The 57,671-nt window shown below is 33.4% G+C and carries 59 protein-coding genes and 1 tRNA gene (1 of these 60 running past the window's edge); 18 read left to right on the top strand and 42 right to left on the bottom strand.

The features are described from left to right. The 3 genes in view from acs to E7Z81_RS07155 are tightly spaced (at most 58 nt apart) and all read left to right on the top strand, a layout consistent with a single transcriptional unit that may run on beyond the window. A protein-coding gene (acs, locus tag E7Z81_RS07165) for an acetate--CoA ligase alpha subunit (protein ID WP_292745799.1) crosses the window boundary here: on the top strand, window positions 1–1,525 show its 3' portion. It extends 572 nt beyond the left edge of the window; the window shows 1,525 of its 2,097 coding nt (coding positions 573–2,097); its start codon lies beyond the left edge, outside the window; the stop codon is at window positions 1,523–1,525. A 58-nt stretch (window positions 1,526–1,583) separates the two neighbouring features. Continuing rightward, a complete protein-coding gene (locus E7Z81_RS07160) occupies window positions 1,584–1,943 on the top strand; it encodes a hypothetical protein (protein WP_292745797.1) in 360 nt (119 codons plus the stop codon). Further along, window positions 1,940–2,566, top strand: a complete 627-nt coding sequence (locus E7Z81_RS07155; protein WP_292745795.1) for a DUF447 domain-containing protein — start codon at window positions 1,940–1,942, stop codon at window positions 2,564–2,566. The genes E7Z81_RS07160 and E7Z81_RS07155 overlap by 4 nt, the downstream gene beginning before the upstream one ends. Before the next feature lie 20 nt (window positions 2,567–2,586). On the opposite strand, the gene E7Z81_RS07150 is transcribed toward E7Z81_RS07155, so the two are convergent. The 5 genes from E7Z81_RS07150 to E7Z81_RS07130 form a co-directional block, all read right to left on the bottom strand. After that, window positions 2,587–3,558: an ABC transporter substrate-binding protein gene (locus E7Z81_RS07150; RefSeq protein WP_292745794.1), complete on the bottom strand. Its 972-nt coding sequence runs from the start codon at window positions 3,556–3,558 to the stop codon at window positions 2,587–2,589. Between the two features lie 154 nt (window positions 3,559–3,712). Continuing rightward, on the bottom strand, window positions 3,713–5,113 hold the full coding sequence (locus tag E7Z81_RS07145; RefSeq protein ID WP_292745791.1) for a hypothetical protein: 1,401 nt from the start codon (window positions 5,111–5,113) through the stop codon (window positions 3,713–3,715). 8 nt (window positions 5,114–5,121) lie between these two features. Then, window positions 5,122–5,901 (bottom strand): class II glutamine amidotransferase, encoded by a 780-nt coding sequence (locus tag E7Z81_RS07140; protein ID WP_292745789.1) that lies wholly within the window; start codon window positions 5,899–5,901, stop codon window positions 5,122–5,124. Between the two features lie 190 nt (window positions 5,902–6,091). Continuing rightward, window positions 6,092–6,511, bottom strand: a complete 420-nt coding sequence (locus E7Z81_RS07135) for a hypothetical protein (RefSeq protein ID WP_292745787.1) — start codon at window positions 6,509–6,511, stop codon at window positions 6,092–6,094. A 108-nt stretch (window positions 6,512–6,619) separates the two neighbouring features. Beyond that, window positions 6,620–7,576 (bottom strand): ABC transporter substrate-binding protein, encoded by a 957-nt coding sequence (locus tag E7Z81_RS07130; protein WP_292745785.1) that lies wholly within the window; start codon window positions 7,574–7,576, stop codon window positions 6,620–6,622. Between the two features lie 53 nt (window positions 7,577–7,629). Here E7Z81_RS07130 and E7Z81_RS07125 point away from each other — a divergent pair, with 53 nt between their 5' ends. After that, window positions 7,630–8,244 carry a class I SAM-dependent methyltransferase gene (locus tag E7Z81_RS07125; RefSeq protein WP_292745783.1) on the top strand — a complete coding sequence of 205 codons (615 nt, stop codon included), beginning with the start codon at window positions 7,630–7,632 and terminating at the stop codon, window positions 8,242–8,244. Between the two features lie 3 nt (window positions 8,245–8,247). Here E7Z81_RS07125 and E7Z81_RS07120 read toward each other — a convergent pair whose 3' ends face one another. Together E7Z81_RS07120 and E7Z81_RS07115 are read right to left on the bottom strand one after the other, a co-directional pair. After that, window positions 8,248–8,448, bottom strand: a complete 201-nt coding sequence (locus E7Z81_RS07120; RefSeq protein WP_292745782.1) for a MoaD/ThiS family protein — start codon at window positions 8,446–8,448, stop codon at window positions 8,248–8,250. A gap of 9 nt (window positions 8,449–8,457) precedes the next feature. Then, a complete protein-coding gene (locus tag E7Z81_RS07115; protein ID WP_292745779.1) occupies window positions 8,458–9,792 on the bottom strand; it encodes a GMC family oxidoreductase N-terminal domain-containing protein in 1,335 nt (444 codons plus the stop codon). Between the two features lie 403 nt (window positions 9,793–10,195). Here E7Z81_RS07115 and larE point away from each other — a divergent pair, with 403 nt between their 5' ends. Together larE and E7Z81_RS07105 are read left to right on the top strand one after the other, a co-directional pair. After that, window positions 10,196–11,206, top strand: a complete 1,011-nt coding sequence (larE, locus tag E7Z81_RS07110; protein WP_292745777.1) for an ATP-dependent sacrificial sulfur transferase LarE — start codon at window positions 10,196–10,198, stop codon at window positions 11,204–11,206. 8 nt (window positions 11,207–11,214) lie between these two features. Then, window positions 11,215–11,970, top strand: coding sequence for a HesA/MoeB/ThiF family protein (locus tag E7Z81_RS07105; protein WP_292745775.1), 756 nt, complete (start codon window positions 11,215–11,217; stop codon window positions 11,968–11,970). A gap of 5 nt (window positions 11,971–11,975) precedes the next feature. Here the strand turns inward: E7Z81_RS07105 and fdhD are convergent, their stop codons facing one another. From fdhD to E7Z81_RS07075, 6 genes are all read right to left on the bottom strand, one after another. Next, the gene (gene fdhD, locus E7Z81_RS07100) at window positions 11,976–12,806 is read right to left on the bottom strand and encodes a formate dehydrogenase accessory sulfurtransferase FdhD (RefSeq protein WP_292745773.1); all 831 of its coding nucleotides are present in this window, start codon (window positions 12,804–12,806) and stop codon (window positions 11,976–11,978) included. A gap of 57 nt (window positions 12,807–12,863) precedes the next feature. Further along, on the bottom strand, window positions 12,864–13,673 hold the full coding sequence (locus E7Z81_RS07095) for a hypothetical protein (RefSeq protein ID WP_292745771.1): 810 nt from the start codon (window positions 13,671–13,673) through the stop codon (window positions 12,864–12,866). An 82-nt stretch (window positions 13,674–13,755) separates the two neighbouring features. Beyond that, window positions 13,756–14,865, bottom strand: coding sequence for an aldo/keto reductase (locus E7Z81_RS07090; protein ID WP_292745769.1), 1,110 nt, complete (start codon window positions 14,863–14,865; stop codon window positions 13,756–13,758). A 15-nt stretch (window positions 14,866–14,880) separates the two neighbouring features. Then, window positions 14,881–17,343 carry an ATP-binding cassette domain-containing protein gene (locus E7Z81_RS07085; RefSeq protein WP_292745767.1) on the bottom strand — a complete coding sequence of 821 codons (2,463 nt, stop codon included), beginning with the start codon at window positions 17,341–17,343 and terminating at the stop codon, window positions 14,881–14,883. Between the two features lie 161 nt (window positions 17,344–17,504). Then, entirely contained in the window at window positions 17,505–17,936 is a 432-nt protein-coding gene (locus E7Z81_RS07080; protein ID WP_292745765.1) for a cyclophilin-like fold protein, read from the bottom strand. 315 nt (window positions 17,937–18,251) lie between these two features. Continuing rightward, entirely contained in the window at window positions 18,252–19,271 is a 1,020-nt protein-coding gene (locus E7Z81_RS07075; protein ID WP_292745763.1) for an adenylosuccinate synthetase, read from the bottom strand. A 190-nt stretch (window positions 19,272–19,461) separates the two neighbouring features. Between E7Z81_RS07075 and E7Z81_RS07070 the strand changes: the two genes are divergently transcribed. From E7Z81_RS07070 to E7Z81_RS07050, 5 genes are all read left to right on the top strand, one after another. Next, window positions 19,462–21,378 carry a histidine kinase dimerization/phosphoacceptor domain -containing protein gene (locus E7Z81_RS07070; RefSeq protein ID WP_292745761.1) on the top strand — a complete coding sequence of 639 codons (1,917 nt, stop codon included), beginning with the start codon at window positions 19,462–19,464 and terminating at the stop codon, window positions 21,376–21,378. Then, window positions 21,368–23,236, top strand: a complete 1,869-nt coding sequence (locus E7Z81_RS07065; protein ID WP_292745759.1) for a histidine kinase dimerization/phosphoacceptor domain -containing protein — start codon at window positions 21,368–21,370, stop codon at window positions 23,234–23,236. The genes E7Z81_RS07070 and E7Z81_RS07065 overlap by 11 nt, the downstream gene beginning before the upstream one ends. Before the next feature lie 86 nt (window positions 23,237–23,322). Next, window positions 23,323–23,733 (top strand): response regulator, encoded by a 411-nt coding sequence (locus E7Z81_RS07060; RefSeq protein ID WP_292745757.1) that lies wholly within the window; start codon window positions 23,323–23,325, stop codon window positions 23,731–23,733. Between the two features lie 10 nt (window positions 23,734–23,743). Next, on the top strand, window positions 23,744–25,486 hold the full coding sequence (locus tag E7Z81_RS07055) for a glycosyltransferase (protein WP_292745755.1): 1,743 nt from the start codon (window positions 23,744–23,746) through the stop codon (window positions 25,484–25,486). Continuing rightward, entirely contained in the window at window positions 25,483–26,106 is a 624-nt protein-coding gene (locus E7Z81_RS07050; RefSeq protein WP_292745754.1) for a hypothetical protein, read from the top strand. The genes E7Z81_RS07055 and E7Z81_RS07050 overlap by 4 nt, the downstream gene beginning before the upstream one ends. A 113-nt stretch (window positions 26,107–26,219) precedes the next feature. Here E7Z81_RS07050 and E7Z81_RS07045 read toward each other — a convergent pair whose 3' ends face one another. From E7Z81_RS07045 to E7Z81_RS07030, 4 genes are read right to left on the bottom strand one after another with little or no spacing between them, the layout of a single operon-like run. Further along, window positions 26,220–26,813, bottom strand: coding sequence for a hypothetical protein (locus E7Z81_RS07045; RefSeq protein ID WP_292745753.1), 594 nt, complete (start codon window positions 26,811–26,813; stop codon window positions 26,220–26,222). Then, window positions 26,810–27,406 (bottom strand): hypothetical protein, encoded by a 597-nt coding sequence (locus E7Z81_RS07040; RefSeq protein WP_292745751.1) that lies wholly within the window; start codon window positions 27,404–27,406, stop codon window positions 26,810–26,812. The genes E7Z81_RS07045 and E7Z81_RS07040 overlap by 4 nt, the downstream gene beginning before the upstream one ends. Before the next feature lie 7 nt (window positions 27,407–27,413). Next, entirely contained in the window at window positions 27,414–28,106 is a 693-nt protein-coding gene (locus tag E7Z81_RS07035) for a DUF6882 domain-containing protein (RefSeq protein ID WP_292745748.1), read from the bottom strand. 9 nt (window positions 28,107–28,115) lie between these two features. Then, window positions 28,116–29,351, bottom strand: a complete 1,236-nt coding sequence (locus tag E7Z81_RS07030) for an LL-diaminopimelate aminotransferase (RefSeq protein ID WP_292745746.1) — start codon at window positions 29,349–29,351, stop codon at window positions 28,116–28,118. 322 nt (window positions 29,352–29,673) lie between these two features. Here E7Z81_RS07030 and E7Z81_RS07025 point away from each other — a divergent pair, with 322 nt between their 5' ends. Next, window positions 29,674–31,317, top strand: a complete 1,644-nt coding sequence (locus tag E7Z81_RS07025) for an ATPase (RefSeq protein WP_292745744.1) — start codon at window positions 29,674–29,676, stop codon at window positions 31,315–31,317. 59 nt (window positions 31,318–31,376) lie between these two features. On the opposite strand, the gene E7Z81_RS07020 is transcribed toward E7Z81_RS07025, so the two are convergent. Both E7Z81_RS07020 and E7Z81_RS07015 read right to left on the bottom strand, forming a co-directional pair. Next, window positions 31,377–31,850 (bottom strand): hypothetical protein, encoded by a 474-nt coding sequence (locus E7Z81_RS07020; RefSeq protein WP_292745742.1) that lies wholly within the window; start codon window positions 31,848–31,850, stop codon window positions 31,377–31,379. An 8-nt stretch (window positions 31,851–31,858) separates the two neighbouring features. Further along, entirely contained in the window at window positions 31,859–33,529 is a 1,671-nt protein-coding gene (locus tag E7Z81_RS07015) for a glutamate--tRNA ligase (RefSeq protein ID WP_292745740.1), read from the bottom strand. 88 nt (window positions 33,530–33,617) lie between these two features. Here E7Z81_RS07015 and E7Z81_RS07010 point away from each other — a divergent pair, with 88 nt between their 5' ends. The 3 genes from E7Z81_RS07010 to E7Z81_RS07000 are packed head-to-tail and all read left to right on the top strand — an operon-like array spanning window position 33,618 to window position 35,912. Further along, window positions 33,618–34,637 (top strand): aldo/keto reductase, encoded by a 1,020-nt coding sequence (locus tag E7Z81_RS07010; protein WP_367263091.1) that lies wholly within the window; start codon window positions 33,618–33,620, stop codon window positions 34,635–34,637. Window positions 34,638–34,643: 6 nt separating this feature from the next. Next, the gene (locus tag E7Z81_RS07005) at window positions 34,644–35,090 is read left to right on the top strand and encodes a GNAT family N-acetyltransferase (RefSeq protein ID WP_292745736.1); all 447 of its coding nucleotides are present in this window, start codon (window positions 34,644–34,646) and stop codon (window positions 35,088–35,090) included. Window positions 35,091–35,099: 9 nt separating this feature from the next. Next, the gene (locus E7Z81_RS07000; protein WP_292745734.1) at window positions 35,100–35,912 is read left to right on the top strand and encodes a class I SAM-dependent methyltransferase; all 813 of its coding nucleotides are present in this window, start codon (window positions 35,100–35,102) and stop codon (window positions 35,910–35,912) included. A 111-nt stretch (window positions 35,913–36,023) separates the two neighbouring features. Here the strand turns inward: E7Z81_RS07000 and E7Z81_RS06995 are convergent, their stop codons facing one another. Beyond that, window positions 36,024–36,353: a cupin domain-containing protein gene (locus E7Z81_RS06995; protein WP_292745864.1), complete on the bottom strand. Its 330-nt coding sequence runs from the start codon at window positions 36,351–36,353 to the stop codon at window positions 36,024–36,026. Next, entirely contained in the window at window positions 36,353–37,663 is a 1,311-nt protein-coding gene (gene hcp, locus E7Z81_RS06990) for a hydroxylamine reductase (protein WP_292745732.1), read from the bottom strand. The genes E7Z81_RS06995 and hcp overlap by 1 nt, the downstream gene beginning before the upstream one ends. A 119-nt stretch (window positions 37,664–37,782) precedes the next feature. Between hcp and E7Z81_RS06985 the strand changes: the two genes are divergently transcribed. Beyond that, complete coding sequence (locus tag E7Z81_RS06985) at window positions 37,783–38,568, top strand: TrmB family transcriptional regulator (protein ID WP_292745730.1); 786 nt, start codon at window positions 37,783–37,785, stop codon at window positions 38,566–38,568. On the opposite strand, the gene E7Z81_RS06980 is transcribed toward E7Z81_RS06985, so the two are convergent. The 20 genes from E7Z81_RS06980 to E7Z81_RS06885 all read right to left on the bottom strand — a co-directional run bounded on the left by E7Z81_RS06980 (window position 38,563) and on the right by E7Z81_RS06885 (window position 52,306). Then, entirely contained in the window at window positions 38,563–39,348 is a 786-nt protein-coding gene (locus tag E7Z81_RS06980; RefSeq protein WP_292745728.1) for an ADP-ribosylglycohydrolase family protein, read from the bottom strand. The two genes, E7Z81_RS06985 and E7Z81_RS06980, sit on opposite strands and share 6 nt — an antisense overlap. A 340-nt stretch (window positions 39,349–39,688) precedes the next feature. Further along, complete coding sequence (gene idsA / locus E7Z81_RS06975) at window positions 39,689–40,669, bottom strand: short chain isoprenyl diphosphate synthase IdsA (RefSeq protein ID WP_292745726.1); 981 nt, start codon at window positions 40,667–40,669, stop codon at window positions 39,689–39,691. 12 nt (window positions 40,670–40,681) lie between these two features. After that, window positions 40,682–42,025, bottom strand: a complete 1,344-nt coding sequence (locus E7Z81_RS06970; RefSeq protein ID WP_292745724.1) for an RNase J family beta-CASP ribonuclease — start codon at window positions 42,023–42,025, stop codon at window positions 40,682–40,684. Between the two features lie 3 nt (window positions 42,026–42,028). After that, the gene (fni, locus tag E7Z81_RS06965; RefSeq protein ID WP_292745722.1) at window positions 42,029–43,075 is read right to left on the bottom strand and encodes a type 2 isopentenyl-diphosphate Delta-isomerase; all 1,047 of its coding nucleotides are present in this window, start codon (window positions 43,073–43,075) and stop codon (window positions 42,029–42,031) included. 4 nt (window positions 43,076–43,079) lie between these two features. Beyond that, window positions 43,080–43,880 carry an isopentenyl phosphate kinase gene (locus E7Z81_RS06960; RefSeq protein ID WP_292745720.1) on the bottom strand — a complete coding sequence of 267 codons (801 nt, stop codon included), beginning with the start codon at window positions 43,878–43,880 and terminating at the stop codon, window positions 43,080–43,082. 5 nt (window positions 43,881–43,885) lie between these two features. Further along, window positions 43,886–44,848 carry a mevalonate kinase gene (mvk, locus tag E7Z81_RS06955; protein WP_292745718.1) on the bottom strand — a complete coding sequence of 321 codons (963 nt, stop codon included), beginning with the start codon at window positions 44,846–44,848 and terminating at the stop codon, window positions 43,886–43,888. 2 nt (window positions 44,849–44,850) lie between these two features. Continuing rightward, window positions 44,851–45,705, bottom strand: coding sequence for an AmmeMemoRadiSam system protein B (gene amrB / locus E7Z81_RS06950; protein ID WP_292745716.1), 855 nt, complete (start codon window positions 45,703–45,705; stop codon window positions 44,851–44,853). A gap of 10 nt (window positions 45,706–45,715) precedes the next feature. After that, window positions 45,716–46,315, bottom strand: a complete 600-nt coding sequence (gene rpsB / locus E7Z81_RS06945) for a 30S ribosomal protein S2 (RefSeq protein WP_292745714.1) — start codon at window positions 46,313–46,315, stop codon at window positions 45,716–45,718. Between the two features lie 24 nt (window positions 46,316–46,339). Next, window positions 46,340–46,534 (bottom strand): 4Fe-4S binding protein, encoded by a 195-nt coding sequence (locus E7Z81_RS06940; protein ID WP_292740276.1) that lies wholly within the window; start codon window positions 46,532–46,534, stop codon window positions 46,340–46,342. A gap of 26 nt (window positions 46,535–46,560) precedes the next feature. Continuing rightward, a complete protein-coding gene (gene eno, locus E7Z81_RS06935) occupies window positions 46,561–47,805 on the bottom strand; it encodes a phosphopyruvate hydratase (protein ID WP_292745711.1) in 1,245 nt (414 codons plus the stop codon). A 135-nt stretch (window positions 47,806–47,940) separates the two neighbouring features. Next, window positions 47,941–48,138, bottom strand: a complete 198-nt coding sequence (locus tag E7Z81_RS06930) for a DNA-directed RNA polymerase subunit K (RefSeq protein WP_292745862.1) — start codon at window positions 48,136–48,138, stop codon at window positions 47,941–47,943. Window positions 48,139–48,194: 56 nt separating this feature from the next. After that, on the bottom strand, window positions 48,195–48,491 hold the full coding sequence (locus E7Z81_RS06925; protein WP_292745709.1) for a hypothetical protein: 297 nt from the start codon (window positions 48,489–48,491) through the stop codon (window positions 48,195–48,197). A 47-nt stretch (window positions 48,492–48,538) separates the two neighbouring features. Then, on the bottom strand, window positions 48,539–48,940 hold the full coding sequence (locus tag E7Z81_RS06920) for a 30S ribosomal protein S9 (RefSeq protein WP_292745707.1): 402 nt from the start codon (window positions 48,938–48,940) through the stop codon (window positions 48,539–48,541). A gap of 18 nt (window positions 48,941–48,958) precedes the next feature. Beyond that, window positions 48,959–49,381 carry a 50S ribosomal protein L13 gene (locus tag E7Z81_RS06915; RefSeq protein ID WP_292745705.1) on the bottom strand — a complete coding sequence of 141 codons (423 nt, stop codon included), beginning with the start codon at window positions 49,379–49,381 and terminating at the stop codon, window positions 48,959–48,961. Between the two features lie 10 nt (window positions 49,382–49,391). Next, entirely contained in the window at window positions 49,392–49,757 is a 366-nt protein-coding gene (locus E7Z81_RS06910; protein ID WP_292745702.1) for a 50S ribosomal protein L18e, read from the bottom strand. Continuing rightward, window positions 49,757–50,557, bottom strand: a complete 801-nt coding sequence (locus E7Z81_RS06905) for a DNA-directed RNA polymerase subunit D (protein ID WP_292745700.1) — start codon at window positions 50,555–50,557, stop codon at window positions 49,757–49,759. Before E7Z81_RS06905 ends, E7Z81_RS06910 begins: the two co-directional genes overlap by 1 nt. A gap of 15 nt (window positions 50,558–50,572) precedes the next feature. Next, complete coding sequence (locus E7Z81_RS06900) at window positions 50,573–50,965, bottom strand: 30S ribosomal protein S11 (protein ID WP_069574667.1); 393 nt, start codon at window positions 50,963–50,965, stop codon at window positions 50,573–50,575. 11 nt (window positions 50,966–50,976) lie between these two features. Further along, entirely contained in the window at window positions 50,977–51,516 is a 540-nt protein-coding gene (locus E7Z81_RS06895) for a 30S ribosomal protein S4 (RefSeq protein WP_292745698.1), read from the bottom strand. Window positions 51,517–51,577: 61 nt separating this feature from the next. Then, window positions 51,578–52,027, bottom strand: a complete 450-nt coding sequence (locus E7Z81_RS06890; RefSeq protein ID WP_292740292.1) for a 30S ribosomal protein S13 — start codon at window positions 52,025–52,027, stop codon at window positions 51,578–51,580. Window positions 52,028–52,221: 194 nt separating this feature from the next. Then, window positions 52,222–52,306: transfer RNA gene (locus tag E7Z81_RS06885), tRNA-Ser, on the bottom strand. A gap of 232 nt (window positions 52,307–52,538) precedes the next feature. On the opposite strand from E7Z81_RS06885, the gene E7Z81_RS06880 reads away from it, so the two are divergent. Together E7Z81_RS06880 and E7Z81_RS06875 are read left to right on the top strand one after the other, a co-directional pair. Beyond that, entirely contained in the window at window positions 52,539–53,105 is a 567-nt protein-coding gene (locus tag E7Z81_RS06880) for a LemA family protein (protein ID WP_292745696.1), read from the top strand. A 23-nt stretch (window positions 53,106–53,128) separates the two neighbouring features. Next, window positions 53,129–54,922 (top strand): DUF2207 domain-containing protein, encoded by a 1,794-nt coding sequence (locus E7Z81_RS06875; RefSeq protein WP_292745694.1) that lies wholly within the window; start codon window positions 53,129–53,131, stop codon window positions 54,920–54,922. Between the two features lie 222 nt (window positions 54,923–55,144). Here E7Z81_RS06875 and E7Z81_RS06870 read toward each other — a convergent pair whose 3' ends face one another. After that, window positions 55,145–57,526 carry a hypothetical protein gene (locus E7Z81_RS06870; RefSeq protein WP_292745692.1) on the bottom strand — a complete coding sequence of 794 codons (2,382 nt, stop codon included), beginning with the start codon at window positions 57,524–57,526 and terminating at the stop codon, window positions 55,145–55,147. Window positions 57,527–57,671: the final 145 nt, after the last annotated feature.

Genomic DNA, 57,671 nt, shown 5'->3' with positions numbered 1-57,671 from the left:
AGTAACTGAAATCGAACTTCTACAATACCTGGCAGAAGACGATGAAACCAAGGTAATCATCTGTTACTTAGAATCTATTTCAGATGATGATGACTTCGTTAGAACCATGAGAGAAACCGCACACAAAAAACCTATCATTGTACTTAAATCAGGTTCAAGTTCAGCTGGAGCTGCAGCAGCATCCTCACACACAGGAGCTCTTGCAGGAAGTGATTTGGCATTTGATACCGCATTTAGACAATCAGGAATTATGCGTGTAGAAACCATGGCAGAACTATTCGATTTAGGTCTCGCATTCTCCAAAGCACCACTTCCAAAAGGAGATAATGTAGCTATTATTACCAATGCAGGTGGTGGAGGAGTACTCACCGTTGATGCAATGGAAAAAGCAGGACTGCAATTAGTACAGTTCGATGAAGAAACCACTGCAAGATTAAAAGAATGTGTTACCGAAGAAGGTAGTGCTAAAAACCCAATTGATGTATTAGGTGACGCACCGGTAAGCAGATACAAAGAATCATTAGAAATAGTATTAAGTCAAGATGAAGTTGACAGTTTAATCGTTATGGTTTGTCCAACCGCATCCGCAGATCCTGATGGAATTGCAAATGCGATTTTAGAAGAAAGAAAAGAATTCAACAAACCAATTATCGTTGTTAACATGGGAGGACCATCCTTTGAAGCTGCAAACGATGCTTTAAGAGAAAATGGAGTACCTACCTATGTATTCCCAGAAACAGCAGTAACTGCACTTGAAGCAATGACAAGATATGCAAGATTAGAAGACAGGGAATATGACGATGTCGTTGAAAAAATCGATGATGTTGACAAAGATGCAGTTAAAGCAATATTCGACAAAGTTAAAGCTGACGGCAGAGACACATTACTTGGTAGTGAAGCTTATGCAGTAGCTGAAGCTTATGGAATTTCCGCTGCACCAATTAAATTATCAACCAGTGCAGACGAAGCAGCTGCTTTAGCAGAAGAAATGGAATTCCCAGTTGTACTTAAGATTGCATCAGATAAAATTTTACACAAATCAGACATCGGCGGTGTAAAAGTAGGAATCAGCAGTGCTGAAGAAGCAAAAGCAACATACGATGAAATTATCGCAAACGCTAAAGCTGCACACCCTGACATTGTACCTGATGGTGTAGAAGTGCAAAAAATGATGGATTCCGGTGAAGAAGTTATTGTAGGTATGATCCGTGACAAACAGTTCGGTCCTATGATTGCATTCGGCATGGGTGGAATCTATGTAAACCTTATTGAAGATGTTTCATTCAACCTTGCAAAAGGAATGAGTTCACAGGAAATCGATGAACAAATCGCTTCAACCAAAGTATCCAAACTGCTTGAAGGATACAGAGGAGAAGCTCCTTGTGATGTTGAAGAAGTTAAAGAAGCTATCAAAAGAGTAGCTAGATTGACTTTAGACTTCCCAGAAATATCCGAGTTAGACATAAACCCAATCTTCGTATACGAAGAAGGTTCATCAGCACTCGACATTAAAATCAAATTATAATTTCTCTTTTGAGAAATTACTCTTTTTTTCTTTTTAAAACCATCAGAAGGTGATTTCTATGGATGGTGAAATTGATTTAGAAACATATACTATTTCAATTATTAGATTAAATACTGCTTTTAAAAAATTGGAAGATAATGAACCCATCAATGAAATTAAAGAGATGTTTAATGAAAGTTACAATGACTTAAACGGATTATATAAGGAAATTGTTGAAGATTTGAATCAGGATGAGGTTAACATTAACGAATATTATCTGTTTTTTTCAAATGGAAAACAAATATTTCCACAATATATTGAGCATCTCGGAAAAATTGATGAAACTGAACTTGAATCAGAAATAACTTCCCTAATAAGAGTATTTAGTAACTTAAACAAAATAGCTGAACCGTTTTCAACCAGTGAGATGCTAAAATGAGTCATGATTTAACACAGTTAGGAATTGAAAAAGATTTGCAATATGAATGTATTACAACCACATTAAGTAAAGACGGAATTAAAAATGCAGGTGCCTTTGCATTCAAGTATCTTGGTGACAATAAGGTTTTCTGCCACATCTTTGAAGGATCAAAAACATTGAAAAACATACTTGAGACTAATGAATATGTAGTTAACATTACACAAAATCCATTAGTTTTCACATATGCTACACTAGATTGCTTAGACGATGAATATTATACTGATAATACCAACATAGCTATCATTAAAAACACCCCCGCTTACATTATTGTGGATGTTGAAAATGTCGAGATTAAAACTCCTGAAGATTTCCCAATCAAAGGTGACAATAACATTTACTTTATTACCGGAAATATCCGAGAAGTTGTCGTTAATGATAAAAATGTACATGCATTTAACAGAGGACTGTCTGCACTCATAGAATCCCTTGTTAACTTTTCAAGATACAAAATTGTTGGTGAAAATCAAAGAAAAGTATACATGGACAAATTAATTGAAAATCAAAGGGTCATCGACAAAGTTTCAGACGAAAAAACCAAAAAAGCTATCGCCGATTTAAAAGAAGAATACGAAAAAAATTAAAAAAAAGCATAGTTTTTTAACTATGCTTCCCAGTAGAGTTTATCTTGAGGTATTGTACTGTTTAAAAGTCCAATATCTACTTCAAGTTGTTGGAATGCATCAACATCTGATTTGAAAGATTTATCAATACCTGAGATGAATGGGAAACTTTCTAAAGAGAGAGCTTCAACATCATTATCAGATACGATATCATGAGGTAAAAGTTTTACAACAACATCAGATGTACCATTTTCAACATTGCTGTTAATGAAGTCAGTAGCTTCTTTGTGAATAGCTACTATTTCTTTAGCTTTGTCTTCATGGTTTTTGATAAAGTCATCGGATGCAACAACTACACAACATGGGTGATTTGGTAAAATTTCGTCAGAACCAGCTAAAAGATGGTTGCTGGAATCATTAGTAGCAATACTTACATAAGGTTGGAAAGTAACAATACCATCAATCTGATTGGTTTTTAAAGCATCGTTCATTGAAGGAACTTTCATTGCTGAAACGTTTAAATCATCCATGGTCATGTTATTTTCTTTTAAGTAGTAGGTAAGTAATGCATATTGAATAGTAGCTTCACCAGGAGTTGCAATGGATTTACCTTTTAAATCTGCAGCTGAGTTGATTCCAGAGTCTTCAGTTACAACAATTCCACTACCTTCAGTTTGAGCGGATGAAACAACTTTAACTGGAACTCCTTTTGCAATAGAAGATAAAACCGGAGTAATTCCAACATATCCAACATCGACATCACCACTAGCCATAGCAGTCATCAAGTCTCCACCGTTGTTGAACTGAACAAGTTCAACAGTAATGTTTTTATCTTTATACATACCTTTTGCATCTGCAACAAATAAAGCTGCATCGTGGTCAGAAGGTAAGTAACCTATTTTTACAGTGTCGTCGCCTCCGCCTAAAAAGTCGAAGAGCCCTGCACTAGCTGAACCCATTACAAGGAATGCAGCAAGTGCTAACACTAAAACAAATGTAATTTTTTTATTCATTCATAAACCACCGTTAATTAATTAACTTAATTTACAATATTTAATATGTAATTTATATATATAATACATTACTTTTAAATTAAGTTAACAATTGTTATATGAATCCCCTGAATGTATATTATAATTTTAAAGATATATAAACATTTTGTAAAAACTACACGACCATATTCAAATTACCATAATCCTTGATAATTTTTTCCAAACTAATGCCATTGTCAATCAATTTTCTAATTTCATTGGCGGGATTAGCATGTTTTTTAATACGTGCATATAACGGATCTAAAAATATTTCTTCACCAATTCCTCTTTCCTGAAGACCTGCTGAAGCCAGATCCACAATCTTTTTAGATAATTTGCATAAATCATTCTTATTTAAGAATGTTGGAATCTCATCATGAATTAGAAGTTTGCGAAGTTCTGTTGCAGTATAACCCTTATGGTACAATACATCATCTGAATTTATTATTTCTTCCAGTTCATCGAGGCTGTCTTTAAGTCCTAAATGAAATGCAGCTACACACATTGAATCTTTTATAGGCTGTGTACAGACACTTCTAAATTCAACAGTACCTCTGAAAGTCAAATTGATAAATTTAAATGGCCTCAAATATTTTATGTCACTTAACATTGGCTTGACATCTATTTCACGGTATTGGCCTTTACAATAAATTTCTCCACGAACATAATCCTTCTGGAAATATTCAAGCAGATTCATTGACGGGAAATTAATGTATGCACCATCCCTCATTACACAGTACATGTTTAAAGATTCAAGATATGACTGAAGTTCTGAAATATCCTTAAAATCAACATCATACATTCCAATATTATGCGGATTAACACCATGGGCGGAATACTCCCACAATACATCCCTAAAACAAGTTAAATCATTATCTTCACCAATTAATACAGAGTTGGAAAATAACAATGCTTTAATTGGTTCCAATTTGGAAAAAACATTGATTGTTTGGATTAAATCATCCTTGCGAACATCTAACTGCACCTGAGATGCAGATGAAAACATTCCATATTCTGGATAGTTATGAAAACGCATTGGGAGATTTTGATAATTCTTAAATGATTTTAAATGATGATAAAGCATCAGATACCTTTCTGAAGGAATAGGTTGGTTAACATTATATTGTCTGTATGGATTAATTCCCATTCCTGTTAAAGTATGATTATACTCCTCAAAAGATTCTTTAACAAAAGAGTAATAATCACAAAAACGGTCATTGATTGTGAAGAGATCCTTTTCTTTACCCATTGCAAATTCTATATTATTGTATGAGCAATCATAGCAGAGTATATCATCTGTCTTATGATTTTTTAGAGAAAAGATATTTCCATCATAATCAACACCATCGCTTTTAAAATCAGAATACTGATTTTTGAACTTTTCTGTAATTTTGTGAACAATATTGAAATCCACGGCATGTTTGTCCAAATTAACAATTGGAATTTCAATTTCTATACCTATAAAATTCTTTTCTTGATTTGTTGGCTGTATGAATTCTGAGTATAATCTATTTCGAATAATTTCTTTATCAATCATTAAATCACCTAATTGATAGCTTTTAAAAATTCTTCCATAGCTTTTTCATGTTCTTCAGTGAATATAAATTCATTGTCATGTTCTTCGCTTTCAAAAACGATGTTTCCGTCAATCAGTCCAAATAATTTATTCAGCTCGACCTGTTTCCAGTTTTCATCATCATCCAATGGAGTTGTAGCAACAAGAAATTCATCTTCGTTTTTTAAGTAATATAATGACTCTTTCATGTTTGAATGAATATATGTTAGCTCTCCATCGTAAATCATTAGATTAAGCTTATTGTTTTTAGATAGATTGGATACAATTTTTAAAAGTATGTCAAAACGTTCTTTAATTGTTGAAGGAGCGTTTTTATCTTTTTCAAATTGATTAACATTATCGATTATATATAATAGTATTCGCTCAGAATCAGTGTCGCCATTTTCTTTTTCTTTGTATTTATCTAATTCGGGAAAGTCAAAAATGGTTCCGTTATGAATTAACATCCAAGATCGATTGTTATCATCTGCTTCAACGAAAGGGTGGCAATTGGGAGATATTATTTCACCAACCGTTGCTAACCTGATATGGGCGAATACATTTTTGCCAACAACAGGATTGGATAATATATCTTTTAAGTGCTGACTGCATGCTGCTTTTATAGGCTCTTTATCTATAACAAATTCATCGGATTGCATTGTAGCCAATCCCCATCCATGCGGATGATTATCTGAGTGATTATAAAAACATTCAAGGCACTGATTTAATTGTTTTGGCTTATTTGAATTAAAACAAAAAATTTCACACATATATTATCCTCCCATCATTGTTTATCACAATTGTTATATTGCAATAACGATTGTTATATATTTTATCATATTTAAATATTATTGAAAATCAAATAAAAAAATGCTTGTCTGATAATTATTTCATTCATTTATAAAATCAGGGCACAATCACAAAGCAGAATTTTAAAAAAATAGAAAAAGAAAATAAAGACTATTTGTCAATATTTTCAGGAGTTAAGTTGTTTTTCTTGTTGAATTCTTCCAGATATTTTACACACTCACTTATTTTGGAAGCATCAGTGTCTTTATATTTGCATTTGACAATCTGATGAGTTTTTCCAATTTTAACAAGCTCCATTGCTCCGACTTCATCATGAAATGAGTCTGTGTACTGACCAATGTTGTCTTTAACAGTGACATTATTGAAGTGGTCACCTTCAAAAGGAGAACTACTTATGTCTTTGTCATACTCTTCGAGGGTAATTGAAAAGTCATCCTTATCCATTGACTCGGCAATACCATCATCAAAGCCGCTTGGAGGCTTAAAGTCATCGATGTCAACTGCTGAGGCAATGCCTATTGAGAAAATCACAAGCACTGCGCAAATGCAAATAATTTTTGAAAGTTTCATATTGGATATTTTGGAAATCCGAACATAAATAGGTAATCATAAACTAAAAATAAGGGAGATTCGAAAATCAAATAATTATCGGACACTCCCAAAAAAAAGTAAAGGTAGTTATTTACTACCTTCCCAGTATAATTTGTCGTCAGAAATAGGTTTCTTTAAAATACCCAATTCAACTTCCAGATTCATGAAATCCTTAACATCTTTTTTAAAGCTTTCATTTAATCCTGAAATGAATGGGAAACTTTCCAAGGAATCCTCTTCAATATCCTTATTGGAAATAATATCTGCAGGCAACAGACCGACAACATCATCAGTATCATCATCAGCAATCTTGTCATTGATGAATTTGGTTGCATTTGCATGAATCTCTAAAAGTTTTACAGTTTCATCCGGATGACGGCCTAAATAGTCATCAGATGCCACCACAACACAGCATGGATGATTTGGCAGAATTTCACCTGATTTCACCAACACTTCATTTCCATTATCTACAGCAGTAGTAACATAAGGTTCAAATGTAATTATACCATCGATTTTATTTGTTTTCAAAGCGTCATTCATGGAAGGAACTTTCATAGGAGCTACTTTCAAATCACTTAATGACATTCCGTTCTGTTTCAAATAATATTGAAGCAGCATGTGCTGGATTGAAGCCTCCCCAGGAGTAGCTATCTTTTTACCGGACAAGTCGGAAGCAGAATGAATTCCTGAACTTGGAGAAACAACAATACCTGATCCTTCAGTTTGAGCTGCGGAAATAATTTTAACCGGAACTCCCTTTTCGATAGAAGATAAAACAGGAGTAATACCTACATATCCAACTTCAACATCCCCACTTGCCATTGCAGTCATCAGGTCTCCACCGTTATTGAACTGAACTAGCTTAGTGTGAATACCGTGGTTGGCATATTCACCCTGTGCATGAGCCACAAACAATGCGGAATCATGATCTGAAGGCAAATATCCAATAGTAACTATGTTATCATCACTATGGGAGGTAACATATGCCCCTCCAATAATAATAGCAATGATTACCAAAATAATTGCGATAATTTTATTATCCATTTAATCACCTAAATAATAATTAGATTATGAAAATTATTAAAGGTTATGAAAAAATGGTAGCTGAAAAAATTACCCAATGCATGAAACCTCACGGCGAAGAAGGATATCAGACAATTGAAAACATGAATGAAAATCACAAAGAAATATCTGATTTTGCATTTGAATGCGTTAATGTGGGAGAAAATGACAAGATACTTGATATCGGCTGCGGAGGTGGAGTAAACATAGAAAAATTCCTCAAATTAACATCCGGAAATGTTGACGGACTTGATTATTCTGGAGTATCTGTTAATGCTTCAATCAGACAGAATCAGAATGCTGTTGAAAGCGGAAGGTGCAATGTCATCCAGGCAGATGTCAGTGATATGCCAATTGATGATGAAAGCTATGATTTGGTTAGTGCGTTTGAAACCATATATTTCTGGCCGGATATCGCAAATACATTTAAGGAAGTTTCAAGAATCATCAAACCGCAGGGACAATTCATGATTGCTCAGGGAACTGACGGAAACCATCCTGACGATGAACTATGGCTGTCCACAGTTGAAGGAATGAGCGTTTACACCGCAGATGAACTGGAAAAATATTTACTTAATGCAGGATTTAAAAGTGTAAAAAGCTTTAAAAAAGAAAATGATTATATATTAATAGTTATTGCAAAAAAATAACTATTAACCACCATAAATTATCTGAATTAACTGAATATCATCACCATCTTCAATTGGGCTTTCTTCTATGGCAAGTTCACCATTTTGTTTTGCAACAACAGTTTGAGCAGACAAACCTAATTCTGCCAACACATCTTTAATTGTTAATGTTTCTTTAAATTCTCTTGTTTCATCAATATCTTTAAATTTTAAGTTATATTTCATATTTTCACCTCAAATAGCATTATCTACAATTTTTGCCACTTTTTTAGCAATTGCAACAATTGTTAAAATTGGCGGCCTTCCTGGAGCTTCTGGAATTACGCTTGCATCACAAACGTATAATCCTTTGATTTCGGTTTCAAAATTGTTGTCGACAACTTCCCCTACAGCAGCAGTTCCTCCGGGATGTGCTCCTTTAAGAGATGTTGCAACAATGGAATCTGTTGAAACACCCAGTTTAAGCAATATATTAATAGCTTTTTGATATCCTTCCTTGATTAAATCAACATCAACTTTAGTTAATGTTTTTTCTATATTGCCTTTGGAATCAATTGTTCCAATACAGGTATCTGCAAATTTAAGCATTATTCCAATGACATCCTTTTCATCAGCATCAAATCCTCGTTCTTTAATTTGGGGAAGTAACTGCATTGAATAATGTGGAGACAGGAAATATGGACCAAATTCTGCCTTGATTCCCATCATCAGTTCATTTTTTAAATTTGCATCTTTGAGATATCCTCCGAGGGTTGTAAAAATATCAAAAAATATCTGACCGCCTACATTTGAAATTCCTGAATTCTTAAGTATAACAGGAGTATTTAATGCACCTGCACTGACTATTACTTTTTTTGCACGATATTCAATTTTTTGATTATTTTTATCTATTCCAACAACACCGGCTACCTCATTATTTTCATGCAGTATTTCAAATACATTGAAATCAGTGACTATATCACAACCGTAATCTATGGCCTGGCGAATAAAATAAGTCCCATCCCATTTTGCATCGAATACACATCCGTTGACGCATTTACCGCATAATTTGCATTTTTCAAAGTTAATGAATTTGGGCATTGGTTCGACAATGTAACCTAATTCCTCACCGGCTTTGGCAATGAGTCTTGTGGAATTTCCCCACAGATTTCTTGGAAAATAACGTACATTTAATTCACCGCTTGCTTCCAAAAGCTCTTCAAAGATATCTAATTTTTTATCTTCGAACTGTTGCATTATTGAGTTGGAATAACATCCGCTGCATGAAAAGCAGGCATTTCCTATGGATGCAGTTGTTGTGCCTCCAATCTCTTCTATATTTGTCAAATCCAGAGGTCTGGTTAAAAATGGATAATTTTTCTTATCTTCACTGGAAAGGTTATTTTTTAGATTAATCTGTTTTGTTTTCATATGGCCAACATAACTTCCGTCATTTTGAAAGTTTCCCTTTTCCAAAACAAGAACTTTCCGTCCGTTGTGAGCTAAATCCTTGGCTACAGTTGATCCTCCTGCACCAGACCCGATAACAATCACATCATAAATTTTAATTCCTCCAAAAAATATTAACAATTGTTATATTATCGTTTGCTAATTTAAAGTTTTCCATAACAAATTCAGAAATGCAAAAAAATATTACAATAATGTTTAAATCAGATTTTCCAAATGATTAAAAAAAATAATTTTGATTATAAAAGATATAACAAAAAATTTATATAGTAATTTGCACAATTTGTATTTGTGGAAAAAAATAACTATTGTTATATTTGAATTTCGAAGGGATTATCATTTTTCCATACCTCGGGCAGACATTAAAAAAATGTAAAACAAAACATTTCAACTAAATGTTTTATCTATCTCCAAATCTATAAAAATATAGAAATACATAGAGTTAAATGTAAATTGAACAACTCCTTAAAACATGAAACATAATTAAGAGCATTTTCATAATGCTCTTAAAAAACATTGGGATAAAATGAACTTAGAAGATAAAATCAATATCGTTAAAGATATTTTAAAAGACAAAAAAGTAGCCATTGGATTTTCAGGCGGTGCGGATTCAACTTTAATAGCTTATTTATCTTCAAAAGTTTCAAAAGATACTTTAGCAATTACAATTAATAATCATCTGCTTCCAACAGATTTTATTGAACATACAAAACATGTTGCAGAGTTATTTGGAATCAAACACAAAATCGTTGACATTAACTTTTATGAACATGAAGAATTTTTGTCAAACGATTCAAGCAGATGTTATAATTGCAGAACTTTAATGTATTCAAACATTGAAAAAATAGCTAAAGAGAATGGTTTTGATTTCATTTGTGATGGTAATAACATTAGCGATTTAGTCATTGACAGACCAGGAATACTTGTAACATACAGTAAAGGATTTGAAACACCGTTTATTGAAGCAAAATTAACTTCAAAAGACATTCATGAATTTCTAAACAAAAACAATATTCCTTATTCTAGATCCACTACATGCCTAGCAACTAGAATTCCGACAAATACAAAAACAACCAGCGAAAAAATTGAAAGGATACGATACTGTGAGGATTATATCCTGAAAAATACTTCCTGCAGTATCGTGAAAGTAAGGGATCTGAAAAAATACGCCATAATTGAAGTTGACAAATTGGATGAATTACTGAACAATGCAAAATATTCTAAAATCAATGCTGAATTAACTAAACAGGGTTTTAAAAAAGTTGCCTTAAATTTATCACCTATTGATGATGATGAATTTATTAAAATTGATTATTGTAACAATTCATTTTCATATCAACTCCCGTATACAATAAATATTGAAAATACAAAAAAGCAACTTAAAAACCAAATTATTACCAGCACAAATGAAAAAATTAACCTGAAAAACATGACAATTTTTGAAAACGGACTGATTGAAGGACATGACTTTGAAACATATGAAATCGCATTAGATTCCTTTATGGAAGTGCTGCCCAAATTAAGAAGAAATATATAGGTGAAAGAATGCCAACAAGATACATCGGTGATGGATACTGGGAAATAGCTTCCCGTCAAATGAGTATAGTAACCAGAAGTGAACAAGAAAGATTTAAAGATGCCAAAATCACAGTAATAGGATGCGGCGGAATTGGTGGAGAAACTATTGAAATGCTTGCAAGAATGGGAATCGGCGAACTTGTTCTAGTTGATAAGGACGCTTTTGACCTATCAAACCTAAACCGTCAAACATTAGCATCAATTGCAGATTTAGGTCTTGACAAAAGTGCCGTTGCCGCTGAAAAAGTAAGGCTGATAAACCCATATGTTAAAGTTACAACATTCAATGAACATGTCGACCAGACAAACATAGACAAAGTAATTGGAGATTCCAATATTGTTATTGATGCGCTGGACAATGTACTTACAAGAGTTATTGTATCCAGAACCGCAAAAGAAAAAGGAATCCCATATATCCATGGTGCAATTCATGGAACAATGGGTCAAATTACTGTATTTTTACCAAACAGCGAAAAAACATATGAAGAAATGTTTAATTTACCTTCAATAGGTAAAGATCTGAATGAAGAAACAATCAATGCTTTGAAAAATGTAACATCAGGTGTTCCACCTGTTATTGGACCTACACCTAATTTAATAGGTTGTCTTGAAGCATTTGAAGCATATAAAATAATTACTGGAGTAGGTAAAGTAACCGTAGCTCCAAATATATTAACTTTCGATTTATTGGATTTAGGTTCATTTTCACTAGATGAACTTTAAATCATCTACTTTTCCAGATTTACACGTTCGGGTGCAGTATAGATAGTGAACCTGTTATCGCGAACAAAACCAACCATAGTAATGTTACCTGCACGTGCCACATCAATTCCTGAAGATGCAGGTGCAGCATTTGAAATTATTATTGGAATTCCAACTCTAATCACTTTAATTAACATGTCCGCAGGCATTCTGCCACTGTATGAAATATAACATTTTGAAAAGTCATATCCCTCTTTTGAAGCGGCTCCGATTACCTTATCGACTGCAACATGACGGCTTACATCTTCACGAATGATAATGTTATCTTCATATTTCAGCTGTGCAACGTGTACTCCTGCAGTTTTTTGCCAAATTTTTGCCTCATCAGTCAGATGTTTAATATCCTTAATTATTTGAGTTGCATTAATTTTTAAATCAGCGGTATTTGGTTCTATTGTTTTAAGCTCAGACCTTATTCCTCCGGCATTGTCTGAATTTACTCCCTGATATTCAAGAAGCCTGCAAACACATGCATGTTCGCAGTTGCCTTTTCTTTCCTGAACAATACCTTCCTGTTCCAGGTCCTCTTCGGGACTGTGAGTTAATGTTGTTGATACCAGAATGTTTGTACCGTCTAAATTAATTGATTTAATATCATTATAATCTTTAATTAAACCTTCACCAAGACAATATCCGATTGCAAAATCTTCCAGATCCTTAGGATAGGTTGAAAACTTACGCGGAGGCAAATAATCTATAAACAGATAAGTATATTCATCATCAACACTGTTTTCCTTGATGGTTTTATATTGGCCATCGCTCCATTGAATAACATCAGTTTGTCTTAAGAATTCCATTTTTTCATCTCCAAATATAAATATTAACAATTGTTATATTTATACTTTAAAAAAAAATTAAAACTGCCTATTCAAAACATCCCTGAAATCCTTGAGAAATTTTTCCCGTGTTTCACTGTCGGTTTCAAGAATAGAAAGGTAAGGATTTAAATCTTCAAGTTCAACCAGTAATAGCTCCCCGTCTTGAGTTCTGCAAGCATCAACACGCTGAATTCCATTTTCAATATCATTCCACCTGATGAATTTCTGTGCAAATTCTTCATCATTATGAGTGAAATCATATCTTTTAAGCTCCCATCTTTTATCTTTATCAGGAGCATACATGGCATATTCCAGTGTATCATTCATAAAATAAAAGGACACTTCATATTTAAAGTCGACAGCAGGCTGAATTAGCATATCCTCCAATTCACGGTTAAATAACTCCTCTTTGGTGAGAAATTCAAGACCTATTGAATCAGCACCATCATTGGGTTTGATTACAAACTTGTCACATTGAGGCAGCAAATCAAAGTTTTCAAGGGAATCTATAGTTGGAATAACCGGAAACCCTTCTAAAGTCAAATCAATAAGATACTGTTTGCCGCACATGTCCGCTTTTCCCTTGAATTCATTGAATGTCTTAAGATTATTTGATTTAACTCTCTCAACAAATGAGTTATAAACATCACTAAATTCACTGACGGGACCCGTATTTCTAAAAATAATCAAATCAACATCACTTTCAAAACTTTTAGAGTTTCTTGGATTGCACAATACCAAATCAAAGTAATCCTTCAGGCATTCTGTAATGAACAAATCCTCTTTATAATAATCCCTGCCTTTGGCATCATAATACAAATCTGTCAAATACAATATCTTTTTCATCGAATCGTCCCTGAATTGTGTTATTTAATATTATCATAAAAAATTCACCAGGTTCTACAAGCCGGCGAAGTTCAAACTCAATTCACTCAAAAATATTTACAACCTTTTTAAGTTCTCGAGGAATATTTAAATGCTGCGGGCAAAACTCTTCACACTCCCCACAGTCAATGCAATCGGAAGCCTTTGAATATTGCATAGAAATGGAATCGTATTCATCATAATAATCCTGATTAAATGAAACAGATTTTTTATTCAAATTATATAAATCAAAAAATTTTGAAATAGGAATATCTGTAGGGCAGTGATTTTTACAGTAATCACAGGTTGTACATTGAATTTCATCACGATTTTGCATCAGGTCACAAGCTTTACTGAGTATCCTAACTTCAGAATCACTTAACTTATTGAATTTTTCTATGAAATCCATATTCTGTTTTATCTCATCAATTGTGCTCATACCACTTAAAATCATTTCAGCATCATCCAAATTTAAAACAAATGAAAGTGCCCACAATGCAGGCGTCCAGTCATTATAAGAATCGAATAACTTTTTAACATTAACATTAACTTTTGCCAGTTGCCCACCTTTAACTGGACCCATAACAAAAACAGGTTTGTTGTGTTTTACTGCCATTTCATAACAATTCCTGGATTGAACATAGGAATTATCCCAATCTTTGTAATTAATCTGCAGAAGCACAAATTCGATTTCAGGATGTTCAGTTAAAATTTTGTCCAGAACCTCGGGAGTATCATGTAGACTTAATCCAAGTTTTTTAATTCTTCCCTGACGTTTAAATTCATTTAAAATGTTGAAAATATCCAAATCCTTACATAATCCTTCATAATATCTGTCTTCTGCATCATGCACTAGATAATAGTCAAAATAATCAACTCCACAACGTTTAAGCTGATTTTCAAAAATTTCATAAGGATCATCGCTTCTTTTCATGGAGTAAACCGGCATTTTATCTGAAATGAAAAATTGATTTCGAGGATATCTTTCAACAACGGCTTTTCTAATAGCTACTTCACTTTCACCACTCAGGTAATCAACGCCTGTATCAAAAAACTTACCCCCTCTGGCAATGAATTCATCCACCATTTCATTAGTTTTTTCATAGTCGATTCTTCCTTTTTTTAATGGCAATCTCATAAATCCGAAACCGAATCTGTCAATATCATTTTTCATTTAAACACCTAAAATCTAGAATAATTCTTTTTCAGCCAAATATTTGCCGGTTAAACTACTTTTCGAATTAATTATATCCTCCAGACTACCTCTGGCCAATATTTCGCCTGCACAGTAGTTTTCACCGATTCCCATATCAACGATATAATCAGCATTAGCGATTAAATCAAGGTCATGTTCAATAACAATGACAGTTGCTCCCCTGTCAATGAGATTGTCAAAAACATCAATTAAAACCTTAACATCCAGCGGATGAAGACCTATTGTCGGTTCATCAAAGATAAATATTGAATTCTTTTGTGATTTTCCAATTTCAGAAGCCAGTTTTAACCTTTGAGCTTCACCACCGGATAAACTTGGAGTTGCCTCACCAAGGGTGAGATAACCCAATCCCAAATCGGACAGTTTCTGCAATTTAGATGTGACTTTTTTAAGCTCAAAGAGCTCTTCCAATGCTTCATCAATTGTTAAACTCATGATATCTGCAATGGAAAGTCCATTATATGTTATATCTTCAACTTTTTTATCATATCTGAGACCTTCACAATCAGGACAGGTCATTTCAACATCAGGCAGGAACTGCACATCCATGGAAACATGTCCCGTACCATTACAGGTTTCACATCTCAGTTTTCCAGTATTATATGAGAAATCTGCCATCTTATACTCATCAGTCAATTTAGCGAATTCCCTTCTTAAATCATCAAGGACCTTTGAGTATGTGGCAACGGTACTTCTTACATTTTTACCTATCGGAACACTGTCAATCAAGTCTATTTTCTTAATATTGTCACAATCAATATCCTGAACACCAACAGGCAAATCTTCATCGTTAATGTAAGATTTGACAGCAGGATATAATGCTTCTAAAAGCAGAGTTGTTTTCCCACTTCCGGAAACTCCGCTTACTACTGTTAATTTGCCTTTTGGAATTGAAACATCCATCTCTTTCACATTATGGATTTGAGAAGTTTTAATGTTAATCTCACCATTTTCAAAGACATTCGGTGATTTGTCCCTAATGATAATCTTTTCGGAATTTGTTAAAAACGGAGCAATTTGTGAAGAGCCATTATTTTTGATTTCATCTAAAGTTCCTTTTGCTATGATATTTCCGCCTTCAGCACCTGCTTCAGGCCCCATTTCAATCATATAATCTGCAATTCCCAATATTTTTGTGTCATGGTCAACTAAAATTATTGAATTTCCATCCTCGACCAATCGTCTGATAACATTAATTAGCCCATCAACATTATTCGGATGCAAACCTATTGAAGGTTCATCCAAAACATACAGCACTCCGGTTGTACGGTTTCTTAATGTTTTTGCAATTTGAACTCTCTGAAGTTCGCCAGTGGAAAGAGTATTTGAAGGCCTGTCAAGAGAAATATAGCTTAAACCCAAATCAAGCAAAATTTTTGCATTGTCCATAAATTCTTCGGATATGTCAACTGCCATTTGCCTAACACCATCCGGAAGTTCATCTATAACCTGCGAAATCCACAAAACCAGTTCCTTCAGATTCATTTGGCACGCTTCAGGCAGAGTTATTCCACCTAAAAGAGTTTTGCGAGCTTGTGAATTAAGTCTTGTTCCGTTACAGTCACTGCATACCTTAGTTGTTAGGAATTTATTGATTTTTGTTAAACCTTTTTCTGTCTTTGCATTTTTCAATGCCTCTTCAATAGCCTTATGTGCATTCCTATACTCTGCATTTAACTCAAACAGCTTACCGTTCTTGGACGGAATGTTAATGTACTTTTTCACTGCAGGGCCATTATAAACAATGTCCTTTTCTTCATCGCTTAAATCTTTAAACGGAACATCCAATCTAACTCCCAGCTCTCCTGCGACATGGTACATCCAAGAGATTCCAAACTGGTTCCATGCATCAACTGCCCCTTCTTTTAAAGTTTTTGTTTCATCTAAAATCAATTTTGAATCGTCCACATCCCTGATGTAACCTGTTCCGCTGCATGTTGGACAAGCCCCATCGGAGTTGAATGCATATTCCTCAGCACCCAATCCCCAAAATTCTACACCGCATTCAGGGCATTTAATTGGTATTTCACGAGCAACGCTTAATGTAGGTTCCTGAAGATGTCCGTTCGGACAGGTATAGTTACCACATCTTGAGTACAATAATCTTAATGAATTTAAAAGTTCTGTGGAAGTTCCAAATGTTGAGCGAATATTTGGAACATTTGGCCTTTGATGGAGTGCCAGAGCCGCCGGAACATACTGGATTAAATCAACTTGAGCCTTTTGAGATTGTGTGATTCTTCTTCGGGTATATGTGGAAAGCGCATCGAGATATCTGCGGGATCCTTCTGAATACAAAACTCCTAAAGCCAGTGATGATTTTCCGCTTCCGGAAACTCCTGAAACGGCTACAATTTTTCCAAGAGGAATATCCACATCAACATTTTTTAAATTGTGAACTTTAGCTCCACGAATAATTATCATGTCTTGATACATAGTTTATTATCTAAAAATTAAAATTAATATAATTTTGTCAAATCAATTTTACATCAATGAAAATATTTCCGCTTTTAAAAGCATTACAATAACAAAAAAAATAGAATTAACTATTCAAACAGCCTTAAACCGTTTGAATAGATATATTTAAACATTATGAGTTAATTTAAACTGAATGTCAGTTTAACATCACCTGAGCCTAAAATGCCTTTAAGCTCATCTGAACTTACGTTTTGTATTTTACCGATTTTTGTATAACTCCAGGAATGAGACTCATAGAACAGAGATATCTGATTTCCCTGATACAGTACAATATCGCCGGATGCAGTTTCAATATTTTCATCATTAGTAGGTAGTGAAAAACCCAAACTTCCCACTTTTTCAAAATTACCGTAGTCAGCTGCTTCAACAGTGACATTTCCATCATTTAAATGATTTATTAATTCTTCTGTTGCTGAATTATTTTCCAATTTAACATCAAAAGTCGTATTATTAATTTTAAGTTTAACAGTATCTGTTGAAATATCCTCGGCATTTACTGCTGAGCCTAAAAAAACGCTTAAAAAAATTGCTGCAAAAATTAGTTTATTCATGAATATTAATTTAAATAAATTAAAATAAAAAGTTTATGAGAAAAACTACCCAATCAACAAACATAATACTAAATAATTATTAATTGATTAAGAATATTGTTGCAATATATTCAGTATACTCCTCTGCTTCAATTCCAGGATCATCTATAACGAAATCACATCACAAACGCTTGAAAAATGGCAGATTGCAATCACGAATCTATTGAACATACCATTCAAACCCACAGAATATCCATTGGCATGATTAATAGAAATAATCCTTATTTCAGTCTTTAAATTATAAAAACATTAAAAAAAAAAAGTAGTAAAAAAGAATTATAATAATTCTTTTCTTAAATCAATTGTGTCTTTTAAGTCAGGGCCTGTAGAAATAATTGTTACAGGAACTCCTGTTTCAGTTTGAATATCTTCAATGAAAGCTTTAGTTTCAGCAGATAAATCATCATAGTTTTGTACACGGGCACAGTCAAAGAGTTTATCGACACAAGTTAAAGCTATTTGAGTTGCTCCGTTGATTCTACAAGATTCTTTAGCAAGTTCCATATCAAAGTAACCGATTCTTCTACGTCTTCCGGTTACAACACCATATTCTTCAAGACCTTTGCTTTCTGCTTCTTCCTGGGTCATTTCTGTTGGGAACGGACCTTCACCAACACGGGAAATATATGCTTTAAATACATCAATGACTTCATCTACTTTAGTTGGTCCAACACCTACATCCGCAGCAAATGTGGATGCTGTAGTGTCTTTACTAGTTACAAACGGATAAGATCCATAATAAAGTGAAAGAGCAAAACCTTGTGAACCTTCAATAAATACATCTTCACCATTGTCAATTGCTTCATTACAAGCTAAAGACACATCAGTAATGTATTCTTCGAGTTCAGGAACATCTTTTGCCAGTTCAATAGTTCTTAATACACGGTCTGAATTTGCAGGTCCGCAACCTGAACCGGTACTTCCGATTTTTTTAGCCAAATGCTCTGAGCTTTTATCCCTTGACATGTGATCTTCATTAATTATTGCACATCTAGGGTCAACGCACATTCTTTCTTTAACATTATACTTCTTTAAATTTTCAAATTCATTAAATAATACATCCGGATTAACTAAAACTCCTGCTCCTATCATGAGTTTAGCATCGGTATGTACAAAACCAGATGGGGTTAACCTTAAACCATATTTTTCTCCATTGAATTCAACGGAATGCCCTGCATTTGGTCCGACTCCTGCACGAGCAATAATCTCTGGCTTATCATTGTCACAAAGGTAGGTAATACATTTTCCTTTACCTTCATCACCCCATGCTCCACCAACTAAAATACTACAAGTCATCTAATAACTCCTTTTTAAAATATCAATAATTGAAAATCTTATAAAATTTTCATAACAATAATACTATATATTTACTAATTAAAAAGGTTTTCCAAATTTTATATACTTCCATTTTAAACTATTTTCATTATAATATAAATATAATATTAAATAAAAATTAATACATATTTAACAAAAATCAGGTAATTACATGCATATAAAAAGGAAGTATCGAGAACTGGAAAAAGTCGAAGAGGTTCGTGTGTACAATTTTAATAAAGTCGAACTTCTCAAAAATGCTCCTCAAGTTAAAGACCCTGGAAAAGTTCGTTTCAGCAATATAATGAAACATGTACCTTCCGACATAAATGTATTTACACCAATTGACGGTGGAGAAGATTTTATTGTTGAACGTGTAGGGTGGAGCATTCTAGAAAGAGCTAATGCGCAATTAATAAATGTTGAAGGGCGAAAATTAAGTCAAGTCTCACCATTTTATTATGAAATATTCAAAGATGGACTTAAAGAAGTTTATGAAACCAATAAAACCAAAACCATGAGAATATTTTATTATAACAGTGACCGCATAAGCAATATTGCAAACGTCCATATTGCACAGGACGAAGATGAAATTTATATTATTTCAGATATTTTAAACAAAATTGATGAAGAAGAAAAAACGCTCGAAGAGCAAAAAAGAGAAGAAGACGAGAATAAAGCAAACATGATTGAATACTTCTCACAGACCGGAAGCTATTATAAAACAAGAGACGAATTTACATGGACCCCCGGCATTTATAATATCATAAACCGTTCAAGGGAGCCAAATGACTCATTTTATAACATTATTTTTGATTTAGTAATTCCTGAAGACAAACCTCTGGTTGAAGAGTTGCTTGAAACAATGAGCCCTGAAACTGACACTTACGAAAATATTATTCGTATTAAAACCCCTGGAGGACATATAAAATATTTGGACACATATCTTTATTCCAAATTTGATGAAAACGGTGAGGAAATAAGTCATTACGGTTTATTCAAGGACGTCAGTGTGGATTCACATAAACATATGACAAGACCTGTCGATTTCATGCTGAACGGTTTTAATCACAATACCAAGTTATCTCTACTCATTGAACCATTAAGCAAAAGATATGAATTCAGTGAAGGATTCTATAGAATGATTGAAGTTCCTAAAACCGAATATATTCACAACAAAGCAATTTTAAACAATGTCGTTGAAGATGATGTTAGAGAAGAACTTGAGGAATTAATCAACAATCAGAGAAATGAAGTGAATAGGATTTTCACATATAATGTGAAAGGAGACCCGAATAACCAAAAAATCTGTGAATTATTTATTGAAAAATTCAAATACGGTAATAAAAGCCACAGTATCGGATTTTTAACAGATATTACATACGCCCGTAAAAAACAGAAAGAGTTAATGGATTCCAATGCCACTAAAAATATTTTAATTAAAGAGGTGCACCACAGGGTTAAAAACAATTTGCAGGTATTAAACAGTTTCCTGAATCTTGAAAGAAGAGCATATGGAGATAATCCTAACAGAATTTTAGATAACATGCAGGCACGTTTAGCTTCACTTGCACTTCTGCACGAAAAAACTTATAATACCGATGATTTCATTAACATTAACCTCGCAGATTATATGCATGACCAGGACGATACTTTGCAGTCCTTATTTAGAACAAAAAATATTCATTTTGAATCCGAAATAGATCCAAAAATCCATTTACCTATGGATGTGATTACACCCCTACTTTTAATAGTTGATGAACTGACAATGAATGCGATTAAACATGCATTCCCCGATCCGGAAATGCCCGATAAAACTATATCTAAAAAGATTGATTATATTGACAAATATTTCTGTGAATTAATTCTTAAGGATAACGGTGTGGGACTTGAAAGTCCTGATTCATTAATTAATCACAATTTGGGATGGGAAATAATAAATAATTTAACCCGACAAATCAATGGGGAACTCGAAATTTTAGACACTGATGTCGGAACAGGATTTAGAATAATTTTCCCTGTGAACTTTGAACATGCAATTGAAGAATATCATGAAAAAAATAATGCAGGTGACTTAAATGAGGCTTGAAAAAACATATCGCCAACTCGAAGATATTGAAGAAGTCCATATCTACGACATTACAGAAAGTGAACTATTTCAACATGTCCCTCGACAATTTGAAACACCAGAAATACCATTTGAAAAAACATTAGATTCCATATCAAACGATTTAGACGTATTTATACCTTATAATGACGGTGAGGACTTTATTGTGCAAAGATTAGGGCTTGGTGCATTAGTTCGCGGTAACATACATCAAGATGATGTAACTGGACGATTGCTCAGTAAAACATCACCAGGATTTTATAAAGTTTTAATTGAACCATTAAGACATGTTTATGAAACAAAAGAATCAAAAAGAATGATATTTTATTATCATTTCCATGAAAAACTAGCTAGATTTTCTAACGTCCGAATCCTTAACGATTTGGGTAAAATTATCCTAATTTCAGACCACCGTGACAATCAGGAAACTAGATTACATGTTCCTGATGAAGGTGCTGATGAAAAAGCTAATTTAATTGAATACTTCTCACAAACAGGAAGCTATTACAAAATCAACGACAGATACACATGGACACAGGGTATTTACAATATTCTCAACCGTACACGTGAAGAAAATGACGAATATTACAATATAGTTTTTGATTTAGTTATTCCGGAAGACAAGCCATTAGTGAAAAAAATGCTTAATGAGCTGGATGATGGAAAAACCACATACGATTCAATTATCAGAATAAAAACAGATGATGGTACATTAAAGTATATTGAAGTAAACTTATATTCCAAATTTGATGATGAAGGCAAATTATTAAATAGATACGGTTTAATGAAGGATGTGAGTACCGATTCAAACAGGAAAATGACCAGACCTGTTGACTTTTTACTTAAAGGTTTCAAAAGCAGCACAAAACTGGCATTGTTAATTGACCCATTGAACGTCAAGCACTATGAATTCTCCGAAGGTTTTTACCATGTGATTGAAACCGATCCAGAAAAATATTACCATAGCCGAAAAGTGATTGACAATATTGTTGAAGAAGACGTAAAAGCTGAAATCAAAAGATTGGCTGATGGAGAAATAGACGAAGTTGAAAAAACATTCACTTATAACGTGCATGGTGATGAAAACAATCAAAAAACCATCGAAGTATATCTTGAAAGATTCGAGTTTGGAGAAAATTCACACAGTATCGGATTTTTGACTGATGTGACTGAAGACAGAGAAAAACAAAAGGAATTGGTTGAAGCAAACGAACACCAAAAAGTTTTAATCAAAGAGGTCCACCACAGAGTTAAAAATAATCTGCAAGTATTAAACAGTTTCCTAAATCTTGAAAAAAGAGCATATAAAGATAAACCTCACATAATCATAGACCACATGCAATCAAGATTATCTTCATTGGCTATTCTTCATGAAAAGACTTATAACACTACAGATTTCAAAAATATTAATTTAAAAGATTATATTGTTGATCAAGATAGTCAAATGACAAGTTTGATCGGTTTAAGAGATGGAATTAAATTCGAGTCAGAAGTGGATGACGACATTAACTTAACCATCGAAGTCATTACACCACTGTTATTGGTCATTGATGAACTAACAATGAATGCGATAAAACATGCATTCCCAGATAAAAGCGTTCCAAATAAAGTAATTTACAAAAAAATTAGCAAATTAGACCCTGAAACCGGACAGTTAATCCTTAAGGACAATGGTATTGGTATAGAAAATCCTAAAAAAATATCTAAAAACTTGGGTTGTGAAATTATTAAAAATCTCACAAAACAGCTAGACGGACATATCGAGTTATACCAACACGAAAATGGAACAGGTTACAGACTAACATTCCCATTAAATATGGAACACACTATCGAAGGATAATAGTTAAGAAAAATACGAACAAAATACACTTAAAATATTTATAAAATAAACAATAATAAATTAATATTAATAATGGATGGTTTAAAATGAATGAAAGAATATTAATTGTAGAAGATGAGGCAATTACTGCATTAGATTTGAAATATAGTTTAGAAGAATTAGGATATGAAATAGTAGATACAGTAGATACCGGTCAAGATGCAATCGATACCGCTGCAGAAACCGTACCTGACGTTGTTTTAATGGATATTAAATTAAAAGGGGATATGGAAGGTATTGAAGCTGCAGAAATTATTTCAGAATTGAGAATTCCAATCATTTACCTGACAGCAAACACAGACACAGACACCTTTGAAAAATCTAATGTTAAAGGATCATATGGATTTGTTTCAAAACCTTATGATATTCAAAAACTAGATAAAACTCTCAAAATTACTATCAACAGAGCAAAGTTAGAAGAAAAAAGAATTGACGATGCTAGTGGCTTTACAGAATAAATGATTTAACATGACTGAATATGAATTAATCGAAGGTAAGCCAAAGATTTTTGCAATCAGCCAAGATAAGGAATTGCTGTCTGAAATTCAAGAATATGTAGTTAATTATGACTATGATTTTGTAGGTTCTGCCTACGAAAAAAGTGACATATTCAAAAAAGTTGAAGAATCCGTAAATCTAATATTTTTAGATTCCGAGATTGAATCAATCGACTTGCTTGAATTAACTGATGATTTAGAACTGTATAACATTCCAATCATAGTCATCATCGGAGATTTATTCAATGAAACCATCGATAAATTATTAATGAGCAATCCTTATGGATATTTAATTAAACCTCTTGACGAAGATGAACTTCAAAGGTCCATGGCTGTAGCTTTAAGAAAGCATGAAAGAAACATCCAGACTATCCAAGAGGCTCAATCAAAATTACAGGAAAAAAGTACAGAGCTTCTGATTGAAAAATCAGATTCCAGTTTACTTCTGATTCTTTGTGTTTCTTTAATAATCATGGCAATATTGTCCAGAAATGCAACTTGGCTGCAATGGGTAATTTTAATTCCTACCGGAGCAATGCTTATTAATTCACTAGTCAGTCTTAAAAAACAGAAAAAGCCAGAACCTATTTCTGAATATCCTTTTGTCAGTATTTTCATTCCTGCACACAATGAAGAGTATACAATTGAAGATACTGTAAGAAGCGTATGCCAACTTGATTATCATAATGATGATGGAGAACCAAACTATGAACTTATTGTTGTAAATGACGGTTCTACAGACTCCACCGGAGAAATATTATCCAGTTTAAAAGGAGAATATCCTCAAGTTAAAATCGTTACAAGACACCCTCCTAGATCTGGAAAGGGAAAAGGTTTTGTTTTAAATGATGCATTGACATTGTCCAGAGGAGAGATTATTGGCGTATTTGATGCAGATACAAGAATTAAACCAGATTACCTGAAAACTGTCATGCCTTACATAAATGATGAAATAGACGGCGTGCAAACAAGAGTTAAAATGTTTAATAAGAATGAAAACTTTTTAGCCCGTATGCAACATGTAGAATTTACAACATTCGGAAATACACTAATTGCAAAAGACAATTTAGGCCACACAGGATTTTTAGGTGGAAACGGACAGTTTGTGAAAAAACAAGCCATAATTGAATGCGGAAAATGGGATGGATTTGCAGTTACTGAAGATTTGAATTTAGCCATTAAAATCATTCTTCAAGGAGGAAAAATCAGTTACTGCGGTGAATGTGCAGTTTACCAGGAAGCCGTTACCGATTGGAAATCATTTTATAGACAAAGAATTAGATGGGCAATCGGAAACTTTGAAACATTATTTGTCTACTTGCCCCAAATTTTAAGATCAAAAATTTCCTTATTGAAAAAATTCAATGTTATTGAGCACATTTCATTTTACAGTTTTAACCTATTAATCTTCTTCGGATTCGTTATTACAATACTTAATGCAATTTCATGGTTCTTTTTCCAGAACGTTACTTTAATCAGAATGGAAGCTCCTGTGATAGTAGGTATTCTATCAGCTATTGCATTTTTCCCAGGAATGATATTCGCTCTTGTAAGAGATAGACTAGGAGCTCTAGAATTAATAAAAGACCTCGTTAAATATTATATTTATTGTTTCCACTTGATTCCATTGTTCTTCTTAACTATGTACACTATGATGACTAGAAAAGAAAGAAAATGGTCTAAAACTGTACACAAAGGAGGTAAAGAACAATGAGGCGAGAAGACATAATCCGTGCAGTGATAATTATAGTCATTATCATTTTCCTAGCAATTAACATTAACGGAATAAACAGTTTCTTAAGTTTTAAAACTGATGACACCGTGGAATTTGGACACAGTATTGCTGTCGTTCCACAAGCATGGAATTCAACAGACGAATTGAATTTAACAAACCAATCCAAAACCCCGCATGCAATAACAAATGGATATGTTTTCATTGACCATTGGGATGACTGGCCGGAAGACCATATTACTTCATTATCAGTATCAAAATTCAAATCAATGGAAAATGGCGGATATAAAGTTTTAAAAAATGAAAATAGTACTATATCAGGAGTTAATGTTTCCAAGCAATATTTCTCAAATCCATCAAGAGATACTGATGAAATCTGGAACCATATTGGAGTAAACTACGTATTCCAAAAAGAGGATACAAACTATTCAATTCAGGTCCACTACTTCACAACAGCCGACTACAACAATACAACATTCGTTAAGGAAATAGATGACCGTATTGAAGATGACATGAGCAATATCCACAATACCGAATACAACGGATTTGTATCAGGAGTTCGTGGAGTATTCAATTATATCACTAATCACGTTCCACATTAAGTATGTGTTAAATCAAAATAAGAGTTAATAATTTTAATAGATATTAATTTGAAATTAAATAAAATATCTATTAAACTAATTTTTTTAATATTAAAAATAAAATCAATATAAAATTATTTCTTAGTATACATCAGAGGATGATTTTCGAAGACAGGATTTTTAACAATGTTTCTTTTTAAATGATATTTTAAAAAAGAAAGCATCCACTGATTGGACAGTTCCCTTAAAGAAGCATCATCCAACTTTTCATATTTGGTGAAGAAATCCATTTGATTTCCGCCAACAGCAATAGCCATGTCTTTTGTTTCTATCAACATGAAAAAATCATTACGGATATTGTGGATATCAAAATCATCGACAACTGAAATTGTTTTTTCCTTCTTGAAATTATAGAAAAAGGTATTGAGATATTCAAAATCAATGAATTTAACTTCGACAATATCATATAAGACCTCTTCGCTCAGTATTTGATTTTTGAAATTGTACTTTGCCAAAAAATCAATATCCCAAATATTATTATAAAAAGCAGTTATGAATGAATCAACTGCAAAACGAACAGTCAAAGGAAAATCTTCACTTTCCTTAGGAACGCCCAGTTCAACATCTTTAAATTCCAGATATATGGAATCTTGAGCTATTTCAACAGAAGTTAATTTAGAAGAATTAATCATTACTTCACGAATTAATTTTAGTGATCTCACATTCATTTTAACACATCTTTATTAATAAAACACTCATAGGCGCCTTCAATTTCATATTCCTTTTCACTATCAAAAGATTTATCCCATTTGAAAGGATTTATTTCAATCTGACTGTTTACAGTCCCATCCCATATAATTGAAAAGCCTTCGGATTTCAAACTTTCTGCAGCAATTTCGCCAATTTCCAATGCTTTTTTCTCATTATTTTCAAAATCGCTAAATGTGATTTTTAATTTATTGTCCCAAATTGCTTCCTCAACATCTTCAAAAGTGTAAAAACAAAAACCTACGGGATTGAATTTATTATTCAATAAGTGTACCTGCAATTCAAAAGCATCCGCAACGCCTTCCTCAATATCAAAACCGCAATTATGTACAGCCAAAATATCCTTTTCAACGAGTGAATTGAATGCACATTCAAGTTTGTTGAAATTGACATTATCAAAATCATTTAAAGAAATATTGAATTGAGAAAAATCAATATCCTCCTCAATGAATTGATCTTCCAATATTTCCTGGATTTCATCAATATTAAAAAATCCGGATTTAGTTAAAACCTCTATCAGATATTCTATTTCTTCAACTAAATCCCGATCCATAATACCACTAATCCTCTTCATCATACATTAATATACGAGTTACGTTGCCTCTTTCAGTAAAACCAACAATAATCCTGCTTTCACCAATTTTAGCTACAGCAAAATCATCATGAGGTTTAAATCCATAGCCTTTAAGTTTTGTATAAGATTCAAATGCTATTTGAGGATAAATCCTGAAATTCTTTTGGAATGTATAAAATGTATCCCTAAATTTGATAAGGGAATTATTTTCTTTAATCAAATCTGAATTGAATACAACATAAATATCCAGTCCCTCTTCTGAAACTGCATAATATGCATCCATATTACAAAGACCTATAGCAACCATTGCCAGGGTATGGCAATCGTTAATATCTGCATTTAGAACAGGAGTATTTAATTCAGGAATATTAAAGTTATCACCAAACTCTTTTACCTTAAAAGCAGTTTGAATCAAATCTTTTCCAAAAATATCCTCATTATCCCATGCCCATGACCATTGTCTTAAATCAGGATTATAGAAGCTTAAAATCTGAACAGGAATTTCAATATCTCCAAATGAGATTTTACCTTCTTCAATATCTAGTTCTCCTACAGTTTCACCAATTAATTCAGATAAATTTTCTTGTTTATCCAAAGCCAATGCACCATATTTGGATAAAATAGTTTTAAATGTGTCTTCTTCTTCTATTTCAACAGGTTTTTCAAATTTAGCTTTCAAATTTAACACCTAAAATTCTAATTTTGAAATTCTATCCATAGCTTCTTTAGTATTTTCTAAAGTATTGAATGCAGTAAGTCTTAAATAACCTTCACCACTAGGGCCGAATCCGGAACCTGGAGTTCCAACGACATTAGCTTCGTTCAATAATAAATCAAAGAATGCCCAGGAGTCCATATTATTTGGAGTTTTTACCCAGATATAAGGTGAACTTACTCCACCATAAACTTCAAGACCTAAATCAGCTAAACTTTCTCTAATTATTTTAGCATTAGCCATATAATAATCAATTACTTCTTTAATTTCTTTTTTACCTTCTGGAGAGTAAACCGCTTCAGCTGCTTTTTGCACCGGATAAGATGCGCCGTTGAATTTTGTGGTTTGTCTTCTATTCCATAAAGGATTTACTTCAACTGCATTACCTTCGCTGTCATATGCTTTTAATTCTTTAGGAACAACAGTGAATGCACAACGTGTTCCGGTGAATCCTGCAGTTTTTGAAAAACTTCTAAATTCTATTGCAACTTCTTTTGCACCTTCAATTTCATAAATACTATGAGGAACATTGTCTTCATTTATGAATACTTCATAAGCTGCATCGAATAATATAATAGCTTTATTTTCTATTGCATAATCAACAAAAACTTTCAATTGATCTTTTGTAAGTGTAGTACCGGTTGGATTGTTAGGGTAGCATAAATAGATTATGTCAACCGGTTCGGAAGGAAGTTCAGGGACAAAACCGTTTTCGGCATTGCATTTAAGGTATGTTAATCCTTCATACATTCCATCGTCACCCATTTCACCGGTTCTGCCTGCCATTACATTGGTATCAACATATACAGTATAAACAGGGTCAGTTACAGCAATCTTATTGTCAATGCCAAAAATTTCCTGGATATTACCAGTGTCACATTTTGCACCGTCACTTATGAAAACCTCATCAGTATCCAGTGATATTCCAAGAGGATTGTAATCATTTTTAATAATTGCTTCAGCTAAAAAACCGTAACCTTGTTCAGGACCATAGCCCATAAAAGTATCTGCATTTCCCATTTCATCAACAGCATCGCTGAATGCTTTTACAACAGCCGGGACTAATGGTTTAGTAACATCTCCAATACCCATTTTAATAATGTCTGCATCGGGATTGGCTTTTCTAAATTCCGCTTCTCTTCTAGCTACTTCTACAAAAAGGTAACTGCTTTTTAATTTAAGATAGTTTTCGTTAATTTTAACAACCATGATAATTCCTCATAAATCATTAATCTAATTTATATTTTATTTTAAAAATATATAAATTGATTGTATGGTAAAATATACAGATTTTTAATTAAAAAATAAAAAAATATTTTAAAAACTATCTAATTATTAAACATATAATGTGAAAACAGTATGACTACAAAAACTGATAAGAAATACTCAGATAATCGAAAAAAATAAAATAAACAATTATTTTTAAATTTAAAAAATTTTTATCAACATTTAAATAGTCCATGAAAATATTTAAATTAAGTATTTTACATATATTATATTTACTATAAATTAAGAAAAAGGGTTAGGAAAAATGAACGGAACAACAATCATACTTTGGGCAACCATTTTTATTATAGGTGCTATTGCCATTATTTTGGTTAAACTGCATTATAGAGGAGCTGAATTAGAAAAAGAAGAAGAATCTATATTGCCTACAGAGGCTATTGGTAATTTTTTATCCAACCAACGGAAAACCGAACCTGAAAAACCTTCTCTGAATCCACAAACCCAACAAAATAATAATTTTCTTAATAAGTCCAGTCCTATTGTAGAAGAGGATGCAGGGATTTATCTCGCCCCTGAAGTTGAAGAGGACAACTATAAAAACCTCGAATACGAATCTCAAAATCAAGTACTTATCAATTATGAAAATAAAATTAAAAAAAATCAAGATCCAATGAACGAATACCAGGTTGAAATTATGAGTCAAGATAACGAAAAACATGAATTAAAAGATTTATTCACTATCGATGAATTGATTAAAGAATCCAAAAGAAAAGACAGTGAAAGGGAAAAAGAAGCACAGCAAATTCACAAAGATGATGATGAAGAGTTAAATGAACTTAAAGAAAGCATCAGAAGAAGAAAAGAAAATGAGGAAATTGAAGATAAACTCATTGAAGAAATTTTAGCCGACGAGGAAATAGAAAAAATATTATCCGGCGAAGATAAAGTTCCTGAAGAAACCACTACCAGCACAGAAAAACCAAAAGAAGAAACCATAGAAGACATCATTACAAAAGAAGAAAAAGAAAACGTTACCACCACAGAAAAACCAAAAGAAGAAACCATAGAAGACATCATTACAAAAGAAGAAAAAGAAACACCTGAAGATACAGTTCAGGAGGTTTTAGAAGTTGAAACTATTGAAGATGTGCTCACTGAGAAAGAACCTGATGAAACTGTCAGTGAAACTCCTTCTGTAGCATCACAAAAAGATATAGAAGAAGCAATTTCCAGCGCTTCACAGGAAGTCGAAGAAAAAGAAATTGAAGAAATATCTGAAAGTGACAATATCACCGATGTTTTATTGAATTCAGAAGATAATGTCCAAGAGGAAATTAAAGAACCTGCTTTAAAATCCCCAACTAAAATTTCAGAAAAATCTGATGACTTTGGAGCACCTATTGATGATTCTAACTTATTTGAACCAGAAGAAACAAATGAATTGGATTATAGAAATGACCTAAACAAAATTAAAAATACAATCAAAGGTTCAAAAATCTTCCAAGACGTTAAGGAAAGATTAAGACCTGAACCTGAGTACAGTCCAATCAATGATTTAGAAGAAAACTACATCAGAAATGTTAATGAATATGAGGATGAATATGCACCAATCATCAACGAAACCCATGATGAATTCGGTGAATACTATGAACCTAACTATGATGAAGCGATAAGAGAACAAAACACACGCAAATTATTTGAAAAATCCGAAGTGAAAAAGGTTGAACCGGTTTTAAATACCATTAAACCTAAACCATCAAGGGAAAATATTAAAATCCATCTAAACAATTCTGAAGTTGTACTTAAAAAAGGAGATGAAATCATCTTCAAACATGATGGGGAAACTTATTCCAGTCAGGTTTATGCAATCAACGGTGATGACATCTCTGTAAGATACAGAAGAAAAGATATAAAAATCAAACCTGCAGATGTGAAAAAGATATACTAATATCTTTTTTACTAACACCACAAAACTTATTTTTTAAAAAAAAAAGAAATAGAGAAAAATCATTGAGATTCTTCTTTATTTAACCTATAACTGCCGTTTTCAACAATATATTTTGGTACGATAATCTTTAAAGATCTGATTACGTTCAAATAGAAATCATCCAATTCCCTGTCAGCATACGGATAAGTATATTCAAAGATATACAGATTATTATCCTCAACATACAGAAATTCATTACGGCGAATCTCTTTTTCACCATCAGAGAATGATGAGACTATCATATAATATATATCATCATTTATAGCCAGAAAATCTGAAGTCACCAAATCAATACGGTCATTGTTTTTTAAGTTTTTTTCAATATCCTCCATGATTTCCGGAAGGCCGACCAAAGTAGGAGTTGTTGAAAATTTAATTGACATAGGTATTTTTGTATTTACCAGATACATGTCATTGAATTCATCTTTTGTAGCAACAGCTTCAAAGTCTTCAGGCATCTGAAGTGTTACAAAACCATTTGAGAATAATGTCATCAAATCACCTATTTGTGGGCAAAGTAGAATATTAATTCATCATCAGCAATTTCATCCAAACGAGCAAAACCCACTCTTTCGAATTGGACAACATCACCAACTTCCAAATCTTTAAGTGCACTTTCTCCAATACCAGTTTTAATTGAAGCATCATCCATTACTATTTTAACATTAACATTTTCATCTACAGGCACCCATTGAATAATTCTGGCTTTAGCATCTCTTGCCTGTTCAAATGAAGTGGAATGATAAGTTATTTCCTCACCGTTAATGTTAACATTTACTGCATCCATTAAACGGAAAAGTCCATCGTTAATGTCGGAAGATGCGAGATATGCAGTTCCGTCAAATGGCAGGTGCCTGTTACCTCTGTCCAAATGGTCTGCGTGAAGCGGTCTTTCAATGTCCACCTTACCGTCATCGTAACCGTCAACAGTGATTTTTACAGGGTCTTCGCAGAAGAAGTATCTGTTGGCTACAGGTTCTAAGAAATTACGATTCAATCCGTAAATCTTTTTCCAGCTTATTGCAGAATCCGCCATCTTAACACCCATTTCGGTGATTAATTCATAGATGGTTCTTGGGTCAATTCCACGTCTTGCAATAGCTCTCAAAGTTCCGAGTCTTGGGTCATCCCATCCACTATATGTGCCATTTTCAATTCCTTCTTTGGCTTTTGAGGTACTGAGTGCAATATCTTCCATTTTCAATCGGCCGTAGTGGATATATTCAGGCACTTCCCATCCCATATGGTCATAGAGATATTTTTGCTTTTCAGTATTTGCAAGGTGGTCTTTACCTCTCAATACATGAGTTAAACCCATTAAATGATCGTCAACAGCTACTGAAAAATTCATCATTGGATATATTCTATATTTTGTTCCTAGACGAGGATGTTCTTCATCGACCAATCTCATTGCAACCCAATCACGAATTGCAGGATTTTTATGAGCAATGTCGGTTTTAACCCTAAGAACTGCTTCTCCTGCCTGCATAGTGTCAAATTTTTCCCATAATGCCAAGTTTTCTTCCACACTATTATCACGGCAAGGGCAAGCTTTACAATTGTCTTTAAGCTCTTTGAAATCTGCACCGTCACAGGTACACATGTAGGCAGCACCTTTTTCTATTAATTGGCGAGCATAATCATAATAGATTTCAAATCTGTCTGACTGATAAATTATTTCATCAGGACTGATTCCCAGCCATTCCAGATCTTCAGGAATCATTTCATAAGCAGGTTCAAATACCCTTTTAGGGTCAGTGTCTTCAATTCTTAAAATTAATTTACCGTTATGTCTTTTTACGTATTCGGCATTTGGAACTGCAGCTCTTGAGTGGCCAATATGAAGCGGTCCGCTTGGGTTTGGAGCAAAACGCAATACAATATTTTCATGAGTGCCTGGAAGTTCCTGAAGGCCTGTCTCTTTAGCTTTAGGTTTTTTCTCCTGAACTTCAACACCATATTTTTCCATTTCTGCTTTTTGTTCATCTAAAGATAAAGCATTGACTTTTGCAACAATTTTACCAGACATTGGACCAATTTCTTTTGCTTTACTTCTCAGTTCTGGTTCATTTGACATGATTGAACCCATTACTGCACCAGGATTTGCTGATCCTTTATGTTTTGCAGCATTGAGCAAAGCATGTTTATAGATAATCTCTTCTAAATCATTCATTTAATCATCACAATTAATAATTCTATTAAAAAAATAAGTAATATTATTTATTTAATTGAAGATATATAAACATTAAGAATTATAGGGAATTAAGATAATGAGGCTTGGAAAAACTAATCTTGAAGTAAATAAAAATGGATTTGGAGCACTTCCAATTCAAAGATGCAATATGGATGAAGCAATAGAAATTCTTAAAAAAGCATATGATAACGGCATCAACTTTTATGACACCGCCCATTTTTACACAGACAGTGAAGAAAAGATGGGCAATGCATTTAAAGACTTACCTCGTGAAAAGTTATTGCTGGCAAGTAAAACCGCAGCGGAAACACCGGAAGTATTTTGGAGCGATTTAGAAACATCACTGAAAAGCTTAAAAACAGATTATCTGGATTTATACCAATTCCACAACATTTCATTCGTTCCTAAAAAAGATGATGAAGTGTATCAGGCAATGCTTGAAGCAAAAGAAAAAGGAATGATTAAACATATCGGAATTACAACCCATAAAATAACATTTGCACATGAAGCCATTGAAAGCGGACTTTATGAAACTCTGCAATACCCATTTTCATATTTAAGCGGTGAAGAAGAAATAGAACTGGTTGAAAAATGTAAACAGCTTGATGTCGGTTTTATAGCTATGAAAGCAATGGGCGGAGGATTAATTACCAATTCAAAAGCAAGCTTTGCATTCCTGAATCAATTTGATAATGTTCTGCCAATTTGGGGAATTCAAAAAATCTCCGAACTGGATGAATTTTTATCTTACGGGGAAAATACCGTTTTGGATGATGATTTGAAACTGGCCATTGAAAAAGATAAAAATGAACTGGGAGAAGACTTCTGCAGAGGATGCGGATATTGCATGCCTTGTCCTGAAGGAATTAAGATAAACACCTGTGCAAGGATGTCACTCTGGGTTAGAAGATTCCCAACAGAACCTCATTTAACCGAAGAATGGCAAAAAACAATGGCTGAAACAGAAAACTGCATAGAATGCTATGCATGTGTAGACAACTGCCCATATGAATTAGACATTCCAAGACTTCTAAAAGAAAACTATGAAGACTATAAAAACATTTTATCCGGAAAAACAAAAACATGAACTAAAATGAAAACCATTCTGACAAATGAAAAAGATGAAAGATTCCTTGAACTTGTTGAAGAGTTGGATAATGGATATTATCAACGTATTGGAGATGACTTAAAAAAATATGAAAAATACAATGAGTTCGATAAGCCTCATGTTGTCATAATACTTCTTGATGGCGACAAAGCCGTAGCCTGTGCCAGTTATAGGCAGTTAAATGAAAATACTGTTGAGTTTAAAAGGGTATATGTAAAAAAAGAATACAGAAAAAAGGGAATTGCATTCAAACTTATAACCCAGCTGGAAAAACAGGTGATTGAAAAAAATTTCAAATTTTCCCATATTGTTACTGGCAAAAATAATATTGCAGCTATTAAATTATATGAAAAATTGAAATATAAACCAATTAGAAATTTTGGTCAATTTAAAGACGATGAAAACGTCATATGTATGAAAAAAGAATTTTAAAGTGATACTATGAAACAATGTATTAAGAATCCGAATGATGTTGATTGGACAGGATTTTGGGCAGAAAAACTAGCAAACAAAATTGATAAAGACTGGGATAAAGCAGCACCAGGCTTTTTTAAAAGAACACATAAAGAGGACTACAACGATGCATTATTGTCCAAATTAATTCTGGATGAAAATGATACAGTGCTTGATGTTGGCTGCGGTGAAGGATCAGTAACAATCCCAATTGCTAAAAGAGTGAAAAAAGTAATCGGACTAGATTCCTCACCAAAAATGCTTGAATATCTCGAAAAAAGAGCCAAAGACAATAATGTGGATAACATTGAAACCATTTTAAAACCAATTGAAGAGATAAAATATGAGGAAATTGGTGATATGGATGTAGTTGTATGTTCAAGATCTTTGAATGGCATTATTCCCATTGAGGAAGTTTTATCCGAATTAAATAAAATAGCCAACAAATATGTATTTATAACAATTTTTGGACCTGAAAATAAAAAGATAGAAAAAGACTTTGACAGGGAACTCGGAATAAAAACAGAAAACTTTCCTGATTACAATTATTTCTTCAATATACTTTTCAATATGGGAATTTATGCAAATATTGACCGTTTTGACTTAAACAATTACAGAGAATACGACAGCATTGAAGAAGCTATGGACAACGGCAAATTCAGACTGGACATTTATAACGATGAAGAAAAAGAACTGCTGAGAGAATATCTTGAAAGAATTCTTACATATGACAGTGAAACTAAAAAATACTATAATGTTAAAGATAAAGCGGATTGGATAATGGTATGGTGGAAAAAATAAGTTGAATAATTCCTAAAAAAAGTTATTTAATTGTATTGAAGATTATTGAAAGATTTGCACTTCCAATAATCCATACCAATTTTTGAAAAAAATGAAAGTAATAAAATGAAATTAATCACTTTTAATCATGGTTAATATCATTTTATAAGGTGCATTTACAGCCTGAAGAGCATGTGGTTCATTTGCAGGCATGATAATCATTTCACCTTTTTTAACAGTGTTTTTTACACCAGAAATTGTTATTTCTGCTTCACCGTCAATAATTTGAACCATTGCATCAAAAGGAGCGGAATGTTCTGATAATCCCTGACCTTGATCAAAGGCGAAGAATGTTACTGTTCCAAGCTCCTTTTTAATAACTTCACGGCTGACTACACTATCTTTTTCGTATTTGACTAAGTTTTCAATATCTAATGCTTTTGCTTTTAAATCTTCCATAATTATTCTCCCATAATGGTTTTGATGTCTGCTATAGCATCACCAGTAGTAGGAGTTAAATTGTAGTTTTCGACTAAAACATTTATGATATCGTCATTACACCATGCAGGAAGCACAGGTCCAAGCCACATGTCTGTTTTTCCAAGGTATAATAATGCCCAGAGAACAGCAGCTGCTTTTTGTTCCATCCATGAAAGAACAATTGTTAATGGTAATTCATTTAATTCCATGTCAAATAAGTCGCATAATGCTAATGCTACATCAACTGCAACAATAGTGTCATTACATTGACCGACATCTAATAATCTTGGAATTCCTTCAATGTCACCTAAGTCGAGGTCATTGAATTTGTATTTACCGCATGCTAATGTTAAGATAACAGTGTCTTGAGGTAAGTTCTGTACGAATTCCCTGTAGTAGTCGTTGTGTTTTGCTGCTTTGTCACATCCTCCGACTACAAAGAATCTTCTGATTTTACCGTCTAAAACTAATTCCTTAATTTTGTCAGCATGTTCAACAATAGCTCCTGCACTCCAACCTGTAGTAATTGTGGTTAATTCTTCAGCTTCTAATCCTCCTAAGGATTTTGCACATTCAATTACTTCTGAGAAATCATAATCTTCTACGGTTTTTACTCCTTCAAGTTTAGCTACATCCATAGTGAACATTCTTTCTTTGTATGCGTCAAGTGCTGGTAAAACACAGTTACTGGTTCCTACAATTGCTGCATTGTATTTTTTAAAGACGGTTCTTTGATCGTGCCATGCCCCACCTAATTGACCTGCTAAGTTTTCGTATTTGTTTAATCCAGGGTATCCATGAGCAGGTAACATTTCTGAGTGAGTGTAAACTTTAATGTCAGTTCCTTCCACTTGTTTTAATAATTCTTCTAATGCTTTTAAGTCGTGACCGGTTACAATGATTGCTGGTCCTTCCTGTGCTCCAACTTTAACTTCCACAGGTTGTGGTTCTCCGTAAGCTTCAATATGTGCATCTTTGAGTAATCTCATTACGTCGACACTTACTTTACCTGCTTCAAGTGCTAGAGCAACTAAGTCATTTACATCGAAGTTGACATTGGTTAATGTTGTGTAAAGACCTTTAGTTAAAAATGCATCGATTTCAGGATCATTTTTTCCTAAAACATTTGCGTTATAGTTGTATGCACTAATTCCTTTCATAGTAAAGATTAAATTATCTTGTAATCTTGCTACAGTTGGTTTTTTTCCACAAACTCCACTTACGGTACAACCAGTACCTTTAGCGGTTTGGGAACATTGATAACAAAACATATCTAAGCCTTCTTCTGCCATAATAATTACCTCATATAATTCGTTAATAATATTTAATACCATATTTACATATAAAGATTTTGTCACTGTTTAAGGGTGAAAAGTAACATTTATATATAAATCAAATTTAAAATTAAAATATGGATGAAAATATATCAGTACTCAAAGGAATCGGACTAACAATGTATGAAGCTGAAGCATATGTGACACTCACTTCATTAATCTCGTCAAATGCAACAGAAATAGCTGAAAAATCAGGCATCCCCAGAAGTAAAATATATGATGTTTTGAAAAGCCTTGTGAAAAAGAATTTTATTGAAGTGGAAGACGGAAGACCTCTTACATACAATGTCAAATCACCTGTTGAAGTATTAAGCAGAGAAAAGGAAAGACTGGACAATGAAATAGATGATACAATAACAAGACTGACCTACATCTATGAAAACGGTATGAGTCAAGTGCAGGCTCCAATCTGGAGAATATACGGTGTTGACAAAATCATATCACAGGAACTGGAAATCATAAAAAGAGCCAGAAATACCGTAAATATGAGAATAGGATTTCTGTTTGAAGGCGAAGGAGAACAGCTCATCAAGGCATTTAAGTCAAGACCAAAATTAACCGTGAATATTCTGGCATCACCCACATGTTATGTCAACGACGAAGAAATAAATATCATCAAAATGTTTAAAGATGCCGAAATCAACATCCAGAAAGCAGACATTCCATTTGTAAAGGTGTTAATCTCAGATTCAAAGGAAATGATGCATACATATACCAAATTTTCAGAAGACAAACGTAATGTAATTCCCGAAACCGCAATAGGCATATGGAACAAATATGAAGATATTGCAAGAAACTATGATGAGAGATTCCTAAATCAGCTTAAAAAAATGAAAAACAAGCAAAAGAAGAAAAAATCATAAGAATTTATCTTCAAAATCAATGAATGTATTTAATAAGAAATCATCTAAATGAGCGATAGCTTCATCTGCAATATTTTCGGGAACTTCCCAATATGCACTGGCAATGCTTCCTGCAATTGCTGCCTGAGTATCCGCATCACCGCCTAAGGATACGGCATTTCTGATAGTATCTTCAAAATCATCACCATCTAAAAAACATATTATGGACTCTGGAACACTTCCGGCACAGGACACATCAAATGAGTAAACTGGTCTGATTTCATCAACAGTTCTGCTTAAATCATAATCATAGCGAAGTTCAATGTGGTCTCTGATTTCATCCTTTGAAGCACCAATACGAGCCAAATAAATTGCATCACATGTTGCTAGCGCACCTTTAACTCCTTCAGGATGATTGTGAGTTACTATTGCAGACAGTTCAGCTAATTTTTGTGCCTCTTCTAACGATTCAGCCACCCATGCACATGGAGATACTCGCATAGCAGATCCGTTGGCCCAACTTCCGTAAGGTTCAGGAGATTCCTGACCCAACCAATGGTAAAAACTTCTTCCGTAACCGGCGTTAATGTATCTGTTTCCAAAATGTTTCAGATTATTAATTAAAACCTCTTTTGATGACATGTTATCACATAACCATTGAGCGATAGCCAATGTCATCACAGTATCATCCGTAAAGGTTGACATTAATGGAAAGAGTTCAAAATCTTTTGTTTTAATTGTGTTATGTTCCCTTGTTGAACCGATAATGTCACCTGCAATTGCACCAATAATTCCTTTCATAAAATAATATTATGTTTAAGTTGTTAATAACATTATTGCTTTAACTCTAAAAAATTGCTTTAACATCGTAAAATTGCTTTAAAATCAAAGAAAAAAGATATATACTAATTAAAATAAAATTACTTGTGATAATAGTTTCTATTATCATCAGAATGAAATTTCTATAATGCGATTCAAAAAAATTCAACAGAATCACTTTCTTGAATAAATTCATATACTATTGTTACTTAAAAATATAGAAATTTCAATTCAAAACCAAATAAAAAATATTATTTAAAAAATATGAGATTCCGGATTTTTCTGGAATCTTAAAAAAAAATTAAAAAAATTGAGAGAAAAATTATGCGCTTCTCTCAAGTACAAAATCTGCAATGTCAGCAAGTACCTGTTTAGATGAAGAATCATCCAATATTTCAAGTACTTCTTTAGCTTGGTTGACAGATTCTAATGCCAAATTGCGAGCATATTCAATAGCGCCACAATTTGTTAAAATTTCAATTGCTTCATCTATCTCATCTTGAGAATTATTTTCAGCTTTTAAGATTTCCAGTAATCTGTCATCTTCAACACTGGCCAAACCTTTAATTGCAATAATGGTCATTTTTCCTTTTCCAATATCAGAACCAATTGGTTTACCTAATGTTTCCTCATCGGATGCGATATCAAGATAATCATCCTGAATTTGGAAAGCAAGACCTATTAAACGACCATATTCATACATAGCATCAATGACTTCATCAGATGCTCCACCCATGATAGCACCAGCTTTTGTAGCAGCTGCAATCAAAGCACCAGTTTTTTTGAAAATCATTTCCATATATTCTTCTTCAGTAACATCGAATCTTTCTTCAAAGCCCATATCCAAAGCTTGACCTTCACAGATTTTTACACAAGCGTCAGCAACAGTAGCTAAAGCCTTGTTGTTTTGTTCAGAACTGGTTCCCTTAGAACCTATAATAATTTCAAAAGCTTTAGAGAATAATGTGTCCCCTGCTAGAATAGCTACATCATCACCCCAAACCTTATGAACGGAAGGCATTCCTCTTCTCATATCATCCTGGTCCATGATATCATCATGGATAAGTGAAAAAGTGTGAATCAATTCAATAGCTGCACCGGATTTTAATGCAGATTCACGAGATCCACCAACAGCTTCAGCAGTTATTAATGTTAAAGCAGGTCTAAGCATTTTTCCTCCAGCTCTTGTAAGATAAACAGATGCTTCTGCAAGATTATCCGGAGTAATTGTTGCTAATTCTTCTTCAATTGTTTTTGTAATATCGCCTGAATAATTTCCAAGTACTTCTTTTACATCACTCATTTTACATCCCTCTTAACTTTTAAAAACTTGTGCTTGAGCATTTCTTAAAATATGGATATCATAACCTATCCTATATCCTTCTTCTTCAGCAAGTTCAGCATAAGCTGCAAGCATTGATAAATCTCCGTGTGCAGGAATAATATGTTGTGGTTTTAACATACGTAAGAATTCCCTGTGGTCTTCTCTTCCAGCGTGTCCGGAAACGTGAGCATTAGGATAAATTCTTGCACCTTTTAATTTTAATCTCCTTTCCATAATATGTCTGTTAGCAGCATTGGTGGGATTTGGAATAATAGGTGCTGAAATGATTACATTATCACCTTTTTTGATGTTGAACGGGGTTCTGCCGTTTGCAATTCTTGGAAGCAGTGCGTCAGGTTCACCTTGGTGACCTGTAGTTACAAGCAAATAATTAGCTCTGTCTTCATCGGCTTTCATTAAAGCTTTGTTTACTGCCTTTGGAGAACCGTAGATAATTGCATTTTTAGGTAAATTTAAAATTCCTAATTTTTGTGCAATTCCACAGAATCTTTCCATGGACCTTCCCAAGAAAAATATTTCCCTGTGGCTTTTCTTAGCAATGTCTGCAATTGCCTGTACCCTTTCAACGTGAGATGAAAATGTTGTAACAATCATACCTGTTTTTTCTTGAAGCGGTCCTTTCATTACATCTTCAAGAATATTTCTTGCAATTCTTTCAGAATGAGTTTTAACCTCATTATAATTTTTAGCGTTAGTTGTCTCCACGATTAAAGCCAGAACACCTTTTCTACCTATTTCTCTTAATCTTTTATAATCAGGTGGTGGGGAGACTTTTTGATGATTATCAAATTTGAAATCTAATGCATATACAATTACTCCTTCAGAAGTGTGTAAAACCGGAAAAACAGCTTGAGGAATACTGTGTGTTGACTGTACAAATTCTAAAGTAATATCCTTGGATAATTTTAATTTGCTTCCAGGATTTAAAGGCCTAATAGGATTAGTTACTTTAAATTTACGTTCCCCTTTAATTTGTTTTTCGATTAAAGCAGCTGTATATGGTGTTCCTATCAATGGTGCATCATATCTATGAGCCAATTTAGCTACAGCACCAATGTGGTCCAAGTGACCGTGAGAGAAGACAATTCCTTTTACTTTACCGTCGACGTCTTTCATTAATGTATCGTCCGGAATAACTCCTCTTTCAATTAAATCTAGGCTATGCATTCTGTCGATATCTGTATCTTCATGCATACTAATTCTATCAAGATGAATTCCCATATCGAAGATTACCACATCTTCGCCAATGCGAACTGCAGTCATGTTTTTCCCGACCTCTTGATATCCGCCTATAGCAATTACTTCTATGCTCATGTTTTATCTCCTTGAATAATTCTTAGTGTTAATCCCTCTTTCATTGAGCCATTCTCTTGTTTTTCCACGAATAACAAGATCTGTTTGTTTTAATTCTTCAATATTTTTAGCTCCGACTAAAAACATTGCAATTCTGAGAGAATCATTAAATTTATCAATTAATTCGTTTAACTGTTTTTGTGATGAACAATTCTTTAAAAATGGTAAAGCCATACCCACTGCGTCAGCTCCGAGAGCTATTGCTTTAGCTGCTTCAAGACCGTTTCTTATACCTCCTGAAGAGATAACAGGAACATTAACTGCATTGGTTACTTCTACGGTACTGATTGCAGTTGGTATTCCCCAGTCCCAAAATAGCTCACCGAAGTATTTATCTTCGGCCCTATATGTTTCAACAGCAGCCCAGCTTGTTCCGCCAGCTCCTTCAATATCAATAAAGTCAACCCCTGCATCAACCAATGTTTTTGCTGACTGACCAGATATTCCGCATCCAGTCTCCTTAGCAAGTATTGGAATATCAACAGATTCGGAAATTTGTTCGATTAAATTAACGTAACCTCTTGCGTCCAAATCTCCTTCCGGTTGAATTGATTCCTGAAGTGGGTTTAAATGAATTGCCAGGATATCGGCATCTAAAATTTCAACAGCTTTTTCAGCTAAATTTAATTGAGGCGCACCAATATTACCTACTAATAAACAATCAGGAGCATTCTCCCTGACAACAGCGTATGTGTCTTCAAGTTCAGGATGTTCACATGCTGCTCTTTGAGAACCAACTCCCAATGCAATTTTATTTGTTTCAGCAGCAATAGCTAATTGTTTATTAATAGATTTTGCGGCAGGATGCCCTCCAGTAATAGCAGTAATAAATAATGGAGATTCTAATTTTTTACCAAAAACGGAAGTTGATAAATCAATTTCATTTTTATCAATTTCAGGCAGGACATTATGAATCAACTCAATGTCTTCAAATCCAGTAGTTTTATTTTTAAACTCCACATCATAATTTTCACAAATTAATAAATGCTCTAATTTTCTATCTGAAATCATAATTCTAATTTCCCCTTGAAATTACTGTTCCTTTAACGTCTTTATTTTCCAATACTTTGAAAATATTATCTTTAACTTCAGCATTTATTATTTTAGATTCAATACCCAAATCCGCTAAATATAATAATTCTTTAATTTTTCCAACCATTCCTCCGGTGACATCAATATTGGTTGTTCCTTCTAAAGTTTCAAGGTCATCAAGTGATGAAAATTTATCAAAAAATATTGCGTCATCATGTGTTTTAGGATTTTTATTGTAAACACCATCGACATCGGTACCTAAAATTACCTGTGTTGGATTAAGATTCATTGCCAAATACTGGATCAGCTGATCGCCTGAGATGACACAGATTTCTAATTGTGAATCCAAGACAACATCCCCATAAATGACCGGAATAAAACCCTTTTTCAGATATCTGTTAAAGTAATCCAGATTTCCTTCAGTAATCCTTTTATTGGTTGCACTCATAAAACTTGAGGCCGGAATTGAAACAACAGGCAAACCCTCTTCTATGAAAGCTTCACAAATTAGCATGTTTAATTTTTTAACAGCATTTTGAGTTTTGCAAAATCCTATTCTTTTTTGAGGATAATCCTCAGCGTCAAACGGTTCACCAATTTTGTATTCCTTAGCAAGCGGATGTCCGAAAGAACCTGCACCATGAACTATAATAAGTTCCTTATCTGAATTGTCAAGTGAAGCTTTAATTTCAGATGCAATTCTTTTTAAAGATGCTTTGTCCACTTCACTTTTAGAGGAATCTTTTTTTGTTAAAATGCTTCCCCCAACTTTTAAAATAATCATGAAAATCACTTATAAACCCTTGAAGAAATTCCTTTACGTGTAAAACGAATTGGAAGAACATTATCATCACGTTCGATAGCTTTTGCAACTTCATCAACTTTACCCGGACAAAGTGCAATGATACTACCGCCTCCTCCGGCACCAGTAGTTTTGGAACCAATGGCTCCAGCTTCCCTGGCATTATACACCATTCTGGACAATTCTAAAGTGTTGACTCCTAAAACATCTAAAAATCCATGATTGATGTTCATTAATTCGCCAACTTTATTAAAATCTCTTTTTAAAATAGCTTGCTTTGCATAATTGGTCAGATTACCCATGGATGATATTACAGGGTTAATGATTTTAGGATTCCTATTTTTAAGATTTTTAACATCCTTAACCATTTTTCCAGTATTTCCATGTTTAGTTGTGTATCCGACTACAAAAGGCACATTAAAATTAACGTTGAAATGTTCCACTTTCTTGTTTCTGGATAGATACACAAGACCTCCGTAAGTTGATACCAAAGTATCTAACGGACTTGCAACACCCTGAACAGCCTGTTCAACCATGTGTGCATCATGTGCTAAAGATTTCTTATTAAAACGAATGTTGTGATATCGGTATAATGCCGCCAAGGTTGCAACGGTAACCGCAGCGGATGATCCCAATCCTGAACCAATAGGTACATTTGAAGATAATGTAATGTCTATTGGAGTATGGTCATGAACTCTGTAAAGAGATTCCAAAATATATCTAATAATACCAGGTTTTCCTTTCCTTAAAATATATTTTTTTTCTTTAGTGAGTAATTCAGCTTCAAAATTAATGTTAGGTGCTTTAAAAATAGTTTTATCACAATCAGACTCTTTTATAGTTACATAAGCTCTTTTATTAACAGCACCAGCAATAGCTGGTTCGCTATAAACTACGGAATGCTCACCAAATAAAATTGCCTTTGCCGGAGCTGAAGCTTTTGCTATCATATTCACACCTTATTAAAAATACCTGAAGCATAACCTACAACTGAAGTGAAGTCCCCTGTGACATCTCCACTGGTCCCATATGACAATATGTCGCAATTTGTCTTGCCTGACATTTTAGAAAGAGAAATTGTTGTCATTACAGGACCGTAACCACACATGGTAATGTTATACTGAACAACTTCCTCAAATAATTTAAATTCATTCATCTCACCAACATCCTCTAAAACAAAATTGTCGACTTTATTAGCCTTTTCTTGATTGTTGAAATGAGACAGGTCAGTGCTTGCTATAACTGCATAAGATTTATTCAAATCATTTCCGACATCAAAAATAGCTTTTGCCAAATCACTTGAAGCAGAAAAAGATTGAGACCTCATAGTAATAGGAACAATTTTAAAATCATTTGAAAAATATTGTAAGAAAGGTAGCTGAACTTCTATACTATGTTCATGAACATGAGCCATGAAATCGGCTGATGCAATATTTGAATGGGAAATAATGGAATTTGCAAATTCATCGTCAATTTCAACATTTCCCAAAGGAGTAATCCATTCTCCTTCATTGAAAACAGAAATTTCACTACCAAACCCTGTATGATTAGGACTTAAAATAATAAAAACTTCAGGAAAACCCTTTTGAACTAATTTACAATAGCCATGACTGGCTATTGCACCAGAATATTGATAACCTGCATGAGGAACCATAATATTCATAGGATACTCTGTATCATCAAAAGAACCAAGTATCGGTATTTCACCAACACCTCTCTTGTCTAAAAAACAATCTTCAATTGTTCTTTTAAGAATATCTGGATTATCTGGATAGAATGCTCCAGCAACAGCAGGTTTTCTAATCATTCAAATCAATTTAGAATTTAAGTTCAAAGTCGGTTGGTTCAATATCCAAGTCACCGTCTTCAGGAATGTCTCCTCTTTCTCTTAAAATTTGTCTTGCAAGTAACCAGTAAACTAATGCAATAGCTTTTCTACCTTTGTTGTTTACAGGTACAGCAATATCGACAAAACTGAGTAAGTTTTCAGTATCACATAATGCAATTACAGGAATACCATTTTGTTTTGATTCTAAAATTGCTTGTGAATCTGATCTTGGGTCAGTTACTACAATAATTTTTGGTTCAATGAATTTAGCATAATTAGGATTGGTTAAAGTACCAGGGATGAATCTACCAGGGATAGTTTTTGCGCCTGTGATTTCACCGAATTTTTTAACAGGAGCTTGACCGTATTGTCTGGTAGCTACTACTAAAATATCTTCTGGGTCATATTTTGCTAAAAGTTTTGCGATTTGTCTGATTCTTTCATCAGTTTTTTGGATATCTAAAACATATAAACCGTCAGATCTTACTCTGAAAATATATTTTTCCATATCACTTGTTTTTTGTTGGGTTCCGATATGTAAACCTGCTGCTAAATAGTTATCTAAATCAATTAAAAGTTCATTAGTCATATATAATCACCTTGTTTTTATTATTTAATCTTCATCTTCAATTTTAACACATTCGTTAGGACAAACGTCCATACATACTTCACAATAACTACAATCTTCAGGATTGTTGATAGTTATTTTATCTCCTTCGAGAACTAAAACTTCCATAGGGCAAACATCAGAACATTCTGCACAGTCCGCACCATCACATTTGTCATAATCTATAGTTACTTTTGCCATATTCTCTCTCCCTTTAAAATATTTGATTAGAATTTGCCCATTTGCGGATTTAAAATTTCTTCTTCAATACGGATAAGTTCATTTAATTTTGCTATTCTTTCACCGCCAATAGCACCTGTTTTAATCATAGGACATGATAAACCAACAGCCAAGTGTGCAATTGTCTCGTCAGTTGTCTCACCTGATCTGTGAGATACAACAGGAACAATATCATTTTCCTTTGCCAATTTTACTGTAGCAAAAGTTTCTGATAATGAGCCTATTTGATTAGGTTTTATAATAATAGCATTTGCAGCTTTAGTCTCTATTCCTTTGGCCAATAATTCCTTATTGGTAACGAATAAATCATCACCACAAATTAAACATTTATCTCCGACTTCGGAAGTTAATTGAGAAAATCCATTGAAATCTGATTCATCGAATGGGTCTTCCACATAAAACATTTTATAAGTATCAATGATGTCTTTAACAAAATCGATTTGATCTCCAGTGTCTTTTTTAACACCATCTTGAGCATAAACATATTTTTGCTCGTCTGCATTCCATAGTTCAGAAGCTGCCATATCTAATGAAGGCCTAATCTCAATTCCTAATTCATCTCCCACTTCTTCACAAGCTTTTGCTTGAATTTCCAAAGCGGCATCATTAGCAATATTAGGAATCCATCCTCCTTCATCACCTTTTCCACCAGTAAAATTGGAGTCTTTAGTTTGAATTAACTCTTTTAATCGTTTATGAACCTGAGCATTTGCAAAAATTCCTTCAACAACACTTGTAGCTCCGGTAGGAACTACTAAAAATTCCTGAATATCCGGCGCATTAACGCCTGCATGTGCTCCACCATTCATCATGTTTCCTAAAGGAAATGGCAATTCATTAACTAAATTTCCACCAATGTATTTATACAATGGCATGTTATAAGATTCTGCGGCTGCTTTAGCTACAGCCATGGAAATAGCAACAGTAGTATTACCTCCAATACCTGCCAAATTTTCAGTACCGTCTATCTCTTTCAATACTTCATCAATTGTAGCTATATCTTCAGTATCCATACCTATAAGTTCAGAAGCTATAAAATCTTCCATTTCACGGACGACTACATCGACTCCGCCTTCCGGAAAAGATACCACTTCACGAGAACCTGTACTGGCCCCACTTGGTGCAGCAGCTCTACCAAAACCATTCCAAGTAATTACATCTACTTCTATAGTTGGGTTTCCTCTGCTGTCCAAAATCTTACGAACATGGACATCTTCTATTACACTATCCAAAAAAAACACCTCAGTGTCATTTAATTTATTACCATATAATCTATACTCTTTAAAAAATCAGTAAGTTTCTTTATAGAGTTATGTTGGTATTTTTTATTTTTTTTAAATAAATTTGGGAATAAATAGAAAAACTATTTATTCATCTCTAATAACATCTAATGGTAAAACTCCAGCTTTAAACTCCTCATAAGCTATATCAATTGGATCAAGAGAATCTTTAATCTCAACTAAAGGTTTAGCACCCATAGATATTTGAATAGCTCTAGCCCCAAGAAGTCTTGCTCTTTCAAACCTTGTAAATTTTTTATCAGCATCCATGAATATTACTTCCATATTAGGCATATATTTTACCAAGATTATATTTTAAATATAAAATCCCTAAAATTGTTTTAATCCCATGTTTCAACATGAGAAATTAACATTCTTCTACAACAGTATCTGGTTAAACCTAATTCGTCTAAAACATCTTTAGATTTGTCACCAGAGTAATTGCCACGTAATCCTAAGTTAGATAGAATCTCATTAGCTTCTTTTTTCTCAATAGTTAATTGTTCCATAAACTTACTAACTAAATCACGATCTTCTAATTCATGAAATAATTGTTTACCACCAATCATTCTTATTGTGTACTCATCAAAATGAGCAGAAACTGGTTTTCCACAACTTAAGCATCTAATAGGAATCATTTATATCATCTTTTTTCTAATTTAAATAAAATATAAAAGTACAGAATTTATCTGTAACTTTTTTGTTTACGTGCTCTTGCACCAGGACCACCGTATTTTTTAGGTTCGGAACGTCTTGGGTCACCTACTAACATGGTTCTGTCATATTGAATGAATTTTTCTCTTAAATCCATATCTTGAGACCATTGTACGAGTCCTTTTGCAATTACCATACGTGCAGCTTCAGCTTGACCCATTACTCCTCCACCAATAACACGGATATTGATATCCACTTCATTAGCTAAATCTCCAGCTAAAGTTAATGGTTCTTGTAATTTTAAATTAGCGAGCTCAGGGGAATAAAGTTCTAAAGGAATTCTGTTAATTCTAACTTTACCAGTTCCTTCTTGAACAGTACCTCTTGCGATAGCTGTTTTACGTTTTCCACTTGTATGAATAACTTTAACCATAATCACACATCCATATATCTAAAAGGTAGCTCCTAAAAGTTTGGAGATTTCTCCTAATTCGATACCTTTTTTAATGTTTTTGTATTCTGCTTCTGGAACTGAAGTGAGTTCTGCATCTGCATATTCAGCAGGTACACCAACAAAAGCTTTTAATCCTTTGTATGCAGTTTTACCTTTGGATTTTTTGAAAGGTAACATTCCTCTTACAGTTCTTCTAAATATATCATCTGGTCTTCTTGGATATTTTGGACCTAAATCACGAGGGTTAGAGATACTTGCTCTGTCCACTCTTTGTTTGTATTTAGCATAAGCCCAGTCTCTATTACCAGTTAACATAATTTTTTCAGCATTAAGAATAATTACTTCTTCGCCTTCTAAAAGATTTTTACTAGTTACACTAGCTAATCTTCCTAAAACGCATCCTTCTCCATCAATAATCATAATAACACCCTTATTCAATGATCCTAATGTTTGATCCTTTAGGATTTGATTCGATTATCTCATCAATTGAGATGCATTCTCCACCAGCACTTTCAATTTTTTCTTGTGCTTTAGCTGAGAATTTTAATGCTACAACATTTACTTTTTCTACTAAATTACCGTTTGATAAAACTTTACCTGGTACTAAAATAGTTTCATCTGCTTCAACATGTCTAGCAATATCAGACAAATTTACTTCTGCAGTTCTTCTATTAGACCTTTCAAGTCTTTGTGCAACATCTTTCCAAATAGCTGCATCTTCATTTCTTGATTGTTCATAAAGTTTATTAATAAGTTCAATAAGGTTAGGATTTGTTTTTACTACTTTCTTAACCATTATTTACTTCCTCCTTCTTCACTAAATTTGATAAACTTATCCACTTTTTCACCTAATACATCACAAGCTTTCAATAAAACTTCTTTAGGAGGCATTGCCCCATCTGTTTCAATTCTGAATATGAAATCATTTTCACGATATCCAACATTAATGTATCCGTTTGAAGAAGCCCTTACGCAACTTTTACACATGGCACAGTTTTCAATATCCAAAATTTTAATCTTTTTAGATCTTCTATCGGATTTTAAAACTCCACGTGGACATGCCAAAGCACAATCATAATCAATTTCCACATCATTAAATGTGATTTCAGGATATTGTTTATAAGCGCAAACTGTAGTTGGCATCCATTTAGCATGTTCTTTTCCGTAACCAACTTTTGCAGAAGCTTCAATGATGATTTCTTCATCTTTTTTAAGTTTTACTAAAGGAATTGTGTCGTATACTGGTTTAATTTTTGAGTCTGAAGATATTAAATCTTTAGAATAAACAACTTTAGGTCCGACTTCATTTAAGCTAAATAAGATTCCACTATTGAAATCTTCCCATTCAGCATCTTCAGGTAAAGGTAAACCTTCAAGTGCATCAATATCAGAAACTAAAGGAGTTAAACCAAGTCTATGAGCAAGTACCTCATTAAACATTGCAGAATCATTCTTTATAATATTCACATCTTCAATAGCTATCTTAGGTACATTAACCATTGCACATCTTCTGATAGCATTGATAAAAGGTACTTCTGCATCACGAACAATGAAAACCATTTCATTTTCGCTTTGACTTTTAACTTCTATCTCCATATTAAACCCTTCCACTTAAACTCTTCTTCCTCTTTTACCACCAGGTCTTCCAGTACCATCGTGAGGAATAGGAGTAATATCTTCTATTTTTCCTATTTTAATTCCAGCTCTTGCTAAAGCACGGATAGTAGCTTGTGCACCAGGTCCTGGACTTCTAGGTCCATTTCCACCAGGAGCTCTTACTTTGATATGTAATCCAACAAATCCTTTTTCTTTAGCATCATCAGCTATTCTAGTTGCTGCAGCCATAGCTGCAAAAGGTGAAGCTTGTTGTCTGTCTGCACGAACAACTTTACCACCAGACCATTGAGAAATAGTCTCAGCACCAGTAATATCTGTTACAGTAATAATAGTGTTATTGAATGATGAGTAAATATTAGCTATACCCCATTTTTCATCTTTTGCCATAGTTACACCCTTTATTCCTCAGTATTAGCTTTATTAGCTTTATTGTTGTTATACTCTTCAATTTGTTTAGCTACAGGTGAAGAACGATAGAAACCAATTTCATCTTCTTGACCTTTTAATACAACATAACTTGGGGAATTGATTTTTTTACCGCCTAAAGCTATGTGACCATGTACAACAAACATTCTTGCTTCTTTAGGAGTACGAGCTAAACCTTTTTGGTATACAATAGTTTGTAATCTTCTTCTTAAGATATCTTCAACATTTAAGTCTAAGATTTCTTCAAGAGCAGCACCTTCTGGCAAAACACCGGTTCTAGCTAAGTGTCCTAATAATTGTAATTTTTCTTTGACCATTTGATCAGTACCGAAACCAAGTAAGTATCTTGCTTCCCTACTGTATCTTCTGACTAAAGTATCAGCTTTCCAAATCTCTTTTTTGTTTTTTAAACCGTATTTAGTCATTAATTTGTTTTCATTTTTAATTCTTTCCGCATTCCAAGGATGTGGTGGTGTATTATACTTTTTCCTTGCTTTTCTAGGTTGTCCCATTAAAACATCTCCTTATAAAATTGAATTTAAATTAATTAATTTCTAAAAAAAAGCTCTATGCCTATCCGCGTGAACGTTTTACACCAACTGAAGAACTTTTTCTGAAAGTAGATTTGGTTCTTTGACCTCTAACAGGTAAACCAACTTCGTGTCTTCTACCTTTGTAACTTCTGGTCTTTTTCATTCTGTTTAAATCATCTCTTAAAGTCATGTCAAGATCAGATTCAATTAAGTGAATGTCATCACCAGTTTCATAATCTTCTCTTCTGTTTAACATCCAAGTTGGAATGTCAAATTTCTGAGGATTTTCTAAAATTTCTTCAATTCTTAAAACATCTTCGTCAGCAATGTATCCAATTTTAGCGTCTAAATCTAAGTCTAAAGTACGGCACATAGTTTTAGATAAAGATATTCCAACACCTTTAATTTCAGTTAAAGCTTGTTCAATGGTTTTATTACCATTTACATCCTTTCTTGAAATACGCACTAAATGCTTAAAATCGTCTTCCATTAAATAACCTCCATTTATAGAGCGAACCTACGAGACGTAAAATAATAGATTCGAATGTTTTGAAATTTCAAAACACAGTTCTTTCAACAATTTAAAACTTAGTTTAAGTAAACTAAGAGTGCAAAAAAATATCAGTTTAACAAGTATTTTTAATATAATGAAAAAATTAAAAAACTAAGTTAAAAACTAATAAACGCCGAGACTGGGATTTGAACCCAGGAGGGCTGAACGCCCACGAGATTTCCAGTCTCGCGCCTTACCAGGCTAGACTATCTCGGCATTAATAATAGTTAGCAATACTTGCACGTCATATTAACTAGTATAATATGATAAAATAATATATTTACTTACACCTATATAAAGGTATTGTTTAAACTAAGATTTTAATAAAAAAAATTCTTTTCAATAATTAATTATTTTTTCCTCATTTAAAAAATTTATGATTTTGAAAAAGGTAAAGACAAAATATATTTTGTTATAATATATATAATACTAAATAGCAGGTGATAAGATGGATATGATGACCCTTATATTAATAATCATATTGATATTGGCAATTATTTTTATTGTATACACATTTATCCATTTATACAATAATCTAGTTGGCCTTAGAAATCGTGTTGAAAACAGTTACTCACAAATTGAAGTTCAACTTAAAAGAAGGAATGATTTAATTCCAAATCTGGTTGAAACCGTAAAAGGCTATGCTTCCCATGAAAAAGAAGTATTTGAAAATGTTACTCAAGCCAGAAGCAATGTCATGAATGCAACTGGTGTTGATGAAACAAGTGCTGCTGATAATCAGTTGACTGGTGCTCTAAAATCATTGTTTGCAATAGCTGAAAACTATCCCGAATTGAAAGCTAATTCTAATTTCCAGCAACTGCAAACTGAATTAAGCGAAACAGAAGATAAAATTTCATATTCAAGACAATTTTATAATGATGTTGTATTGAAATACAACAACGCATGCCAACAATTCCCAAGCAGCATGTTTGCAAAATGGTTCCACTTTGAAAAAGCGGAATTCTTTGAAGCTCCTGAAAGTGAACTGGAAGTACCTGAAGTTAAATTTTAAAAAAAATAAACGGGGGAAATTATATGAATGTTAAAAAAACATTTTGCATAATTTTATTAATATTCGTATTATTTTCAGCATTAAGCGTTGTTTCAGCAGATGACGATAGAAGTTACTCAATCGATCAGGCATTTCTTGAACTAACCGTTGGAAGTAATGGACTGCTTCATGTAGATGAAGTATATGATTATTCATTCGATGGAAGTTTCAATGGAGTTTACAGGGACATACCCCTAAAAGACTGGGAACACATTGAAAACATAACGGTAAACACAACCGGAGCATATTCTGTAACCAAGGTTACTCATGAGAATGGAAAAGAACATCTGAAAATTTATTTATATGCGGATGAAGCGCATACCAAACAGATATCAGACACTGAAGTATATGTTTACATCAGCTATGACCTTGTAAACACAGTAACACTTTTCAATGACATTGCAGGTGTACAGTACAAACTTTGGGGAGAAGACTGGGATGTTGGAATTGGAGCATTGACTGCAGTTGTTCATCTTCCGGGAAATACAAGTAACACTTACTATTTAAATCCTCAGGAATACAACTCAACCAGTTACCTTACAGGAGATACAATTTCATTGACATCTACCCACATACCTTCAGGAGAATTCTATGAATTGCTCGTTTTAATGCCTTTAAGTGACTTTGAAAACGCAACTTATGCAAGACAAGTTCATGAAGACGGAAAAGAAAAGATTATGCATAATCTGGAGGACAGCATAAATGGAAGAAACTTCTGGAATACCACATATCTTGTTTTAGGATTACTGGCATTGATAAGCCCGCTTGCAGGAATAGTAATATATCTCAGGCATGGACGTGAACCTAAAGTGGATTATGACGGAATTTATGAAAGGGAACCTCCAACAAGTGACCCTCCTGCAGTCGTTAATGCATTAATAGACAATTCAGGAGATATTGGAACACCAAACATGAAAGGTTTTGAAGCAACAATACTTGATTTAATTAATAGAAAAGTATTTAGTCTTGATACTAAAAAAGACAGTGAAACAGATATCAATGACCTGTATTTGACACTGCATAAAGAGAATTATGATAATTTGGATATTCAGGAACAAACCGTATTTGACATTCTTGCAATGTTTGCCGATGACAACAATGTTGTTAATATGTCCAACTTAAATGCGGATTTGTCCTATGAATCAAATGCAAAGTTGTTTATGGAAGAATTTGAAACATGGCAAAATGATGTAAAACACGAATATTTAGACAGTGAAATCCTAGAAACCTATTTCAATGACACAGGTTCATCAAGGATGAATGAAATTGGAGTTATTGGAATATTGATAGGAATAGGCATTTTCCTTTTAGGATTATTTACAAATCTTCACAATGGAATATTTGCAATAGGTGGAGGAATTGTCCTTGCTATATTCTCATTTATTGTAGTAATGTTGCCTGAAGACATTTTCGGACAATGGACCGAAAAGGGCAGAGTATTCTATCTGAAATGGAATAACTTCAAGAAGTTCCTAAAGGACAACAGTTTAATTAACGAACACCCACCAGAATCAATAGTTGTTTGGAAACAATACCTGATTTATGGTGCGGCTCTTGGAGTAGCCGATGAGGTTTATGAAGCCATGAAACTTCAAGAGAAAAATGTAGATTCAATCCTCGACGACGATGTCTTCCTATACCACCATTATGGAGGATATTATATGATGCATGAAGCATTTTTAGCAGGACAATCTGCAGCAAATCCTTCTTCAAGTTCAGTAGGTGACTTCGGAAGCTTCGGAGGAGGATCAGGTGGTGGAGGTGGAGGTGCTTTCTAGCACTCCATCCCAACTTTTTTTTATTTTTCATCCAAATTTTTAACATTAACACCATTATTTTTACAAACTAACTTATTTTCAAAAAGAGATATACCTCTAAAAAATAAAAAGATGAAAAATAAATAGGCGGCTAAAATAAATTAAAGAAATAAGCAAAATAATTAAAAATAAAATAATAACCATCACAATAATTAAAGCTAAAATTAAAAATAAATAAGAAAATTATTTGACAGTAATTTTAACTTTTTTAGTTACCTTATTGTATATACTGTTACCTGCATAAGTAACCTCAGCAGTGTATTTTCCTTTTTTAGTCAGTTTTTTCAACTTGAAAATAGCCTGGCCTTTAGAGTTTGTTTTGACTGAGTATGTCTTTTTATTGACCTTAACAGTGATTTTGATATTTTTCATGACTGCATTCTTGTTAGTTTTAAGAGTTACAACATACTTTTTAGTCTTATCCTTAACTTTTAAAGTAGCTTTAGGGGCTGTTAATTTTGGAGTAACCTTCTTAACAATAATATGTGCCTCAGCTGAAGATTCCAGATAATTAGCATCACCTGCAAAGTGAACCGATACCGGATAAGTTTTAGGAGTTAATGTTTTTGTTGGAATCATTACCTGACCTTTGTCATCAGTAAGATAAGTTTTAGTAGCGCCGTTAAGAGTTACTGACACTTTGGCATATTTCAAAGGTGAGCCTGCAGAATCATGTAAGTTCACAAGTAAAACATTTCCGGCCTGATAGCTAGTGGTTAAATTGGCAACATAAATAAATGAAGATTTCATAATTGTTATTGAAACCCTAATAGGATCTATTTCATAAGCCTCATCATCAACACTTACCTGAGCTTTATATTTACCTGCAGCAAGATTCACAAACCAGTTATATCCAACTTCAGACTTATAGGTGCCTATAACCTGATTTTTAGAATTATAAATCTTAATTGTTGCATTCACACCCGTAACAGGATATTTTGGATTGTCATACATCGAGATATGTAAATCTCCACCGAAACCAACAATTCCTTCAAAATCAGAAACGAACAGTTGATATACTGGTAAATTTCCTTCAAACTCACAGTCCGCAGTATATGTATTGAATTTGGCTCCTCCCGTAACTTTAGCCACATTTTTAACAAAATTACATTCCGAAGCAGAACTGGTATCCGCCGCCAAACCTGAAGGAGCACCAGAAATAGCACCACCAAATTTAGCAGTATTTCCTTCAAAAAGAGACCTTCTTGCTGAAGTCCTGTAAGCAGCTCCACCATATTCCTCAGCAGTATTGTCATAGAATGTACAAGCTAAAACATCAGTTAAAGCAACTGCACCACCATTATGTGCTGAATTATATCTGAAGAAAGATGAATCAGCACCACCTTCGTATATTGCTCCCCCTTCTAGAGTAGCAGTATTGGAATAAAATTTACATGTATCAGAATGTGCATTGAACATTGCTCCACCATTTTGTGCAGTATTACCTGTAAAAATACAGTTTTTAGCAGAGTTTTGGTACATTGCACCACCGCTTTTTGCATTATTATTTGTAAAATTACAGTCTACAGCATAGGTTTCCATCAATGCTCCGCCTACATTATACGCATAATTATTTTCAAAAAGACAATTGTTTGCAGAACCTGTGTGCATTGCTCCACCTTGAGCGGCATGATTATTAGTAAACGTGGAATCAAATACCGTATATCCATAAACGGCACCACCATCATCTATAGCATAATTACTGTCAAATATACAATTTAAAGCAGAATTAGATCCCCCACCAACAGCGCCCGCATGAGTAGCGGAGTTATTTATGAAAGTACAATCTACAACATATGCATTGAAAGCAGCTCCGGAATAACCACTAGCAGAGTTACCAATAAATGTACATTGACCTGCAGAACTACCTAACATAGCTCCACCTTGCTTTTTAGCATTATTGTCTTCAAAGGTGGATTTTGTAGCATAAACTTCGTAGATTGCTCCACCCTCATTTGCTTCATTATCCCGGAATATACAGTTATCCGCACTTCCCTGATACATTGCTCCACCACGGTTGTCTGCAGTATTGCTATCAAAAATACAATTGGAAGCATATCCTCCCTGCATTGCACCGCCATTGGAAGTTGCATGATTATTGGTAAAGTTACAATTTGAAACTGCATAATTTGAGCCTAATATCGCAGCTCCATTAGTTGAATAAGCATTTATGAAATTAATATTGTTAAAGTTAACATAATTAGAAACATCGAAAATTCTAGCTTGAGAATTGGCGTTTATAGTAAAACCATCCCCATATATATTGATAGAACGGGAAATAGGAATTCCATTTACAAACTGAGAATCCGTAACAGGATTATATGTATAATCGCTTTCCAGATGAATATTCCAACTAGAACCATCATTAATAAGAGAATTTAAATCCGAAAAGGATTTGGTATTTGCTGATAAAACCTCATCATTTATACTTTCAACTAAACTTGCATCTGATAAATTATTATCAGCACTTACAGTATCATTATTAAAATCATCAACGGCATTAACTGACGCCATGACGAAAAAAGATACTAAAAATATTGAAAGTATAATTTTTTTATTCAGCATTCTAACACACCAATCTTAATACGATATATAGTTTTGTAAAAAATAATATATAATAATTATGTTTCAATAAGGCACTTTCAAAAACTTAAGTGATTTTTAGAAAATCGCATTGTCCTCATCCCAATACCTCAGTTTTAAGTCAAAT

This window comes from Methanobrevibacter sp. (genome assembly GCF_015062935.1).
GTDB lineage: Archaea > Methanobacteriota > Methanobacteria > Methanobacteriales > Methanobacteriaceae > Methanocatella.
This window is presented reverse-complemented; position numbering and strand designations above follow the sequence as displayed.

Coding starts and splice junctions, on each gene's coding strand:
- E7Z81_RS07135 (WP_292745787.1), bottom strand. CDS start 6,511: ATGAAACTTTCAAAAATTATTTGCATTTGCGCAGTGCTTGTGATTTTC.
- E7Z81_RS06930 (WP_292745862.1), bottom strand. CDS start 48,138: ATGGAAGTAATATTCATGGATGCTGATAAAAAATTTACAAGGTTTGAA.
- E7Z81_RS07150 (WP_292745794.1), bottom strand. CDS start 3,558: ATGAATAAAAAAATTACATTTGTTTTAGTGTTAGCACTTGCTGCATTC.
- E7Z81_RS07000 (WP_292745734.1), top strand. CDS start 35,100: ATGAAACAATGTATTAAGAATCCGAATGATGTTGATTGGACAGGATTT.
- E7Z81_RS07065 (WP_292745759.1), top strand. CDS start 21,368: ATGAGGCTTGAAAAAACATATCGCCAACTCGAAGATATTGAAGAAGTC.
- E7Z81_RS06925 (WP_292745709.1), bottom strand. CDS start 48,491: ATGATTCCTATTAGATGCTTAAGTTGTGGAAAACCAGTTTCTGCTCAT.
- hcp (WP_292745732.1), bottom strand. CDS start 37,663: ATGGCAGAAGAAGGCTTAGATATGTTTTGTTATCAATGTTCCCAAACC.
- E7Z81_RS06910 (WP_292745702.1), bottom strand. CDS start 49,757: ATGGTTAAGAAAGTAGTAAAAACAAATCCTAACCTTATTGAACTTATT.
- E7Z81_RS07075 (WP_292745763.1), bottom strand. CDS start 19,271: ATGACTTGTAGTATTTTAGTTGGTGGAGCATGGGGTGATGAAGGTAAA.
- E7Z81_RS06940 (WP_292740276.1), bottom strand. CDS start 46,534: ATGGCAAAAGTAACTATAGATTATGACAAATGTGATGGTGCGGACTGT.
- E7Z81_RS07090 (WP_292745769.1), bottom strand. CDS start 14,865: ATGAAAAATGATATTGACAGATTCGGTTTCGGATTTATGAGATTGCCA.
- fni (WP_292745722.1), bottom strand. CDS start 43,075: ATGATTTCAGATAGAAAATTAGAGCATTTATTAATTTGTGAAAATTAT.
- E7Z81_RS07060 (WP_292745757.1), top strand. CDS start 23,323: ATGAATGAAAGAATATTAATTGTAGAAGATGAGGCAATTACTGCATTA.
- E7Z81_RS06880 (WP_292745696.1), top strand. CDS start 52,539: ATGGATATGATGACCCTTATATTAATAATCATATTGATATTGGCAATT.
- E7Z81_RS07030 (WP_292745746.1), bottom strand. CDS start 29,351: ATGGTTGTTAAAATTAACGAAAACTATCTTAAATTAAAAAGCAGTTAC.
- mvk (WP_292745718.1), bottom strand. CDS start 44,848: ATGATAGCAAAAGCTTCAGCTCCGGCAAAGGCAATTTTATTTGGTGAG.
- E7Z81_RS07085 (WP_292745767.1), bottom strand. CDS start 17,343: ATGTATCAAGACATGATAATTATTCGTGGAGCTAAAGTTCACAATTTA.
- E7Z81_RS06915 (WP_292745705.1), bottom strand. CDS start 49,381: ATGATTATTGATGGAGAAGGATGCGTTTTAGGAAGATTAGCTAGTGTA.
- E7Z81_RS07055 (WP_292745755.1), top strand. CDS start 23,744: ATGACTGAATATGAATTAATCGAAGGTAAGCCAAAGATTTTTGCAATC.
- idsA (WP_292745726.1), bottom strand. CDS start 40,669: ATGAGTGATGTAAAAGAAGTACTTGGAAATTATTCAGGCGATATTACA.
- E7Z81_RS07095 (WP_292745771.1), bottom strand. CDS start 13,673: ATGAAAAAGATATTGTATTTGACAGATTTGTATTATGATGCCAAAGGC.
- E7Z81_RS07105 (WP_292745775.1), top strand. CDS start 11,215: ATGCCAACAAGATACATCGGTGATGGATACTGGGAAATAGCTTCCCGT.
- E7Z81_RS07140 (WP_292745789.1), bottom strand. CDS start 5,901: ATGTGTGAAATTTTTTGTTTTAATTCAAATAAGCCAAAACAATTAAAT.
- E7Z81_RS07020 (WP_292745742.1), bottom strand. CDS start 31,850: ATGACATTATTCTCAAATGGTTTTGTAACACTTCAGATGCCTGAAGAC.
- E7Z81_RS06900 (WP_069574667.1), bottom strand. CDS start 50,965: ATGGCAAAAGATGAAAAATGGGGTATAGCTAATATTTACTCATCATTC.
- E7Z81_RS07015 (WP_292745740.1), bottom strand. CDS start 33,529: ATGAATGATTTAGAAGAGATTATCTATAAACATGCTTTGCTCAATGCT.
- E7Z81_RS06985 (WP_292745730.1), top strand. CDS start 37,783: ATGGATGAAAATATATCAGTACTCAAAGGAATCGGACTAACAATGTAT.
- E7Z81_RS06875 (WP_292745694.1), top strand. CDS start 53,129: ATGAATGTTAAAAAAACATTTTGCATAATTTTATTAATATTCGTATTA.
- E7Z81_RS07045 (WP_292745753.1), bottom strand. CDS start 26,813: ATGAATGTGAGATCACTAAAATTAATTCGTGAAGTAATGATTAATTCT.
- amrB (WP_292745716.1), bottom strand. CDS start 45,705: ATGATTAGAAAACCTGCTGTTGCTGGAGCATTCTATCCAGATAATCCA.
- E7Z81_RS06895 (WP_292745698.1), bottom strand. CDS start 51,516: ATGGGACAACCTAGAAAAGCAAGGAAAAAGTATAATACACCACCACAT.
- E7Z81_RS07155 (WP_292745795.1), top strand. CDS start 1,940: ATGAGTCATGATTTAACACAGTTAGGAATTGAAAAAGATTTGCAATAT.
- E7Z81_RS07050 (WP_292745754.1), top strand. CDS start 25,483: ATGAGGCGAGAAGACATAATCCGTGCAGTGATAATTATAGTCATTATC.
- E7Z81_RS07145 (WP_292745791.1), bottom strand. CDS start 5,113: ATGATTGATAAAGAAATTATTCGAAATAGATTATACTCAGAATTCATA.
- E7Z81_RS07160 (WP_292745797.1), top strand. CDS start 1,584: ATGGATGGTGAAATTGATTTAGAAACATATACTATTTCAATTATTAGA.
- E7Z81_RS06970 (WP_292745724.1), bottom strand. CDS start 42,025: ATGAGCATAGAAGTAATTGCTATAGGCGGATATCAAGAGGTCGGGAAA.
- E7Z81_RS07125 (WP_292745783.1), top strand. CDS start 7,630: ATGGTAGCTGAAAAAATTACCCAATGCATGAAACCTCACGGCGAAGAA.
- fdhD (WP_292745773.1), bottom strand. CDS start 12,806: ATGGAATTCTTAAGACAAACTGATGTTATTCAATGGAGCGATGGCCAA.
- E7Z81_RS06870 (WP_292745692.1), bottom strand. CDS start 57,526: ATGCTGAATAAAAAAATTATACTTTCAATATTTTTAGTATCTTTTTTC.
- E7Z81_RS07005 (WP_292745736.1), top strand. CDS start 34,644: ATGAAAACCATTCTGACAAATGAAAAAGATGAAAGATTCCTTGAACTT.
- E7Z81_RS06890 (WP_292740292.1), bottom strand. CDS start 52,027: ATGGAAGACGATTTTAAGCATTTAGTGCGTATTTCAAGAAAGGATGTA.
- E7Z81_RS07080 (WP_292745765.1), bottom strand. CDS start 17,936: ATGAATAAACTAATTTTTGCAGCAATTTTTTTAAGCGTTTTTTTAGGC.
- rpsB (WP_292745714.1), bottom strand. CDS start 46,315: ATGACTAATGAACTTTTAATTGATTTAGATAACTATTTAGCAGCAGGT.
- E7Z81_RS06920 (WP_292745707.1), bottom strand. CDS start 48,940: ATGGTTAAAGTTATTCATACAAGTGGAAAACGTAAAACAGCTATCGCA.
- E7Z81_RS06905 (WP_292745700.1), bottom strand. CDS start 50,557: ATGGAGATAGAAGTTAAAAGTCAAAGCGAAAATGAAATGGTTTTCATT.
- larE (WP_292745777.1), top strand. CDS start 10,196: ATGAACTTAGAAGATAAAATCAATATCGTTAAAGATATTTTAAAAGAC.
- E7Z81_RS07025 (WP_292745744.1), top strand. CDS start 29,674: ATGAACGGAACAACAATCATACTTTGGGCAACCATTTTTATTATAGGT.
- E7Z81_RS07130 (WP_292745785.1), bottom strand. CDS start 7,576: ATGGATAATAAAATTATCGCAATTATTTTGGTAATCATTGCTATTATT.
- E7Z81_RS07120 (WP_292745782.1), bottom strand. CDS start 8,448: ATGAAATATAACTTAAAATTTAAAGATATTGATGAAACAAGAGAATTT.
- E7Z81_RS07040 (WP_292745751.1), bottom strand. CDS start 27,406: ATGGATCGGGATTTAGTTGAAGAAATAGAATATCTGATAGAGGTTTTA.
- E7Z81_RS07070 (WP_292745761.1), top strand. CDS start 19,462: ATGCATATAAAAAGGAAGTATCGAGAACTGGAAAAAGTCGAAGAGGTT.
- E7Z81_RS06960 (WP_292745720.1), bottom strand. CDS start 43,880: ATGATTATTTTAAAAGTTGGGGGAAGCATTTTAACAAAAAAAGATTCC.
- E7Z81_RS06980 (WP_292745728.1), bottom strand. CDS start 39,348: ATGAAAGGAATTATTGGTGCAATTGCAGGTGACATTATCGGTTCAACA.